The 56,117-nt window shown below is 71.3% G+C and carries 55 protein-coding genes (2 of these 55 only partly in view); 35 read left to right on the top strand and 20 right to left on the bottom strand.

Features of this window, described 5'->3' with window-relative positions:
• The 16 genes from OG331_RS31555 to OG331_RS31480 all read left to right on the top strand — a co-directional run.
• Window positions 1-704 carry the 3' portion of a LacI family DNA-binding transcriptional regulator gene (locus OG331_RS31555; protein ID WP_406202443.1) on the top strand. 334 nt of this gene lie to the left of the window's left edge, so the window shows 704 of its 1,038 coding nt (coding positions 335-1,038); its start codon lies beyond the left edge, outside the window; it ends in the stop codon at window positions 702-704.
• Entirely contained in the window at window positions 701-2,230 is a 1,530-nt protein-coding gene (locus OG331_RS31550) for a sugar ABC transporter ATP-binding protein (RefSeq protein ID WP_406202441.1), read from the top strand. Before OG331_RS31555 ends, OG331_RS31550 begins: the two co-directional genes overlap by 4 nt.
• On the top strand, window positions 2,220-4,166 hold the full coding sequence (locus tag OG331_RS31545) for a substrate-binding domain-containing protein (protein ID WP_406202439.1): 1,947 nt from the start codon (window positions 2,220-2,222) through the stop codon (window positions 4,164-4,166). The genes OG331_RS31550 and OG331_RS31545 overlap by 11 nt, the downstream gene beginning before the upstream one ends.
• A gap of 135 nt (window positions 4,167-4,301) precedes the next feature.
• On the top strand, window positions 4,302-5,288 hold the full coding sequence (locus tag OG331_RS31540; protein ID WP_406202437.1) for a ribokinase: 987 nt from the start codon (window positions 4,302-4,304) through the stop codon (window positions 5,286-5,288).
• Window positions 5,288-5,677: a D-ribose pyranase gene (gene rbsD, locus OG331_RS31535; protein WP_406202435.1), complete on the top strand. Its 390-nt coding sequence runs from the start codon at window positions 5,288-5,290 to the stop codon at window positions 5,675-5,677. The genes OG331_RS31540 and rbsD overlap by 1 nt, the downstream gene beginning before the upstream one ends.
• Before the next feature lie 235 nt (window positions 5,678-5,912).
• Window positions 5,913-6,299 (top strand): DUF937 domain-containing protein, encoded by a 387-nt coding sequence (locus OG331_RS31530; RefSeq protein ID WP_406202433.1) that lies wholly within the window; start codon window positions 5,913-5,915, stop codon window positions 6,297-6,299.
• Between the two features lie 75 nt (window positions 6,300-6,374).
• Window positions 6,375-6,707: a gas vesicle protein gene (locus OG331_RS31525; protein WP_406202431.1), complete on the top strand. Its 333-nt coding sequence runs from the start codon at window positions 6,375-6,377 to the stop codon at window positions 6,705-6,707.
• Between the two features lie 116 nt (window positions 6,708-6,823).
• On the top strand, window positions 6,824-7,318 hold the full coding sequence (gvpJ, locus tag OG331_RS31520) for a gas vesicle protein GvpJ (RefSeq protein WP_406210406.1): 495 nt from the start codon (window positions 6,824-6,826) through the stop codon (window positions 7,316-7,318).
• Between the two features lie 8 nt (window positions 7,319-7,326).
• Window positions 7,327-8,040, top strand: coding sequence for a GvpL/GvpF family gas vesicle protein (locus OG331_RS31515; protein ID WP_406202429.1), 714 nt, complete (start codon window positions 7,327-7,329; stop codon window positions 8,038-8,040).
• A gap of 21 nt (window positions 8,041-8,061) precedes the next feature.
• Complete coding sequence (locus OG331_RS31510; RefSeq protein ID WP_406202427.1) at window positions 8,062-8,328, top strand: gas vesicle protein GvpG; 267 nt, start codon at window positions 8,062-8,064, stop codon at window positions 8,326-8,328.
• Window positions 8,329-8,376: 48 nt separating this feature from the next.
• Window positions 8,377-8,937 (top strand): ABC transporter substrate-binding protein, encoded by a 561-nt coding sequence (locus OG331_RS31505; protein ID WP_406202425.1) that lies wholly within the window; start codon window positions 8,377-8,379, stop codon window positions 8,935-8,937.
• A complete protein-coding gene (locus OG331_RS31500) occupies window positions 8,930-10,168 on the top strand; it encodes an SRPBCC family protein (RefSeq protein WP_406202423.1) in 1,239 nt (412 codons plus the stop codon). Before OG331_RS31505 ends, OG331_RS31500 begins: the two co-directional genes overlap by 8 nt.
• Before the next feature lie 63 nt (window positions 10,169-10,231).
• On the top strand, window positions 10,232-10,741 hold the full coding sequence (locus OG331_RS31495) for a gas vesicle protein (RefSeq protein ID WP_406202421.1): 510 nt from the start codon (window positions 10,232-10,234) through the stop codon (window positions 10,739-10,741).
• A complete protein-coding gene (locus OG331_RS31490; protein ID WP_406202419.1) occupies window positions 10,738-11,544 on the top strand; it encodes a GvpL/GvpF family gas vesicle protein in 807 nt (268 codons plus the stop codon). The genes OG331_RS31495 and OG331_RS31490 overlap by 4 nt, the downstream gene beginning before the upstream one ends.
• Window positions 11,541-11,798: a gas vesicle protein GvpJ gene (gene gvpJ, locus OG331_RS31485; RefSeq protein ID WP_406202417.1), complete on the top strand. Its 258-nt coding sequence runs from the start codon at window positions 11,541-11,543 to the stop codon at window positions 11,796-11,798. Before OG331_RS31490 ends, gvpJ (OG331_RS31485) begins: the two co-directional genes overlap by 4 nt.
• Window positions 11,782-12,183 (top strand): gas vesicle protein K, encoded by a 402-nt coding sequence (locus OG331_RS31480; protein WP_406202415.1) that lies wholly within the window; start codon window positions 11,782-11,784, stop codon window positions 12,181-12,183. The genes gvpJ (OG331_RS31485) and OG331_RS31480 overlap by 17 nt, the downstream gene beginning before the upstream one ends.
• Before the next feature lie 10 nt (window positions 12,184-12,193).
• Here the strand turns inward: OG331_RS31480 and OG331_RS31475 are convergent, their stop codons facing one another.
• Genes OG331_RS31475 through OG331_RS31465 form a run of 3 tightly spaced genes read right to left on the bottom strand, consistent with a single transcriptional unit; the run spans window position 12,194 to window position 15,326 of the window.
• Window positions 12,194-13,024 carry a sugar phosphate isomerase/epimerase family protein gene (locus OG331_RS31475; RefSeq protein ID WP_406202413.1) on the bottom strand — a complete coding sequence of 277 codons (831 nt, stop codon included), beginning with the start codon at window positions 13,022-13,024 and terminating at the stop codon, window positions 12,194-12,196.
• The gene (locus OG331_RS31470) at window positions 13,021-14,172 is read right to left on the bottom strand and encodes a dihydrodipicolinate synthase family protein (RefSeq protein WP_406202411.1); all 1,152 of its coding nucleotides are present in this window, start codon (window positions 14,170-14,172) and stop codon (window positions 13,021-13,023) included. The genes OG331_RS31475 and OG331_RS31470 overlap by 4 nt, the downstream gene beginning before the upstream one ends.
• A complete protein-coding gene (locus tag OG331_RS31465) occupies window positions 14,169-15,326 on the bottom strand; it encodes a Gfo/Idh/MocA family protein (RefSeq protein ID WP_383238949.1) in 1,158 nt (385 codons plus the stop codon). The genes OG331_RS31470 and OG331_RS31465 overlap by 4 nt, the downstream gene beginning before the upstream one ends.
• 290 nt (window positions 15,327-15,616) lie before the next feature.
• Between OG331_RS31465 and OG331_RS31460 the strand changes: the two genes are divergently transcribed.
• The gene (locus OG331_RS31460; RefSeq protein WP_362382768.1) at window positions 15,617-16,666 is read left to right on the top strand and encodes a LacI family DNA-binding transcriptional regulator; all 1,050 of its coding nucleotides are present in this window, start codon (window positions 15,617-15,619) and stop codon (window positions 16,664-16,666) included.
• A 49-nt stretch (window positions 16,667-16,715) separates the two neighbouring features.
• Here OG331_RS31460 and OG331_RS31455 read toward each other — a convergent pair whose 3' ends face one another.
• Window positions 16,716-17,513 carry a DUF4389 domain-containing protein gene (locus OG331_RS31455; protein ID WP_406202409.1) on the bottom strand — a complete coding sequence of 266 codons (798 nt, stop codon included), beginning with the start codon at window positions 17,511-17,513 and terminating at the stop codon, window positions 16,716-16,718.
• Window positions 17,514-17,790: 277 nt separating this feature from the next.
• On the opposite strand from OG331_RS31455, the gene OG331_RS31450 reads away from it, so the two are divergent.
• The 3 genes from OG331_RS31450 (at window position 17,791) to OG331_RS31440 (ending at window position 20,324) form a co-directional block, all read left to right on the top strand.
• Complete coding sequence (locus tag OG331_RS31450; RefSeq protein WP_406202407.1) at window positions 17,791-18,387, top strand: dihydrofolate reductase family protein; 597 nt, start codon at window positions 17,791-17,793, stop codon at window positions 18,385-18,387.
• 107 nt (window positions 18,388-18,494) lie between these two features.
• On the top strand, window positions 18,495-19,427 hold the full coding sequence (locus OG331_RS31445; RefSeq protein ID WP_406202405.1) for a GNAT family N-acetyltransferase: 933 nt from the start codon (window positions 18,495-18,497) through the stop codon (window positions 19,425-19,427).
• A 96-nt stretch (window positions 19,428-19,523) separates the two neighbouring features.
• On the top strand, window positions 19,524-20,324 hold the full coding sequence (locus OG331_RS31440; RefSeq protein WP_406202403.1) for a sugar phosphate isomerase/epimerase family protein: 801 nt from the start codon (window positions 19,524-19,526) through the stop codon (window positions 20,322-20,324).
• 12 nt (window positions 20,325-20,336) lie between these two features.
• On the opposite strand, the gene OG331_RS31435 is transcribed toward OG331_RS31440, so the two are convergent.
• A complete protein-coding gene (locus tag OG331_RS31435) occupies window positions 20,337-20,915 on the bottom strand; it encodes an RBBP9/YdeN family alpha/beta hydrolase (RefSeq protein ID WP_406202401.1) in 579 nt (192 codons plus the stop codon).
• Window positions 20,916-21,005: 90 nt separating this feature from the next.
• Window positions 21,006-22,259, bottom strand: coding sequence for a 3-phosphoshikimate 1-carboxyvinyltransferase (gene aroA / locus OG331_RS31430; RefSeq protein WP_406202399.1), 1,254 nt, complete (start codon window positions 22,257-22,259; stop codon window positions 21,006-21,008).
• 463 nt (window positions 22,260-22,722) lie between these two features.
• Here aroA and OG331_RS31425 point away from each other — a divergent pair, with 463 nt between their 5' ends.
• Both OG331_RS31425 and OG331_RS31420 read left to right on the top strand, forming a co-directional pair.
• Window positions 22,723-24,552: a glycoside hydrolase family 3 protein gene (locus tag OG331_RS31425; protein WP_406210403.1), complete on the top strand. Its 1,830-nt coding sequence runs from the start codon at window positions 22,723-22,725 to the stop codon at window positions 24,550-24,552.
• Between the two features lie 140 nt (window positions 24,553-24,692).
• Window positions 24,693-25,376, top strand: a complete 684-nt coding sequence (locus OG331_RS31420) for a hypothetical protein (protein WP_406202397.1) — start codon at window positions 24,693-24,695, stop codon at window positions 25,374-25,376.
• 28 nt (window positions 25,377-25,404) lie between these two features.
• On the opposite strand, the gene OG331_RS31415 is transcribed toward OG331_RS31420, so the two are convergent.
• From OG331_RS31415 to OG331_RS31395, 5 genes are all read right to left on the bottom strand, one after another.
• Entirely contained in the window at window positions 25,405-26,814 is a 1,410-nt protein-coding gene (locus tag OG331_RS31415; RefSeq protein ID WP_406202395.1) for an aminopeptidase, read from the bottom strand.
• Between the two features lie 160 nt (window positions 26,815-26,974).
• Complete coding sequence (locus OG331_RS31410; RefSeq protein ID WP_328881503.1) at window positions 26,975-27,364, bottom strand: hypothetical protein; 390 nt, start codon at window positions 27,362-27,364, stop codon at window positions 26,975-26,977.
• A 113-nt stretch (window positions 27,365-27,477) separates the two neighbouring features.
• Entirely contained in the window at window positions 27,478-31,197 is a 3,720-nt protein-coding gene (locus OG331_RS31405) for an ABC transporter ATP-binding protein (protein ID WP_406202393.1), read from the bottom strand.
• 92 nt (window positions 31,198-31,289) lie between these two features.
• Window positions 31,290-32,321 (bottom strand): esterase-like activity of phytase family protein, encoded by a 1,032-nt coding sequence (locus OG331_RS31400; protein WP_406202391.1) that lies wholly within the window; start codon window positions 32,319-32,321, stop codon window positions 31,290-31,292.
• 53 nt (window positions 32,322-32,374) lie between these two features.
• Window positions 32,375-33,166 (bottom strand): serine hydrolase, encoded by a 792-nt coding sequence (locus OG331_RS31395; RefSeq protein WP_406210400.1) that lies wholly within the window; start codon window positions 33,164-33,166, stop codon window positions 32,375-32,377.
• 129 nt (window positions 33,167-33,295) lie between these two features.
• Between OG331_RS31395 and OG331_RS31390 the strand changes: the two genes are divergently transcribed.
• A complete protein-coding gene (locus tag OG331_RS31390) occupies window positions 33,296-33,790 on the top strand; it encodes a nucleotidyltransferase domain-containing protein (RefSeq protein ID WP_406202389.1) in 495 nt (164 codons plus the stop codon).
• On the opposite strand, the gene OG331_RS31385 is transcribed toward OG331_RS31390, so the two are convergent.
• Window positions 33,791-34,105: a hypothetical protein gene (locus tag OG331_RS31385; RefSeq protein ID WP_406202387.1), complete on the bottom strand. Its 315-nt coding sequence runs from the start codon at window positions 34,103-34,105 to the stop codon at window positions 33,791-33,793. It abuts the gene before it with no gap.
• A 377-nt stretch (window positions 34,106-34,482) separates the two neighbouring features.
• Here OG331_RS31385 and OG331_RS31380 point away from each other — a divergent pair, with 377 nt between their 5' ends.
• Together OG331_RS31380 and OG331_RS31375 are read left to right on the top strand one after the other, a co-directional pair.
• Complete coding sequence (locus OG331_RS31380; RefSeq protein WP_406202385.1) at window positions 34,483-35,280, top strand: Scr1 family TA system antitoxin-like transcriptional regulator; 798 nt, start codon at window positions 34,483-34,485, stop codon at window positions 35,278-35,280.
• Complete coding sequence (locus OG331_RS31375) at window positions 35,273-35,488, top strand: DUF397 domain-containing protein (protein WP_406202383.1); 216 nt, start codon at window positions 35,273-35,275, stop codon at window positions 35,486-35,488. The genes OG331_RS31380 and OG331_RS31375 overlap by 8 nt, the downstream gene beginning before the upstream one ends.
• A gap of 30 nt (window positions 35,489-35,518) precedes the next feature.
• Here the strand turns inward: OG331_RS31375 and OG331_RS31370 are convergent, their stop codons facing one another.
• Window positions 35,519-36,031: a hypothetical protein gene (locus OG331_RS31370; RefSeq protein ID WP_406202381.1), complete on the bottom strand. Its 513-nt coding sequence runs from the start codon at window positions 36,029-36,031 to the stop codon at window positions 35,519-35,521.
• Between the two features lie 219 nt (window positions 36,032-36,250).
• Between OG331_RS31370 and OG331_RS31365 the strand changes: the two genes are divergently transcribed.
• The 3 genes from OG331_RS31365 (at window position 36,251) to OG331_RS31355 (ending at window position 39,907) form a co-directional block, all read left to right on the top strand.
• Entirely contained in the window at window positions 36,251-38,536 is a 2,286-nt protein-coding gene (locus OG331_RS31365) for an ArnT family glycosyltransferase (protein ID WP_406202379.1), read from the top strand.
• Between the two features lie 196 nt (window positions 38,537-38,732).
• Complete coding sequence (locus OG331_RS31360; RefSeq protein ID WP_406202377.1) at window positions 38,733-39,533, top strand: endonuclease I family protein; 801 nt, start codon at window positions 38,733-38,735, stop codon at window positions 39,531-39,533.
• A 119-nt stretch (window positions 39,534-39,652) separates the two neighbouring features.
• Window positions 39,653-39,907, top strand: coding sequence for a hypothetical protein (locus tag OG331_RS31355; protein ID WP_406202375.1), 255 nt, complete (start codon window positions 39,653-39,655; stop codon window positions 39,905-39,907).
• Here the strand turns inward: OG331_RS31355 and OG331_RS31350 are convergent.
• The 3 genes from OG331_RS31350 to OG331_RS31340 are packed head-to-tail and all read right to left on the bottom strand — an operon-like array spanning window position 39,897 to window position 44,074.
• Window positions 39,897-41,585, bottom strand: a complete 1,689-nt coding sequence (locus tag OG331_RS31350) for a thiamine pyrophosphate-binding protein (RefSeq protein WP_406202373.1) — start codon at window positions 41,583-41,585, stop codon at window positions 39,897-39,899. The genes OG331_RS31355 and OG331_RS31350 overlap by 11 nt on opposite strands.
• Window positions 41,582-42,562: an agmatinase gene (gene speB / locus OG331_RS31345; protein ID WP_328881492.1), complete on the bottom strand. Its 981-nt coding sequence runs from the start codon at window positions 42,560-42,562 to the stop codon at window positions 41,582-41,584. The genes OG331_RS31350 and speB overlap by 4 nt, the downstream gene beginning before the upstream one ends.
• 57 nt (window positions 42,563-42,619) lie before the next feature.
• A complete protein-coding gene (locus OG331_RS31340; protein ID WP_406202371.1) occupies window positions 42,620-44,074 on the bottom strand; it encodes a sodium:solute symporter in 1,455 nt (484 codons plus the stop codon).
• A gap of 144 nt (window positions 44,075-44,218) precedes the next feature.
• On the opposite strand from OG331_RS31340, the gene OG331_RS31335 reads away from it, so the two are divergent.
• From OG331_RS31335 to OG331_RS31325, 3 genes are all read left to right on the top strand, one after another.
• Window positions 44,219-46,117 (top strand): PucR family transcriptional regulator ligand-binding domain-containing protein, encoded by a 1,899-nt coding sequence (locus tag OG331_RS31335; protein ID WP_406202369.1) that lies wholly within the window; start codon window positions 44,219-44,221, stop codon window positions 46,115-46,117.
• Between the two features lie 73 nt (window positions 46,118-46,190).
• On the top strand, window positions 46,191-46,979 hold the full coding sequence (locus OG331_RS31330; RefSeq protein ID WP_406202367.1) for a phosphatase: 789 nt from the start codon (window positions 46,191-46,193) through the stop codon (window positions 46,977-46,979).
• Between the two features lie 17 nt (window positions 46,980-46,996).
• Complete coding sequence (locus OG331_RS31325; RefSeq protein ID WP_406202365.1) at window positions 46,997-47,506, top strand: GNAT family N-acetyltransferase; N-acetyltransferase; 510 nt, start codon at window positions 46,997-46,999, stop codon at window positions 47,504-47,506.
• A 31-nt stretch (window positions 47,507-47,537) separates the two neighbouring features.
• On the opposite strand, the gene OG331_RS31320 is transcribed toward OG331_RS31325, so the two are convergent.
• From OG331_RS31320 to OG331_RS31310, 3 genes are all read right to left on the bottom strand, one after another.
• Window positions 47,538-48,404 carry an acyl-CoA thioesterase II gene (locus tag OG331_RS31320; protein ID WP_363037701.1) on the bottom strand — a complete coding sequence of 289 codons (867 nt, stop codon included), beginning with the start codon at window positions 48,402-48,404 and terminating at the stop codon, window positions 47,538-47,540.
• Between the two features lie 35 nt (window positions 48,405-48,439).
• On the bottom strand, window positions 48,440-49,597 hold the full coding sequence (locus OG331_RS31315; protein WP_406202363.1) for an acyl-CoA dehydrogenase family protein: 1,158 nt from the start codon (window positions 49,595-49,597) through the stop codon (window positions 48,440-48,442).
• 113 nt (window positions 49,598-49,710) lie between these two features.
• The gene (locus tag OG331_RS31310; RefSeq protein WP_406202361.1) at window positions 49,711-50,391 is read right to left on the bottom strand and encodes a DedA family protein; all 681 of its coding nucleotides are present in this window, start codon (window positions 50,389-50,391) and stop codon (window positions 49,711-49,713) included.
• A 134-nt stretch (window positions 50,392-50,525) separates the two neighbouring features.
• On the opposite strand from OG331_RS31310, the gene OG331_RS31305 reads away from it, so the two are divergent.
• Window positions 50,526-51,653, top strand: a complete 1,128-nt coding sequence (locus OG331_RS31305; RefSeq protein ID WP_406202359.1) for a sensor histidine kinase — start codon at window positions 50,526-50,528, stop codon at window positions 51,651-51,653.
• Window positions 51,641-52,297 (top strand): response regulator, encoded by a 657-nt coding sequence (locus OG331_RS31300; protein WP_406202357.1) that lies wholly within the window; start codon window positions 51,641-51,643, stop codon window positions 52,295-52,297. Before OG331_RS31305 ends, OG331_RS31300 begins: the two co-directional genes overlap by 13 nt.
• 18 nt (window positions 52,298-52,315) lie before the next feature.
• Here the strand turns inward: OG331_RS31300 and OG331_RS31295 are convergent, their stop codons facing one another.
• The gene (locus tag OG331_RS31295; protein ID WP_406202355.1) at window positions 52,316-52,912 is read right to left on the bottom strand and encodes a TetR/AcrR family transcriptional regulator; all 597 of its coding nucleotides are present in this window, start codon (window positions 52,910-52,912) and stop codon (window positions 52,316-52,318) included.
• A gap of 97 nt (window positions 52,913-53,009) precedes the next feature.
• Here OG331_RS31295 and OG331_RS31290 point away from each other — a divergent pair, with 97 nt between their 5' ends.
• Together OG331_RS31290 and OG331_RS31285 are read left to right on the top strand one after the other, a co-directional pair.
• Window positions 53,010-54,626, top strand: a complete 1,617-nt coding sequence (locus tag OG331_RS31290) for a carboxyl transferase domain-containing protein (RefSeq protein WP_406202353.1) — start codon at window positions 53,010-53,012, stop codon at window positions 54,624-54,626.
• A gap of 14 nt (window positions 54,627-54,640) precedes the next feature.
• A protein-coding gene (locus OG331_RS31285) for an acetyl-CoA carboxylase biotin carboxylase subunit (RefSeq protein WP_406202351.1) crosses the window boundary here: on the top strand, window positions 54,641-56,117 show its 5' portion. Its footprint extends 488 nt past the window's final position; only the first 1,477 of its 1,965 coding nucleotides appear in the window; its start codon is at window positions 54,641-54,643; the stop codon falls past the right edge of the window.

The following is a 56,117-nucleotide window of genomic DNA, read 5'->3' as shown; positions in this document are numbered from 1 at the left end:
TGGACCGGCGCATCGACGGACTCCTCGTCTCCCCCACCGACGGCGGCTCGCCGCTGATGCTGGACGCCGCCCGCGCGGGGACGCCGATGGTCTTCGTGGACCGGTGGATCCCGGGCGTGGACGTGCCGGTGGTGCGGTCCGACGGGCGCGCTGCCGTACGGGACCTCGTGGCGCATCTGCACGGGCTCGGGCACCGGCGGCTCGCGATCATCGCGGGACCGGCGGCGACCACGACCGGCAGGGAGCGCGTGGAGGCCTTCCGGGAGGCGCTCGGCGCGTACGGCCTCGAACTCCCCGACGCCTACATAGGCCAGGGCGACTTCCAGGCCGAGAGCGGACGCCGGGTCACCGAGGGCTTCCTCGACCTGCCCGAGCCGCCCGACGTCGTGTTCGCGGCCGACAACCTGATGGCGCTCGGCGCGCTGGACGCCGTACGCGCGCGTGGGCTGCGCGTGCCGGACGACCTCGCACTGGCCGCGTTCGACGACATCCGGTGGTTCGTGCACACCGATCCGCCGATCACCGCGATCGCCCAGCCGACGGGCGAGCTGGGCCGGGCCGCCGTACGGGCCCTGGTCGACCGCGTCGAGGGACGGCCCGGCGAGTCCGTCACCCTCCCCGCCCGTCTCGTCGTACGCCGCTCGTGCGGCGAGCAACCGGCTTCATCGGAGCCGTCCCCCGTAACGAACAGGAGCCAGTCGTGAGCAACGCGGACGAGTTGCTGCGCATCGAGGGCATACGGAAGACCTTCCCGGGCGTGGTCGCCCTGGACGGCGTCGACTTCGATCTGCGCCGCGGCGAGGTGCATGTGCTGCTCGGTGAGAACGGCGCGGGCAAGAGCACCCTCATCAAGATGCTCTCCGGCGCCTACACGCCCGACGCCGGGCGGATCCTGGTGGGCGGCAAGGAGACGCGCATCCACGGTGCGCAGGACTCCGAGCGCCTCGGGATCGCCACCATCTACCAGGAGTTCAACCTCGTCCCCGATCTGACGGTCGCCGAGAACATCTTCCTGGGGCGGCAGCCGCGTCGCTTCGGGATGATCGACCGGAAGCGGATGGAGGCCGACGCCGAGGTTCTGCTGAAGCGGGTCGGCGTCAACGTGTCCCCACGCGCGCGTGTGCGTGAACTCGGCATCGCACGGCTGCAGATGGTCGAGATCGCGAAGGCGCTCAGCCTGAACGCGCGCGTGCTGATCATGGACGAGCCGACGGCCGTACTGACCTCCGAGGAGGTCGAGAAGCTCTTCTCGATCGTGCGCCGGCTGCGCGAGGACGGCGTCGGGGTCGTCTTCATCACGCACCACCTGGAGGAGATCGCCGCCCTGGGCGACCGGGTGACGGTCATCCGGGACGGCAGGAGCGTCGGGCAGGTCCCCGCCGCCACGCCCGAGGACGAGCTCGTACGGCTCATGGTGGGCCGCTCCATCGAGCAGCAGTACCCGCGTGAACGCGCCGACCAGGGCGCCGCGTTGCTCAGCGTCGAGGGGCTGACCAGCAACGGCGTCTTCCACGACGTCAGCTTCGAGGTGCACGCCGGTGAGGTGGTCGGCATCGCGGGGCTGGTCGGCGCCGGACGTACCGAGGTCGTGCGGGCGGTGTTCGGGGCGGACCCGTACGACAAGGGGGCCGTGAAGGTCGCCGGGTCGTCCGTCCCGAAGTCCGACGTCAACGCTGCGATGACCGCGGGCATCGGGCTCATCCCCGAGGACCGCAAGGGCCAGGGCCTGGTGCTGGACGCGTCCGTCGAGGAGAACCTCGGGCTGGTGACGCTGCGGTCCGCCACGCGCGCGGGGCTCGTCGACCTCAAGGGCCAGCGCGAGGCCGCCGCGCGGATCGCGGGGCAGCTCGGCGTGCGGATGGCGGGCCTCGGGCAGCATGTGCGCACGCTCTCCGGCGGCAACCAGCAGAAGGTCGTCATCGGCAAGTGGCTGCTCGCCGACACCAAGGTGCTGATCCTCGACGAGCCCACGCGTGGCATCGACGTCGGCGCCAAGGTCGAGATCTACCAGCTCATCAACGAACTGACCGCGGCAGGCGCCGCCGTCCTGATGATCTCCAGTGATCTGCCCGAGGTCCTCGGGATGAGCGACCGCGTGCTGGTGATGGCCCAGGGGCGGATCGCCGGCGAACTCACGGCCGACGAGGCCACCCAGGACTCCGTGATGGCACTCGCCGTCAGCAACCCCACCACCGACAAGACCGGAACGGAGGCCCCCCGTGGCCACTGACACGCTCAAGAGCACGCCGGGCGCGAGTGGCGCCTCGGGGCTTCGCCGACTCCTGCTCGACAACGGCGCGCTGACCGCGCTGATCGTCCTCGTCATCGCCATGTCGGCGCTGTCCGGCGACTTCCTGACCACCGACAACCTCCTGAACGTCGGCGTCCAGGCGGCCGTGACCGCCATCCTCGCGTTCGGCGTCACGTTCGTGATCGTCTCGGCGGGCATCGACCTGTCGGTCGGTTCGGTGGCGGCGCTGTCGGCCACCGTCCTCGCGTGGACCGCGACTTCGCACGGGGTGCCGGTCTTCATAGCGGTGCTGCTGGCCGTGGCGACCGGCATCGCGGCCGGTCTCGTCAACGGCTTCCTCATCGCGTACGGCAAACTCCCGCCGTTCATCGCGACGCTCGCGATGCTCTCGGTGGCCCGCGGCCTGTCGCTGGTGATCTCCGAGGGCTCCCCGATAGCCCTCCCCGACTCCGTCTCGCACCTCGGTGACACGCTCGGCGGCTGGCTGCCGGTGCCGGTGCTCGTGATGATCGTGATGGGTCTGATCGCCGCCTTCGTGCTCGGCCGGACCTACATCGGCCGCTCGATGTACGCGATCGGCGGCAACGAGGAGGCCGCGCGCCTGTCGGGTCTGCGCGTGAAGAAGCAGAAGCTCGCCATCTACGCCCTGTCCGGCGTGTTCGCAGCCGTAGCGGGCGTCGTGCTCGCCGCCCGGCTGTCCTCCGCGCAGCCGCAGGCCGCCGACGGCTACGAGCTGGACGCGATCGCTGCGGTCGTCATCGGCGGCGCCTCGCTCGCGGGCGGCACCGGCAAGGCGTCCGGCACCCTGATCGGCGCGCTGATCCTGGCGGTGCTGCGCAACGGCCTGAACCTGCTGAACGTGTCCGCGTTCTGGCAGCAGGTCGTCATCGGCGTCGTGATCGCACTGGCCGTCCTCTTCGACACGCTGCGCCGCAAGGCCGGGGCGACCCCGGTGGCCGCCGGCACGGGCGGCGGCAAGGGCAAGCAGGCGGGGACGTACGCGCTCGCGGCGGTCGTCACCGTGGCGATCGTGGGGGCGACCTCCTTCCTGCACAACGGCTCTTCCTCGTCGTCGAACCCGAAGATGGGGCTGTCCCTGTCCACCCTCAACAACCCCTTCTTCGTGCAGATCCGCGCGGGCGCCCAGGCCGAAGCGAAGAAGCTCGGCATCGACCTGACCGTCACGGACGCCCAGAACGACGCCTCCCAGCAGGCCAACCAGCTGCAGAACTTCACCAGTTCGAGCGTCGGCGCGATCATCGTCAACCCGGTGGACTCGGACGCGGCGAGCAACTCCGTGAAGGCCGCCGACAAGGCGAAGATCCCGGTCATCGCCGTCGACCGGGGCGTCAACAACGCGCAGACCGAGGCCCTGGTCGCCTCCGACAACGTCGCCGGCGGTGAGCTCGCCGCCCAGACGGTCGCCGAGAAGCTCGGCGGCAAGGGCAAGATCGTGATCCTCCAGGGCCAGGCGGGCACCTCCGCCGCCCGTGAGCGCGCGCAGGGCTTCGCGAACGGCCTCAAGGCCTACCCGGGCATCCAGGTCGTCGCACAGCAGCCCGCCGACTTCGACCGCACCAAGGGACTCGACGTGATGTCGAACCTGCTCCAGGCCCACCCGGACGTCCAGGGCGTGATCGCCGCCAACGACGAGATGGCGCTGGGCGCGATCAAGGCCCTGGGCTCCAAGGCCGGCAAGTCGGTCTCCGTGGTCGGCTTCGACGGCACCCCCGACGGTCTGAACGCGGTCAAGGGCGGCTCGCTGTACGCGTCCGTGGCCCAGCAGCCGACCCAGCTCGGCAAGATCGCCGTGGACAACGCGCTCAAGGCATTTCAGGGCAAGAAGGTCGAGCAGATGGTGAAGGTGCCGGTGAAGGTGGTCACGAAGGAGAACGTGGCCGGCTTCGGCGGCTGACGTCCGGCCGACATCCGGCAGGCATCGGACCGGCATCGGGGAACGGCGAACGGGCGGGCGGTCGTTGCAGGAGCATGGACCTGGCGACGGCCGCCCGCCGCCGTCATCACGGGGACCTATCAGGGGAGCAACCACATGTACGACTACGACCTCCTGGTCGTAGGGTCGGCCAACGCCGACCTGGTGATCGGCGTCGAGCGTCGGCCGGGTGCCGGCGAGACCGTGCTCGGCTCCGACCTGGCCGTCCACCCGGGCGGCAAAGGCGCGAACCAGGCCGTCGCGGCCGCCCGGCTCGGGGCCCGTACGGTTCTGCTGGCCCGGGTCGGCGACGACGCGCACGGCCGGCTGCTGCTCGACTCGCAGCGGGAGTCCGGCGTCGACACGGTGGGCGTCCTGGTCGGCGGCGCGCCGACCGGCGTCGCGCTGATCACGGTGGACCCGTCCGGGGACAACAGCATCGTCGTCTCGCCGGGGGCCAACGCCAGGCTCACGCCGCAGGACGTACGGGCCGCCGCGAGCCTCTTCCAGGCGTCGCGGGTGGTGTCGGCCCAGCTGGAGATCCCGCTGGAGACGGTCGTCGAGGTCGTCCGCAGCCTGGCGGACGGCAGCCGCTTCGTGCTGAACCCGTCCCCGCCCCGCCCGCTGCCGGCCGAGGTGCTGGCGGCCTGCGACCCGCTGATCGTGAACGAGCACGAGGCGAAGGTGATCCTCGGCGACTCCGCGGTGGGCGACACCCCCGAGGACTGGGCGCGGATCCTGCTCGCGAAGGGGCCCCGCTCGGTGGTCGTGACCCTGGGCGCCGAGGGCGCGCTGGTGGCGTCCGCGCAGGGTGTGACACGGGTGCCGTCCGTGAAGGTGGACGCGGTGGACACGACGGGGGCGGGCGACGCCTTCACGGCCGCGCTGGCGTGGCGGCTCGGCACGGGCGCGTCCCTGGCCCAGGCTGCGGCGTACGCGGCCCGGGTCGGCGCGGTGGCCGTGACGCGGGAGGGCGCGCAGGTGTCCTTCCCGACGGCGGCGGAGGTCGACGCCCTGTGCTGTGCCGATCCGGCGGACAACCCCCGGACCCCCGGCAGCGAGTCGGACGGCGCATCCGGCATGTCCTCGCAAGGCCGGTCCTGATGAAGCGAGCCGGAATCCTGAACCGCCACCTCTCCGGTGCCCTCGCCGAGCTGGGCCACGGCGACGGCGTACTGGTGTGCGACGCGGGCATGCCGATACCCGACGGCCCCCGGGTCGTGGACCTGGCGTTCCGGGCCGGGGTGCCGTCGTTCGCCGAAGTGCTGGACGGTCTGCTGGCCGAGCTGGTGGTGGAGGGCGCGACGGCGGCGCAGGAGATCCGCGAGGCGAACCCCACGGCGGCCGCGCTGCTGGACGGGGAGTTCCCCGAGCTGCGGCTGGTCACGCACGAGCGGCTCAAGGAGCTGTCGGCCGGGGCACGGCTGGTCGTACGGACCGGCGAGGCACGGCCGTACGCGAATGTGCTGCTGCGCTGCGGGGTCTTTTTCTAGGCACGCTTCGGGCCACAGGAAGCCCGGGAACGTTTCGAGGGGCCCGGTCCGTCGACCGAGCCCCTCGGGTTTCCCCTCCCCATCAGAACCCCCGCGATCCCCCCAGATCCCCCTCCAAGAGTCCTGATGCCAAGTACGACCGGCGAGGTGCGGGAAGGGTTGTACGGTCTCCGAGGATTTTTTTCGGGGCATCCTCGGCGTGCCCGGAAACCGGGACAGAAGTAGCGTTTCAGATATGTCAGAGGTAGACGCAAACCCCCTCACGTCCCTCCAGGACGACGTGCTCGACGAGCTCGGCGACCACCGGATCGCGGACATCGCGGGGCTGCTGGGCACGGACGAGGCAGGGGCCCGGCAGATGGTCGGTACGACGGTGGCGGCGCTGTCCGGCGAGGCGGAGGCCGTCGCGACGCCGCACGACGCCCCACTCACCGGCGTGGCCACCGTGGGCGGCTTCGCGACCGGCGGCCTCTTGGCCGGGCTGCTTGCGGAGGAGGCCGAGCCGGTCGCGGACGCGGTGGCCCGCAGGACGGGGCTGTCCCGGGGTGCCGTGTCCCGGGTGGTGGAGATGCTGGTTCCGGTGGTGCCGGCGGTGCTCACGAAACGGGCCGCCGGGAGGTAGTGGGCGAGGTAGGGGCGAGAAGTGGCGTGGGCTTTGCCAGGGGCCGACGATTGAAGAGTCAGGGCGAGAAGGTGAATGATCACGAGTGATCGCGAGCCCCGCAAGGCACATTCCTCGGCACGGCAGACGTCCGACGGGGCGCGGATGTCCGCTGCCGCTGCCATACGGTCCGCGATGGAACAGCTCAGTGAGCTGCTCGGGAGGGCTCCCGAGTCGGTTTCCTCGCTGAAGCCGACGGATCAGGGCTGGGAAGCCGACGTCGAGGTCCTGGAACTGGAACGCATTCCCGAGACGACCAGCGTGATGGCCAGCTACCAGGTGGTTCTGGACCAGGAGGGGCAACTGGTGTCGTACAAGCGCGGGCGTCGTTACACGCGCTCGCAGGTGGACAGGCCAGATCGCCGCTAGGCCGCGACCCTTTCGCCCGGAATTCTCCGATAAGTCGGTTTTATCAGAGATTCCCCGGGAAGTCGGATTTTGCTGATTTCACCGGAAGGCGAGCCGGAAGGGAAGACACCGTGACTGTGGTGCCACAGGGCAACGGCGGAGGTGGTGTGCCCGGCGCCGCCGGAGGCGGCTCGGGGAACCTCTACGACGTGCTGGAACTCGTCCTCGACAGGGGTCTGGTCATCGACGCGTTCGTGCGGGTGTCCCTGGTGGGCATCGAGATCCTGAAGATCGACGCGCGGGTGGTCGTGGCCAGTGTCGACACGTATCTGCGCTTCGCCGAGGCGACGAACCGGCTGGATCTGGAGTCGGGCAGCAAGTCGCCCGCGCAGCTGACCGACCTCGTCGGAGGCTCCGTCGAGAGCGGGGCACGCAGCAAGAGCAAGGGGGCGCTGTCGGGCGCGGTCGAGGCGGTCACCGATTCGTTCAAGGGCGGCGGTGACGAGGACGAAGCCGCGGACGAGGACGCGGATACGGACGACGAGCGGGAGCGCAGGCCGGTGCGCGAAAAGCGGCGTGAGCGTTCCGAACGCCGGTCGGAGCGCCGCTCCGCAAGGGACCGGGAGGAGTGAGCGAGCCGATGTCCGTGTATGTGTACGCGATCACCAAGGACTCGCATCCCCTCGATCTGAGCGACGTCAAGGGCGTGGGCGAGCCGCCCGGCGAGGTGCGCGTGGTGCGCAGCGATTCCCTGTGTGCCGTCGTCAGCGAGGCCCCGGACGACCTCTCGGTCGCCCGCCGGGACCTGCAGGCGCACAACGACGTCCAGGATCGGTTGTGGGCCGACGGCCCCACCCTGCCGCTGAGCTTCGGGTTCGTCGCCGCCGACGAGGAGGCCGTACGCGGCGTCCTGGAGGAGCGGGCGCAGCTGTTCGCGCAGCGGCTGGACGAGCTTGCCGGGCGCGCGGAGTTCAACGTCAAGGGCGTCCTCGACGAGGACACGTCGCTGCGTGCCGTCCTGGAGCAGAGCCCGCAGGCGCGTGAGCTGAACGAGCGGACCCGCGAGGGCGGCGGGACGTACGAGGACCGGCTGGCGCTCGGCCAGGTGGTGGCGCAGGAGGTGCAGGGCCGCGAGAACGCCATCGCCGAGGACATTCTCGCCGCGCTGCGGCCGCTCGCTTCGGCGGAGCAGATCGCGCCGGCGTCGAAGCAGTACTTCGTGAGCGCGTCCTTCCTCGTGGACGACGAGCGGTTCGAGGAGTTCGGCCGGACCTGCCGGGAGCTGGCCGAACGCTACGGCGAGGGCGTGGAGTTGCGGCTGCGGGGTCCCCTGCCGCCGTACAGCTTCGTCTGACGTGAGGCACGAGGAGGTGCCGTGGGACTGGTCACCGGGATTCTGACGCTGCCGTTCGCTCCCGTCAGGGGCGTCGGCTGGGTGCTCGACAAGGTGGTCCGGACCGCCGAGGACGAGTACTACGACCCGACCCCCGTCCAGGAGGCGCTCGTGAATCTGGAGCGCGCGCTCGACGAGGGCCAAATCGACGACGAGGAGTTCGCACGGCAGGAGGAGGCGCTGCTGCACCGCATGGAGGAGATCAGGGCCTACCAACTGCGACAGGGCGGACAGTCACCTGGGCTGTGACGCGTGGTTCGCGGGCTGCCGCTCGGGTGAGGAAAAGAGGCAAGGCCAATGAACAACGCCAAGATCGGCACGGCCCTGCTGGGCGGCTATCTGCTGGGGCGGTCCAAGAAGGCGAAGCTCGCCCTCGGCCTCGGCGCGCTGCTCGCGGGCTCGCGGATGAACCCGGGGCAGGTCGGCAAGGCCCTCCATGAGTCCCCCTTCGTGCACACCCTCACCGACCAGGTGCGCTCCGAACTGACCGGCGCGGGAAAGGCGGCCGCGACCAACCTCCTGAGCGCGAAGGCCGGCAACCTGGCCGATGTCATCCACGAACGCACGTCCGGGCTTCAGGGGAGGGCGGAAGCGCAGGACGAGGAACAGGAGGAGGAAGAGGAACAGGACGAGGAACAGGACGAGGAGAACGGCGAGGAGCCCCGGGGGAAGTCCCAGGGCAAGTCCCGGCAGTCCCGGCAGAAAGCCCGGTCGGAGACCTCCCGGAACTCGGGGCGCGGCAAGTCCGGGAAGCAGGGCGAGGAACAGCCCCGCAAGCGGAAGACCTCCACCTCACAGAGCCGCTCGGGCAGCAGCAGCGGCGGCGGCGCGCGGTCGAGGAGGCGGGACGATGGCTGAGGACGAGGCGACGGGACGCGGCTCGCGCGGTACGGGGACCAAGGCGAAGGCCGACGAGCAGGTGTCGGGCACGCAGCGGCTGAAGGAGGAGCTGGAGCACTACGTCGAGGCCCGCCTCCAGGTGCTGCTGGAGGGCGTGGGCGACCGGCTCGGCGCGGGCGCGCGCAGGCTGGGTGAGGCCCACGTCAGCCCGCGCGGGCTGACGCACGCGGTCGCCCGGGGCGGCAAGAAGCTCGGGGCGCATCTGCCTTCGGGCGTGGGCGCGCTGACCTCGACCGCCTCCCACGCCAAGGAGACGGCTTCGCACGCCAAGGACACGGTGGTGGGCAAGGCCAAGCAGGCCACCGGGCAGGGGTCCGGGCAGAGGGACGACACGGATACGGGCCCCGGCGACGACGCGGACACGGACTCCGGCGACGACGCGGACACGGACACGGACTCCGGCGACGACAAGGGCAAGCGGAGCGACCCGCAGAGCATGGGCAAGGGGATCACCGTCATCGAGGACATCGACGTGGGCGTGCCCGTGCGCGAGGCGTACGGGCAGTGGACGCAGTTCCAGGAGTTCGACCGGTTCGCCAAGGGCGTGGTCGGCGTCGAGCAGGAGGACGACATCACGACCAGGTGGCACGTGAAGGTCGGCAAGTCCAATCGGCATTTCCGGGGCATGATCACGGAACAGGTCCCCGACGAACGCATCGCCTGGACGTCCACGGGGAACCGCGGCACCACGCAGGGCGTGGTCACCTTCCACCCGATCACGGAGAACCTCACCAAAGTGCTGCTCGTCCTGCGGTACTTCCCCCAGGGGCCGGTGGAGAAGGTCGGGAGCTGGGTGCGGTCCCAGGGCCGCCGCGCCCGCCTCGATCTGAAGCTCTACCGCACCTTCGTGATGATGCGCGGGGAGGCCACCGGGGGCTGGCGCGGGGAGATCCGCGAGGGCGAGGTGGTCAGCGAGCCGGAGGACGCCGAGGAAGACCGGGCCGATCAGGAGGAGCCCGAGGACGAGTACGACGAGGAGGAGGACGAGAACCAGGAGCTCGACGAGGACGAGGGGCCCGAGGACCGGTACGAGGACGAAGAACCCGCCGAGGACGAACGCGGCGAGGACGCCGAGGACGACTGGGAGGAGGACGAGGAAGAGGACGAAGACCGAGAGCCTGATGACCGCAACGACGACACCGACGACACCGACGAGCAACCCCGCCCGAAGCGCCGCCGCCGTGTCTGACCGTGGCCGAGCGCGCGGCCGGAGTGACCGTGGGTGCTTCCGGGAAACGAGGTCGAGTACGCCGTGACCGAGCCCGTCCCCAGCCGCTCCACATCCCCGGCGCTGTCTCCGTACGGCGGCGGCGGGGGATCCAGCGCGAACCTCGCCGACATCCTTGAACGCGTGCTCGACAAGGGCATCGTCATCGTCGGCGACATCAAGATCAACCTGCTCGACATCGAGCTGCTCACCATCAAGCTCCGTCTCCTGGTGGCCTCCGTCGACAAGGCCAAGGAGATCGGCATCGACTGGTGGGAGCACGACCCCGCGCTGTCCTCCCGAGCCGACCAGCGGCACAACTTGAAGGAGCAGAACGAGCGCCTGCGCGAGGAAGTGGAGGAGCTGCGCCGCAAGGTGGAGATGTCGGAGAAGGCCGAGAAGGCCGAGAAGATCGAAAAGGCGGAGTCCGCGGGCGAGTTGCCCGAACGCGGCTCGGGCGGTCGCCGCCGGTCGCGTGCGGCGGAGCGTGAGCCCTCCGCCGAACCGCGACGCACCCGGCGCAGGAAGGACGACTCCGAGGACCGGGAGTCATGACCGGGCAGCAGCTGAGCTACGCGTACGCCGTGGTCCGCTCGCCCGGCGCGGAGACGCAGGCTCAACTGGCCGCTCTCCGTGGGGTGGCCGGCGCCCCCGTCACCCTGGTCGGCTCGGGCGCGTTGGCCGCCGCGGTCAGCGAGGTGCCCGCGGAGGAGTTCTCGGAGTCGGCCCTGAAGTCACGCCTGGAGGACCTCGACTGGCTGGAGTCGACGGCCCGCGCCCACCACCTCGTCATCGAGACGCTGGCCGCCCGGATCACCGTCCTCCCCCTGCGGCTGGCCACGGTGTACCTCGACGGGAGCCGGGTCGAGCAGATGCTGAGCGAACGTCAGGAGGCCTTCGCCGAACTGCTCGACCGGTTCGACGCCCACCTGGAGTGGGGCGTGAAGGTGTACGCCGAGATCCCGCCCGCCTCCGAGCCGGCGACCCCGTCCGCCGCACCGGGCTCCGCCGCCGGCCCGGCTCCCGGACGCGCGTATCTGCGCACCCGCAGACAGCACCGCCAGGCGCACGAGGACACCCGGCGCGCCGCCGAGGAGGCCGTGCGCCGCACGGAGGAGCGGGCGCGCGGGCTCGCGGTGGAACGCGCCCGGCACCGCCCGCAGCAGGGGACCCTGGCCGACGCCCGCGGCGAGAACCTGGCCAACGACGCCTACCTCGTACCGCGCCACCTGGCCGCGGAGTTCCGCGAGCGGATGCTGCACGCCGCGGACGACCTGCCGGGCGTACGGGTGGAGGTCACCGGGCCCTGGGCGCCGTACTCCTTCGCGACTCCCGCCGAAGGGGCGCGACAACGGTGACCGAGTACTACGACGACGACCGCCCCCTGGCCGGACGCCAGGTCGCGCTGATCGACCTGCTCGACCGGCTGCTGAGCGGCGGGGTGGTGGTCACCGGCGATGTCGTGCTGTCCATCGCGGACATCGACCTGGTACGGATCTCGCTGCGCGCGGTGGTGATCGCCATCCGCGAGCAGATGGAGGAGCAGTGGGCGCCCGTCCTGGGGGACCGGACGCCCACGGAGTACGGCGGCCACGGTGACGAGCCCGGCTGACGGCCCGTCCCCCGACCGGCTGCGCGAGGTCGCGCAGGCCGCGCACCGCGCGTTCTCCCTGCTTCCCGCGAGCCCGGACGACATGGCGTCACCATCCGCGGGACGGTCCGCCGCCCGCCGCCTCCACGCCGACCCCGACACCGTGGAGCGCGACCTGGTCAAGCTGGTCCTGACCATCGTCGAACTCCTGCGCCAGCTGATGGAGCGCCAGGCCCTGCACCGCGTCGACGAGGGCAACCTGACCGAGGACCAGGAGGAACGCCTCGGCCTCACCCTGATGCTCCTCCACGACCGCATGACCGAACTCTGCGACCGCTACGGCCTCACCCTGGAGGACCTCAACCTCGACCTCGGGCCCCTGGGCACGCTGCTCCCTCCGCCGTGAGCGGCCCCGTCTACCCCACGTGCTCCACGAACCGCGCCACCGTCTCCCCCAGCACCTCGCGGCCGTCGCGTGCCCACAGGCCGTCGTTGAACAGCTCGACCTCGATGGCGCCGGTGTAGCCCGCCGCCTCCACGTACCCGAGCCACTCCCGCATGTCGATCGCCCCGTCCCCGATCTGCCCACGGCCGTTGAGCACGCCCTGCGGCAACGGGGTGGTCCAGTCGGCGAGTTGGAAGGTGTGGATACGGCCGCCCGCACCGGCGCGGGCGATCTGTGCGGGCGCGTTGTCGTCCCACCAGATGTGGTACGTGTCGACCGTGACGCCGACCTGGTGGGCGGGGAAGCGTTCCGCGAGGTCCAGGGCCTGGGTCAGGGTCGAGACGACGCAGCGGTCCGAGGCGTACATCGGGTGCAGCGGCTCGATGGCCAGCTTCACGCCGTGGTCCTCGGCGTAGGGGCCGAGCACCGCCAGCGCGTCCGCGATCCGTTCCCGGGCGCCGTGCAGGTCCTTGGAGCCGGCCGGCAGGCCGCCGGACACCAGGACCAGTACGTCGGTGCCCAGCGTCGCCGCCTCGCCGACCGCGCGGCGGTTGTCGTCCAGGGCCGCCGCACGCTCCGCCGGGTCGATCGCCGTGAAGAAGCCTCCCCGGCACAGGGTGGTGACGGTCAGGCCCGCGTCCCGGACCAGCTTGGCCGTCGCCTCCAGGCCGTACGCCTGGACCGGCTCCCGCCACAGGCCGACGCCCGCGACGCCCGACTCGCGGCAGGCGTCGACCAGTTCCGGCATCGACAGCTGCTTGACCGTCATCTGGTTGATGGAGAAACGCGCGAGCTCTGTCACTGGTCCACCCCGTACAGGGACAGCAGGTTCTTCATGCGCTCCTCGGCCAGCTTCGGGTCCGGGAACAGGCCCAGTCCGTCGGCGAGTTCGTAGGCGCGGGCGAAGTGCGGCAGGGAGCGGGCCGACTGGAGGCCGCCGACCATGGTGAAGTGGGACTGGTGGCCGGCCAGCCACGCCAGGAGGACCACGCCCGACTTGTAGAAACGGGTCGGTTTCTGGAAGAGATGGCGGGACAACTCGACCGTGGGGTCGAGGAGTTCGCGGAAGCCCTCGACATTGCCCGTGTCCAGGACCCGGACGGCCTGGGCCGCCAGCGGCCCCAGCGGGTCGAAGATGCCGAGCAGGGCGTGGCTGAATCCCTGCTCGTCGCCCGCGATCAGCTCGGGGTAGTTGAAGTCGTCGCCCGTGTAGCACCGCACCCCCTGCGGGAGGCGGCGACGCAGGTCGATCTCGCGCTGGGCGTCCAGCAGGGAGACCTTGATGCCGTCGACCTTGTCGGGGTGGGCCGAGATCACCTCCAGGAAGGTGTCGGTGGCCGCGTCCAGGTCGGACGAGCCCCAGTAGCCCTCCAGCGCCGGGTCGAACATCGGGCCCAGCCAGTGCAGGATCACCGGCTCGGCGGACTGCCGGAGCAGCCGGCCGTAGACCTCCAGGTAGTCCTCGGGGCCCCGCGCCGTGGCGGCCAGCGCGCGCGAGGCCATCAGGATCGCCTGGGCGCCCGACTCCTCCACGACCGCGAGCTGCTCCTCGTAAGCCGCCCGGACCTCTTCGAGAGTCCCCGCGGCGATCTGGTCGGTGCCCACACCGCAGGCGATACGGCCGCCCACCGCGCGGGCCTCCGCGGCCGACCGGCGGATCAGCTCGGCCGCGCCCGCCCAGTCCAGGCCCATCCCGCGCTGGGCGGTGTCCATGGCCTCGGCGACACCGAGCCCGTGGGACCACAGGTGGCGGCGGAAGGCGAGGGTGGCATCCCAGTCGACGGCGGCGGGCGAGTCGGGCGAGACGTCGGCGTACGGGTCGGCGACGACGTGCGCCGCGGAGAAGACCGTACGGGAGGTGAAGGGGGTGCCGGGGGTCACCACCAAGGGCTCCGGGCGGGGCTCGTACGCCCGCAACCCGCCCTTGAAGTCGGGCAGTCGGATCGTCACAGCTGGATCTCCGGTACGTCGAGACGGCGGCCCTCGGCCGAGGACTTCAGGCCCAGCTCGGCGAGCTGGACGCCGCGGGCGCCGGCGAGGAGGTCCCAGTGGTAGGGGGCGTCGGCGTAGACGTGCCTGAGGAACAGCTCCCACTGGGCCTTGAAGCCGTTGTCGAACTCGGTGTTGTCCGGGACCTCCTGCCACTGGTCGCGGAAGGAGTAGGTGGCCGGGATGTCCGGGTTCCAGACCGGCTTGGGGGTGAGGGAGCGGTGCTGGACGCGGCAGTTGCGCAGGCCCGCGACCGCGGAGCCCTCCGTGCCGTCGACCTGGAACTCGACCAGTTCGTCGCGGTTGACGCGTACGGCCCAGGAGGAGTTGATCTGGGCGATGGCGCCGCCGTCGAGCTCGAAGATGCCGTAGGCGGCGTCGTCGGCGGTGGCGTCGTAGGGCTTGTCGTTCTCGTCCCAGCGCTGCGGGATGTGCGTGGTGGCGATGGCCTGCACGGACTTCACGCGCCCGAAGAGCTCGTGCAGCACGTACTCCCAGTGCGGGAACATGTCGACGACGATGCCGCCGCCGTCCTCCGCGCGGTAGTTCCAGGACGGGCGCTGCGCGGCCTGCCAGTCGCCCTCGAAGACCCAGTAGCCGAACTCGCCGCGGATGGAGAGGATCCGCCCGAAGAAGCCGCCGTCGATGAGGCGCTTGAGCTTCAGCAGGCCCGGGAGGAAGAGCTTGTCCTGGACGACGCCGTGCTTGATGCCGGCCTCGTCCGCGAGACGGGCCAGCTCCAGGGCGCCTTCCAGACCGGTGGCGGTCGGCTTCTCGGTGTAGATGTGCTTGCCGGCGGCGATCGCCTTCCTGATCGCCTCCTCGCGGGCCGAGGTGACCTGGGCGTCGAAGTAGATCTCGACGGCCGGGTCGGCGAGCACCGCGTCGACGTCCGTCGAGACGTTCTCCGCGTCCAGGCCGTGCTGCTCGGCGAGCGCCTTCAGGGCGTACTCGCGACGGCCGACCAGGATCGGCTCCGGCCACAGCACGGTGCCGTCGCCGAGGTCGAGCCCGCCCTGCTCACGGATGGCCAGGATGGAGCGGACCAGGTGCTGGCGGTAGCCCATGCGCCCTGTCACGCCGTTCATGGCGATACGCACCGTCTTGCGTGTCACGTCGTTCCCTTCGTACGCGGGGTCTGCGCCGCGTACGCCCCGTCTTTCACTGGTAAGCGTCACAGCAAGCGCTTTCTACATAGGGAGAAGCTAGCCTCTGAGCAGTGGTCCGGACAAGACCGTGACCAGCCTGAGTTGTTCGAGGGGACGAACAACGGGGGTTTCTGGCCGTAAGGTCTGCTCGACATACACGGAACCGTGACTGCGGATGGCCTGTCTACGAGGAGGCAGGCCTGTCTGTGAGCACGTACGAGGTGGTACGACGAGATGCGCGACCGGAGGACGACGAGATGACGGTGACCCTGGCGGACGTGGCGGCCCGCGCCCAGGTCTCCCCCGCGACGGTGTCGCGCGTGCTGAACGGCAACTACCCCGTGGCCGCGTCCACCCGGGAACGGGTGCTGCGGGCGGTGGACGAGCTGGACTACGTGCTGAACGGTCCGGCGAGTGCGCTGGCCGCCGCCACCTCCGACCTGGTCGGCATCCTGGTCAACGACATCGCCGACCCCTTCTTCGGGATCATGGCGAGCGCGATCCAGTCCGAGATCGGCGGTCCGGGCGGCCGGGCCGGCGGTGAGCGGCTGGCGGTCGTCTGCAACACGGGGGGTTCGCCGGAGCGTGAGCTGACGTACCTGACGCTGTTGCAGCGGCAGCGGGCCGCGGCGGTCGTCCTGACCGGCGGCGCCGTCGAGGACGCCCCGCACGCGGCCGCGGTCGCGGCGAAGCTGCGGAAGCTGGCGGACGCCGGGACGCGGGTCGTGCTCTGCGGCCGGCCGCCGGCGCCGGACACCGGGGCGATCGCGCTGACCTTCGACAACCGCGGCGGCGGGCGGGAACTGACCGAGCACCTGATCGGGCTGGGGCACCGGCGGCTCGGCTACATCGCGGGGCCGGAGGAGCGGACGACGACCCGGCACCGGCTGGAGGGGCACCGGGCGGCGCTGGAGGCGCACGGCATCGAGGAGGACCCCCGGTGGACGGTGCACGGCCGCTACGACCGGCAGTCGGGGTACGAGGCGACGCTGGAACTGCTGCGCCGGGACCCGTCGTTGACCGCGGTGGTCGCCGCGAACGACTCCGTCGCCCTGGGCGCCTGCGCTGCGCTGCGCGACTCCGGGCTGCGGATTCCGGAGGACGTCTCGGTGGCCGGGTTCGACGATCTGCCGTTCAGCCTCGACACGGTGCCTTCCCTCACGACGGTGCGGCTGCCGCTGTCGGAGGCGGGGGCGCGGGCCGGGCGGATCGCGATGGGGCGGGAGGAGCCGCCGCTCGGCGAGATCGCCACGATTCGTGGGGAGTTGATGGTTCGGGGGTCGTCCGGGGGGCCGAGGGGGGCCTGAGGCGTGCCGTCCGTCCCACCCGGGCGGACGCGCTGAGGCACGCCGCCGTTCAACGCCCGGGCGGCACAGCCGGGGCCATACCGTCGTAGTCCGAGTCGTGGTCGTCGTAGTGGTCCACCGTGCTGCTGACGACATGGCCGGCCAGGCCGAGCAGCAGGAAGAGCACGACGAGGACCTTGGCCGTGGTGTCCAGGAGCAGCGGCCGGGTGCCGGAGCGGACCGCGTCCTGCGGGACCGGCTCGTCGCCGAACAACCGCTTGGGATAGGCCGGCGTCAGCATCGTGACGTACGCGGTGAAACGCATCTGGTAGCGGGCGACGGCGGCCGTGGCGGCGAAGACCGGCGCGGGCAGCCGCCCCAGCACGATGCCGATGAGCCAGAACACCCAGCTCACCGCGAACCAGCCTGCCTGCACGAGGTTGTTGATGATGGCCGCCGGGATCATCAGGATCAGGCGGAAGAACACCGCGAGCCGATTCAGCGGCGTGGCGCGCAGTTCGATCTGCACGGGGTAGTCGGGAGCCGAGAACGCGAACGGCGGATAGCGGTCGACCAGGAGCATCGAGCTGGCGCCGACCCGCGTCCGGTAGGCGAGGACGGAGCCGAGGAAGGAGAAGATCGGCTCCGGCAGCCGTCCCGTGAACAGGGCGGCGAACCATCCGATGATGGTCACGAAGAACGCCGCGATGGAGAGCAGGCAGACCACCACGAACTGCGGCAGGAGCAGCAGCCAGCGCAGCAGGACGGTCCAGCGCCGCTGCCGTGCGGCAGGCGGGATGTCCAGGACGGGCAGCCACTCACCGCCCGCGGGATCGGTAGCGGCCCGAGGATCCCAGCTCGTCGCCATGGAGACTCCCCAATCGTGCCGATGATGCTGCCTGACACGACCATGCTGCGGCGATGCGGCGGCCCCCGCGCCCTGCACAGGCCCAAACGGAGGTACCCGCCCACGACCCCTGCCGAATGCTCCGTTCCGCGTCTTGACTCGACCCACCGATTCTTCGGCCCACCGATTCTTCGGCCCCGATTCTTCGGCCCACCGATGATTTCCGGGCTCCACCCCTGTCTTCCATGCCGTGAAGACCGGCTCGCCCGAGCCCGTGCGGACAACAGGAGCGAATCCCATGCGCATCGCGATCACCGAGTTCATCAGCCTCGACGGCGTCGTTCAGGCCCCGGGCGGCCCCCAGGAGGACACCGACGGCGGTTTCGCGCACGGTGGCTGGTCGCATCCGTACTTCGACGCGGAGGTCCTCGGCGGGGCCTTCGACGCGGGGATGCAGAAGGCCGAGGCGCTGCTGTTCGGGCGCCGTACCTGGCAGACCATGGCTGCGGCGTGGCCGGAGCGGGCCGGGGATCCGTTCGCCGACCGGATGAACTCGATCAAGAAGTACGTCGTCTCCGGCACCCTCAGCGACGCGGACCTGACCTGGAACAACACCACCCTCATCCCCGGCGCCGAGGCCGTCGCCCGCGTGCGGGAACTGCGCGCGACCGAGGGCGGCGACCTGGCGATGATGGGCAGCCCCACCCTCGTACGGACGCTCATCCAGGAGGGGCTGGTCGACGAGCTGCAGCTCATCGTGATGCCGGTGCTGCTCGGCGGCGGGAAGTCGATCTTCCCGGAGGACGGGGGGAAGCGGCCCCTGGAGCTGGTCTCCGCCACCGCGGCCAAGACCGGCGCGCAGGTCTGCGTCTACCGCCCCGCCACCGAGGGCTAGCGAGGAGGGCGCGGACGTCCTAGGCTCGACTCAGCGAAACCTCTGACTGAGTCAAACATCCGGAACCAGGGGCCCAGCGGCCCCGCGGGGAGCCTTCGGGATCGACCATGACCGTGCATGACATCCGCGCCTTCAACCGCTTCTACACCAACGTCATCGGTGCCCTCGACTACAGCCGCCACCTGTACGCCCCCTACACCCTCACCGAGTCCCGCGTCCTGTACGAGCTCGCGCACTCCCCGCGTACGGACGCGGCCGACCTGCGGGCCGAACTCTCCCTGGACGCGGGGTATCTGAGCCGCATCCTGAACAAGTTCGAGCAGGACGGGCTCATCGAGCGCACACCCTCCCGGGAGGACCCCCGTCGCCGGCGCGTGACGCTCACCGCGCGCGGCCGGGAGACCGGCAAGCTGCTGGAGGAACGGGCGACCGAATCGGTCGGCTCCCTGCTGTCGACCGTGCCGGCCGCCGAACGGCCGCGGCTCGCCGAGGCGATGACGACGGTCCGTACGATCCTGTCCGACGGCCGCCCTCCCCGCCGCGAGGACGTCCTGCTGCGCGAGCCGGGCCCCGGCGACCTCGGCTGGATCGTGCAGCGCAACGCCGCGCTGTACGCCGCCGAGTACGGCTTCAACGCCGACTACGAGGGGCTGGTCGCGAGGATCGTCGCGGACTTCGCGGAGGACCACGATCCGCATCTGGAGCGGGTGTGGATCGCCGAGCTGGACGGCCGGCCGGTCGGCTGCGTGATGCTCGTCCGCGACGAGGCGCCCGCCACGGCCCGGCTGCGGCTGCTGCTGGTCGAGCCCGACGCGCGCGGCCTCGGCATCGGCGACCGGCTCGTCTCGGCCGTCGTCGACTTCGCCCGCGGCGTGGGCTATCGCGACCTCGTCCTGTGGACCAACGACGTCCTGGCCGCCGCCCGCCGCATCTACCGGCGCCACGGCTTCGTCCTGTCCGCCGAGACACCCCACCGCTCCTTCGGCAAGGACCTGACCGGGCAGGACTGGCGACTGGATCTCCACGGCACGCAGGAGTGAGATCAGGTACGGCGGGCAGGAGGTGACAGGTCCGGAGCGTCCCCCGGCCCGCCTGCCGGATGGGCGCACCCTCTTTTCCCTGGCAAGGTGGGATGCATGAAACTGGCGTTCTCCACCCTCGGCGTCCCCGGTCTCCCCGTCCCCGACGTGCTGCGCCTCGCGGCCGCGCACGGTTATCACGGCGTCGAGCTGCGCACGCACGCCGAGGAGCCGGTGCATCCGGGCCTGGGCCCCGCCGAACGGGCCGACGTGGCAGCCGAGTTCAAGGCCGCCGGTATCGAGCTCCTGGGCCTGGCCGGGTACGCCCGGGTCGCCGCGCCCGGTGACGACGGGCCGGTGATCGAGGAGATGCGCACCCTCGTCGACCTCGCCCACGACCTCGGTGCTCCCTACGTCCGCGTCTTCCCCGGCGCCGACCCCGAGCAGAGCCCTCAGTCGGCGGACGCGATCGCCGCGCGGCGGCTGGGTACGGCTGCGCAGCACGCCGCCGACATGGGCGTACGGATCCTGTTGGAGACCCACGACTCGCACCGCACCGCCGCCGACTCGATCCGCGTCCTCGGCCTGGTCGGGCACCGCCACGTCGGCTCGCTGTGGGACGTGATGCACACCTGGCTGGGCGGCGAGCAGCCCTCGGAGAGCTACGCGGCCCTGTCCCCGTACCTCGGCTACGTCCAGGTCAAGGACATCGCCTCCGCCGACGACACGACCCCGCTGCCGCTCGGCACCGGAGTGCTGCCGCTCGCCGAGTGCGTGGAGGTCCTCTCCCGGCACGGCTGGGACGGCTGGCTGTGCTGGGAGTACGAGAAGCGGTGGTACGAGGAGGCCGCGCCCCTCCCCGAACTGCTCGACGCGGGACGGAACCATCTGGCGCGGCTGCTCAACGAGTCGGCGTAGCCGCCGGCGCCGCTACTCGGGACGGGCCACGATCGCCGCCGTGGGGTCGAGGCACCAGCCCAGCACGGCGGGCCACGGCCCGTACCCGGCGTTCAGGTCGAGGTGGGCGGCGCCCGGGAGGATGTCGGTCGGGAGGGCGAGCGGGGTGCCGTAGAGGGTGTCGGCGCCTTCCTCGCAGTACGGGTCGTCGTCGCCGGCGACCAGGCGGGTCGGGCCGGGGAGGGTGAACTCCAGCGCCGGCAGGGCGAATCGGGCGACCTCCGAGTGCTGGGCGAGCACGGCGCCGGACGGCGGGGCGACGAGCAGCACCCGGTCCACGTCGAGCCCCGGCATCCCGCGCGCGGCAGCGTGCAGCCACAGCACCGCGGACAGACTGTGCGCGACCACGACCCGCTCCGCCCCGCCATCGAGCGCACCGAGGTGCCGCCCCAGCTCCCCCAACCAGACTTCCAGGTCAGGATCGTCCGGCTCGGGAAGCTGCGGATAGCCGACCTGGTGCCCGAACTCGCCGAGCCGATCGGCGAGCCAGTGCTGCCAGTGGTCCTTGGGGCGGCGGTTCTGCCAGCCGTGGAGGATGAGGTAGGCGGTCATGAGGCCGATGGTTTCCGATCACTGCCGTGCCGGTCCAGTGAACGAGTGGCGTGCCGGTGCTCCAGCTTGAAGCTCACCCGACGGCCCCCGTCACAACCTCGCGCTCAGCGCCCCGAACTCCTCATGGAAGCCCGGGAAAGTCTTCCGTACGCATCCGGGGTCGTCGAACGAGATTCCCGGCACCCGAATCCCGGTCACCGCGAAGGACATGACGATGCGGTGGTCGCCGTAGGACTTGATCTCCGCTCCCGCGAGGCCCGACGCGGGGTCCGACGGGGCGGCCGACGGCTGGATCTCGATCCAGTCGGGGCCCGTGGTCACGGCCGCCCCCAGCCGCCGCAGGTTCTCCGCGCAGGCCTCCAGCCGGTCGCACTCCTTCACCCGGGTGTTCGCCACGTCCTCGATCCGCACCGGGCCGGAGGCGAACGGGGCGATGGCCGCGAGGGTCGGCATGGTGTCGGAGATGTCCCGCATGTTGACGGTGACGCCCCGCAGTTCGCCGGTCCCCCGGACCGTCGTCGACTGCGCGCCCACCTCCACCTGCGCACCCATCCGCCGCAGTACGTCGACGAAGCCCAGGTCGCCCTGGAGCGCCCCCTCGCCCAGGCCCACAACCGTCACCTCGCCGCCCGTGACGGCCGCCGCCGCGAAGAAGTAGCTCGCGGTCGACGCGTCCGGCTCCACCGCGTACGTCGTGGCGCGGTAGCCGCCGGACGGGACCACGAAGGCGTTGTCCTCCCGGCCCACCTCCACTCCGAAGGCCCGCATCATCGCGATCGTGATCTCGACGTACGGCACCGAGACCAGGTCGGTGACCGTGATGCGCAGGCCCTTGCGGGTCAGCGGTCCGAGCAGCAGCAGCGCCGTCAGGTACTGCGACGACTGGCCCGCGTCCAGCGTCACCTCCCCGCCCTCGACGCCGGTCGCCGTCACGGTCAGCGGGTGGTGGCCCTCCCTGTCCTCGTGCCGCAGGTCCACTCCCAGGTCACGCAGAGCCCGGGTCAACGGCAGCAGGGGGCGGCGGCGCATCTGGGGCGAGGCGTCGAAACGGTAGGTGCCGGTGCCGGTGGCGGCCAGCGTCGGCAGGAAGCGGGCCGTCGTCGCACCGTCCCGGCAGTGGACGTCGGCCTCGGTGACCGCGGGGCCCTGCGGGCGGCCGTCGACCTGCCAGGCGTCCGGAGTCCGCCCGACCCGGTAGCCGAGCCGCGCCAGCCCCTCGGCGAAGCCCTCCGTGTCGTCCGAACGGAGCGGGCGTACGAGGGTGGTGACACCGTCGGCGGCGGCCGCGAGGAAGAGAGCGCGGGCGGTAATGGACTTGGAACCGGGGATGTCGACTACGGGCATGCCCACATGATCGCCCGGTCGGCGGCTTCGACGCGGGGGCGTCCATGGGGTGGACCCGCCTGCCCCCCTCACGGAACCCTCGCCCGGACAGCCCCTCCCCGTACCCCACCCGCCCCACCATCCCCCACCTCACCAACTTCCCGATTTCCGGTCATCCCGGGAACCCAGCCCCACCCCCACTCGTCCAACACGCAAGCTGCCGGAGAGTCACCGTGGTGCGGTGTCGGCCCTCGCTGCTGGCTGCGATCGCTGACCAACCCTCTCCGCCGTGCCGCGGCCGGCAGCATGCCGTCATCGGCGCGCCCCCCTCCAACTGCGCCGATGGCGGCCCCTCCTTGGCGACCGGTTGGCGTGCACTCCCTTGACTGGCAGAAACTTCCCGGTTATTGGTGACTTCTCGGAAGTTTCCTTCAGCGCACCACCTCCGGAAGGAGCGCACGTGCCCGACACCAGCACGGGAAGCATGGGAAACACCTCGGTCCCCTCCAGACGTACCGTCCTCGCCGCCACCGCCGGCATGACCACCGCCCTCGCCCTCGGCGGCACTGCCCACGCCGGCCCCGACGGCAAGCACGACGACAGGAAACTGCGGGCCCTCATCGCCCGGATGAGCCTGCCGGAGAAGGTCGGCCAGCTCTTCGTCATGCGGGTCTACGGCCACTCCGCCACCGCCCCCGACCAGGCCGACATCGACGCCAACCTCAAGGAGATCGGCGTCCGTACGGCGGCCGAGCTGATCGCCAGGTACCGGGTCGGCGGCATCATCTACTTCACCTGGGCGCACAACACCCGCGACCCGCACCAGATCGCCGACCTGTCCAACGGCATCCAGCGGGCGTCCCTCGCCCAGCCCCGCGGCCTGCCCGTCCTCGTCTCCACCGACCAGGAGCACGGCATCGTCTGCCGCGTCGGCGAGCCCGCCACCCTCTTCCCGGGCGCCATGGCCATCGGGGCCGGCGGCTCCCGCGCCGACGCCCGCACCCTCGGCCGTATCGCCGGACAGGAACTCAGGGCGCTCGGCATCCGGCAGAACTACTCCCCCGTGGCCGATGTGAACGTCAACCCGGCCAACCCGGTCATCGGCGTCCGCTCCTTCGGCGCCGAACCGGCCGCGGTGGCCGGCATGGTCGCCGCCGAGGTAGCCGGATACCAGCACTCACGGCAACTCGCGGCCACCGCCAAGCACTTCCCCGGCCACGGCGACACGGCCGTCGACAGCCACTACGGCTTCCCGGTCATCACCCACACCCGCGACCAGTGGAACCAGCTCGACGCGCCGCCCTTCCGGGCCGCCGTCCGGGCCGGCATCGACTCGATCATGACCGCGCACATCATGGTCCCGGCCCTCGACGACTCCGGCGACCCGGCCACCCTGTCCCGCCCCATCCTCACCGGCATCCTGCGCGAGGAGCTCGGCTACGACGGGCTCGTGGTGACCGACTCGCTCGGCATGGAGGGCGTACGGACGAAGTACGGCGACGACCGCGTCCCCGTCCTCGCGCTCAAGGCGGGCGTGGACCAGCTCCTCAACCCGCCCTCCCTCGACATCGCCTGGAACGCGGTCCTGAAGGCCGTCCAGGACGGCGAGCTGACCGAGGCGCGGCTCGACGAATCGATCCTGCGGATCCTGCGGCTGAAGGCGAAGCTGCGGCTGTTCGACGCGCCGTACGTCAGCCAGGGCGGAGTCGACCGGAACGTCGGCACCGCGTCCCACCTCAGGACCGCCGACCGTATCGCCGAGCGGACGACGACCCTGCTCGTCAACGAGGACTCGACCCTTCCGCTGTCCCGGCGCTCCCACCCCAAGATCCTCGTCGTCGGCGCCGACCCCGCCTCCCCGTCCGGCACGACGGGACCGCCGACCGGCGTGCTCGCCGCCGCGCTCACCGAGCTGGGCTTCACGGCGACCGCCCTGTCGACGGGTACGGCACCCTCCTCCGCCGCCATCGCCAAGGCCGTCGAGGCGGCTCGGGCGGCGGACGCGGTGGTGGTCGGGACGTACAACGTCACGGCGAGCAGTACGCAGAAGGCGCTGGTCGAGCAGCTCCTCGCGACGGGGAGGCCGGTGGTGGCGGTCGCTGTCCGCAACCCGTACGACGTGGCCCATCTGCCCGCCGTGCGGGCCTGCTTGGCGTCCTACTCCTGGACCGACGTCGAGCTGCGGGCCGCCGCGCGGGTGATCGCCGGGCGGGTGGCACCGCGCGGGAAGCTGCCGGTGCCGGTGCAGCGGGCGGACGATCCGACGCGGGTGCTGTATCCGATCGGCCACGGACTGTCGTACGGGCGCGGTTAGCGTCGTGTAGCACTTTGGGCGTAGCGCCCGTACGTCACACAACGGGCGCACTCACCCCCAACCGACGCAAAGGACCCCACACGTCTGGCGTGGGCCCGCTGCGGCGGGTCACGCTGGGCGGGGGTACCGGGGGGAGTGCGATGCGTGCGAGAAGTGCTGTTGGGGTGGCCGCCGCGTTGCTTGCGCTGCTCAGCGCGTTGCTGACGGGGTGTCAGAGTCCGTCGGGGGCGGCGGAGCAGAACGGGCGGCTCAGTGAGAGCGGGAACGGGAGCGAGAGCCGGAGCGAGGGCGGAGGCGCCGGCGAGCAGCTGGTGACACCGCCGACGCGGCCCGCGGGCTACGGCGCGGTGTTCCTCGGCGTCGACGAGTGCAGCTCCTTCGGGACGACGAGTTTCACCGAGGTGTCCTGCACCGGTGAGCGGGCGGCGGCGCGGGTCGTGGCGCGGCACGACGGCAAGGTCGGCGACGGGCCGCTGTGCCCGGGGACCACGGACTTCGTGCTGCACATCAGCGAACAGAGCCGGACGTCCGACGAGGACGGCGACGGCGCGATCCCGCAGGGCTACGCCTGTATGCGCAACCTGGCGCCGCCCCACCCCGGCGACCCGGGCAGCGGAGGCGGACCCCGCACGATCGTCGGCGACTGCGTCTACAGCTCCGGCGACGGGCAGGTGCGCGAGACGGCGTGCGACGGCGAGGGGCGGCAGAAGCCGCAGTACGAGGTGGCCAAGGCCGTGGACAAGCGGGCGAAGTGCCCGCTGTCCACGGCGCTGTACGTCCAGCTGGGCGGCGAGAAACCGGTGGGCTGCGCGCGGCCGGTGTGAGGCGCCGGGACAGCTCAGCCGTGGGACGTCACGGACGCAGCGCGGACTCCCGTTCCACGCCCCGTACGTCGAGCTTCGCGTCGTACGCCGCCAGCGGCCTCGGCTCGGCCGTTGGTGACGCGACGCCCGCCCACTTCAGGATGCGGGCCGTGGCCAGCTCGCGCTCGGTGGGCAAAAGGCCCGCCACGAGCGCCCCGTGGTTGGCTCCCGGTGCCGTGAAGACGTAGGCGTCACGCGCGCCCTTGTCGACTCGGAAGCGTTCCGCGCCCCAGGGGTCGTTCTCGCCGTAGACGAACATCATGTGCCGGGCGTTGTGACGGACCCAGGTGTCCACGTCGCGCATGACCCTTGGCTGGAATCGCGTCGGGATCTCACGTGGGACGCAGTCGCGTGGCGGCAGGTAGCCGTAGCGGATCAACTTGCGCTCTATGTGCGGGAACCCGATCGCCGGTGCGCCCAGCTGCGTAGCCGCCTGGTAGTAGTACGGCGTGTACGGCTCCAGGCCCTGGTCCGTGTAGAAGGAGAAACCCCCGACCTTGTCGATGGAGTTCCAGATCGCCTCGTCGGTGGCGTGCGCCGCGTCCGCCGGGATCGTGTCGCAGTCGGAGGGCCGGCTGTACTGCCAGAAGCCCCAGACGTAGTCCAGGACGACCGACTCGTACGCCTTGTCCAGGCTGCCGAGCGTGTCGAAGGTGTAGCCGTGCTCGGCCGCGTACGCCGCGTACCGTTCCTTCAGCGGCTCCCGGCGCACCAGCGCCTCCCGCTGCACAGCGTTCAGCCGGTCCCGGCACGCCTTGGTGCCGACGTGGGCGAGGTGGCGGTCGTACGCCGAGTCCTCTGCGTCCACCACGTCGTTGGGAGCCACGTAGGCGACGACGCCGTCCATGTCACGGGGGTGGAATCGCTCGTAGTACGTGGCGGTCATGCCGCCCTTCGAAATGCCGGTGGAGAGCCACTTCTTGTCGTAGATCGGCTTCAGCGCCGTGAAGATGCGGTGCTGGTCGGCCGCCGCCTGCCGGATGTCCAGCTTGGTCCAGTCGGCCGGTTCGGGGCGGGACGGTGTGAAGAAGCGGTACTCCATGGAGACCTGGTTGCCGTCGACGATCTGCGTCGGCTCGCGGCGGCTCGGTGTCGTGGAGACCTCGTAGCCGCTGGTGTAGAAGACGGTCGGGCGGGAGACGTCCCGGTGCAGCACGGTGAGACGCTGCTGGAAGGTCCCCGCGGACGGATTGCGGTGGTCGACGGGCTGCGTGTACGCGAGGACGAAGAAGCGGTAGCCGGGGTACGGCTTCTCCTCGATGAGGCTCATGCCCGGTATGGACAGCAGACGTTGCTTGATGTCCGGCTCGGCGGCGGTGGCCGCCCCTGTCGAAGCCGTGCCGAGCGTGCCTATGAAAAGCGCGAGCGCCAGCAGCCATCTGAGGGTCTTGCGCGCCATGCACCCTCCCCTGAGTAACAGATGTCCGGCGCAAGCTATCGGTCAACTCACCGGGACAACAGGGGAGATGGAGACATCAGGGGAAGCAGGGCCGGCGGAGGCGTTCAGACAGAGAGGAGCGGCCGGCGTGGCGCGCGGAGGGCGGCGGCGACCCGACCGGTCAGCACAGAATCCAGCCCTTGCTCACGGACCCCCGCCCCACCTTCCCCTTCACCCACACGCAGCGGTGCCCGGCGTGGACGGTGACCGGGCCGGCGCGGCGGCTGTACTGGCCCTCGTCGACGACCGCCCTGGCCCGGTACGCCTGCACGCTGACCATCATCTTCTGCCTGCGCCCGGGGTCCTTGGGCACGGTGATCGCGCAGATGTGGCCGCCCCGCTTGTAGACGTACAGGGTGCCGGTGGCGAACGGGTACGTCCTGACCTTGCGTCCTTCACAGCGCGAGGCGGCGGCTTGCGCCTCGGCCGGGACCGCGACCGCGAGCAGTCCGGACGCGGTCAGCAACGCCAGGCCGACGGCCAGTCGTCGGCGTATCGCACCTCTGTCCACTTGGTTGTCCTCCCCGTACACCGGCAATGAGCGTACTGGTGTACGGACGCACGGCGTATGCCGGACGGTTGCACGGCCGTCACGGCCGTCACGGCCGTCACGCCGCGCGTCACCTACCGAGCCGCCCCCACCGGCTCCTCCGGCTCCGCCGCCCCGATGAAGGTCCGCCACAGCTCCGCATACTGCCCGCCGCGCGCCAGCAGCTCCTCGTGCGTCCCGTCCTCCGCGACCCGTCCGTGGTCCATCAGCACGACCCGGTCCGCGCGGGCGGCCGTGGTCAGGCGGTGGGCGACGACAAGGGTGGTACGGCGGCCCGCAAGGCGGTCCGTGGCGTGGTTGACCTGGGCCTCCGTGGCCAGGTCCAGCGCTGCCGTCGCCTCGTCGAGGAGCAGGATGTCGGGGTCGACCAGCTCGGCGCGGGCGAGTGCGATCAGCTGGCGCTGCCCGGCGGAGAGGTTGCGGCCGCGCTCGGCGACCTCGTGCAGGTAGCCGCCGTCGAGGGTGGCGATCATCTCGTGGGCGCCGACCGCGCGGGCCGCGGCCTCGACCTCGGCGTCCGTCGCGTCGGGGCGGCCGTAGGCGATGGCGTCGCGGACGGTGCCCTGGAAGAGATACGCCTCCTGCGGGACGACCCCGAGCCGGTGGCGGTACGACGTGATGTCCAGGGAGCGCAGGTCCGTGCCGTCGACCGTGACACGGCCGCCGGTCGGGTCGTAGAACCGCGCCACCAGCTTCACGAGCGTCGACTTGCCCGCGCCGGTCTCCCCGACGAACGCGACCGTCTGCCCGGCCGGGATCCGCAGGGCGACGTCGCTCAGCGCCGCCTCGTCGTCGCCGTACTTGAAGTGCACGTCCTCGAAGGCGACCTCGCCCCGCAGGGACAGCACCTCCAGCGGCTCGGCGGCAGCCTTCGTCGAGGTCGGCTCCCGCAGCAGCTCCTGGATGCGGCCGAGCGAGACCGTGGCCTGCTGGTAGCCGTCGAAGACCTGGGAGAGCTGCTGGACGGGGGCGAAGAACAGGTCGATGTAGAGCAGATACGCCACCAGCGCGCCGGTCGTCAGCGTCGCTTCGTCGATCCGGCCGCCGCCCACGATCAGGACCGCCGCCACGGCCCCCGACGACAGGAACTGCACGAAGGGGAAGTAGATCGAGATCAGGAACTGCCCCCGGATGCGGGCCCTGCGGTAGCTGTCGCTGCGCTCGGCGAACCGTGCGCCGCCGTCCCGCTCGCGCCGGAAGGCCTGCACGATCCGCAGCCCGGACACCGACTCCTGGAGGTCGGCGTTCACCACGGACACCCGCTCACGGGCGAGTTCGTACGCCTTCACGCTGGCCCGGCGGAAGTAGTACGTCGCGACGATCAGCGGCGGCAGCGTCGCGAACACGACGAGGGCCAGCTGGATGTCGATCACCAGCAGGGCGACCATGATGCCGAAGAAGGTGACGACGGAGACGAAGGCGGTGACCAGGCCCGTCTGGAGGAAGGTCGACAGGGCGTCGACGTCCGTCGTCATCCGGGTCATGATCCGGCCGGTCAGCTCGCGCTCGTAGTAGTCGAGTCCGAGCCGCTGGAGCTGGGCGAAGATCTTCAGCCGCAGCGAGTACAGGACGCGCTCGCCGGTGCGTCCGGTCATCCGCGTCTCGCCGATCTGCGCCACCCACTGGACGGTCACGGCGAGCAGGGCCAGCAGGGATGCCGCCCAGACCGCGCCGAGGGCGACCTGCGTGACGCCCGAGTCGATGCCGTGCCGGATCAGGACGGGGAGCAGCAGTCCCATGCCGGCGTCCATGGCGACGAGGCCGAGGCTGATCAGCAGGGGCAGCGCGAAGCCGCGCAACAGCCGTTTCAGGCCGTACGACTCCTCCGGCCGGACCGCGTCGGCCTCGTCGATGTCGGGACGGTCGACGGCCGGGGGCAGCGCCTCCACCTGGGCGAGGAGTTCGGGTGTGGCCGGGGACTCCGTGAGCGCCGGGTCCCTGCGCTCGCGGTCGCCGGTCCACAGCCTCGGCGTCACCCCGCGCTCGGCGTCGAACTCGGCGTCCAGCTCGTCCCGTACGGAAGTGTCCTCCTGCGGGCAGGCGGGCCGGGCGTGGCCGGGTGAGACGCCGCCGAGTTCGTCGGGGTCGGTGAGGAGGCGGCGGTAGAGGGCGGAGCGTTCCTGGAGTTCCTCGTGGGTGCCGATGTCGGCGAGGCGGCCGGCGTCGAGGACGGCGATGCGGTCGGCGAGGCCGAGGGTGGAGCGGCGGTGCGCGATGAGGAGGGTGGTGCGGCCCTCCATGACGTGCCCCAGCGCCTCGTGGATCTCGTGCTCGACGCGGGCGTCCACCGCGGAGGTCGCGTCGTCGAGGACGAGGAGCCGCGGGTCGGTGAGGATCGCGCGGGCGAGCGCGACGCGCTGGCGCTGGCCGCCGGAGAGGGTGAGGCCGTGCTCGCCGACCGTGGTCTCGTAGCCGTCGGGCAGCTCGGCGATGAAGCGGTCCGCCTGGGCGGCGCGTGCGGCGGCCTCGATCTGCTCGTCGGTCGCGTCGGGACGGCCGTAGGCGATGTTGTTGCGGACCGTGTCCGAGAAGAGGAAGGAGTCCTCGGGGACCAGTCCGATCGCGGCCCGCAGCGAGTCGGAGGTCAGCTCGCGGACGTCGTGGCCGCCGATGAGGACGGCGCCGCGTGTGACGTCGTAGAAGCGCGGGAGGAGGAGGGAGACGGTGGACTTGCCGGAGCCGGAGGAGCCGACGACGGCGAGGGTCTCGCCGGGCTGGATCTCGAAGGAGAGCCCGTCCAGCACCGGCCGCTCGTCGTCGTAACCGAAGGACACGTCGTCGAACTCGACGGTCGCGGGGGCGTCGGCGGGCAGCGTCTTGGTGCCGTCCTTGATCGACGGCTCGGTGTCGATCAGCTCCAGCACGCGCTCGGTGCCGGCGCGGGCCTGCTGCCCGACCGTGAGGACCATGGCGAGCATCCGGACCGGGCCGACCAGCTGGGCGAGGTAGGTGGAGAACGCCACGAACGTACCCAGCGTGATGTGCCCGCGCACCGCCAGCCAGCCGCCGACCGCGAGCATGGCGACCTGCCCGAGAGCAGGGACGGCCTGCAGGGCCGGGGTGTACCTGGAGTTGAAGCGGACGGTGCGCAGCCGCCCCGCGAAGAGCCGTCGGCTGACCTCCCTGAGCTTCCCGGTCTCCTGCTCCTCCTGCCCGAACCCCTTCACCACGCGTACGCCGCTGACGGCCCCGTCGACGACGCCGGCGACGGCGGCGGCCTGGGCCTGGGCGTACCAGGTGGAGGGGTGCAGCTTGGTACGGCTGCGCTTGGCGATCCACCACAGGGCCGGGGCGACGGCGAGGGCGACGAGGGTGAGCGGCAGCGACAGCCACGCCATCACGATCAGGGAGATCAGGAAGAGCGCGAAGTTCCCGATGGTCATCGGGAGCATGAAGAGCAGGCCCTGGATCAGCTGGAGGTCGCTGGTGGCCCGCCCGACGACCTGTCCGGTGGACAGCTCGTCCTGCCGCCGCCCGTCGAGCCGGGTGATCGTCCCGAACATGTCCGTGCGCAGATCGTGCTGGACGTCGAGGGCGAGGCGGCCGCCGTAGTAGCGGCGGATGTAGGTGAGGACGTAGACGACGAAGGCGGCGGCTATCAGCAGGCCGGCCCAGACGGCCATGCCGCGGGTGTGGTCGCCGATGACGTCATCGATGATCACCTTCGTGATCAGCGGGACGACCGCCATGACGGCCATTCCGACGAGGGAGGAGCCGAGGGCGAGGATCACGTCCCTGCGGTAGCGCCAGGCATAGCCCCACAGCCGTCGTGCCCATCCCCGTTGCACTGCCACGCCGGTGCCCTCCTTCGTCCTGATCTACCGGAAGGCACCAACGCCGACGAGCTTCGATTTCATCCCGCCGCAACAAACCCGGGGTGGTGTGCTCAGATGCGTACTCGCAGGTAATAGAACCGGGTCGTCTGTACGGCGTTCTGGTTGTCGTCGCTGACCAGCAACACCTTCAGGCGGCCGCTCGTACGGCCCGTGATCGCCATGCCCTCGATGTTGTCGAGGAGCGGGTTCGGCTGGGGCTGCTTGGCGGTCGCTCCCAGTGACGGGCAGGTCACGAGGTCGGCGAGGAGCGTCTTCTTGATCAGGCGGACGCCGTCCTGGCCCGTGAGCTTCTCGACACCGCTGGTGTCCGTGGCGCGGCGCGGGTCGGCCAGGTGGAGCCGGACCGTGTTCCCGACGCCTGCGGTGAAGCCGCGCTCCAGGACGAGGAGGCGGCCGTCGGGGGTCGCCCGGACCTCGGGGACGCCGAGGCCGGTGTCGGTGCGGTAGGCGTACTGGCGGCCGAGCTCGAAGTGGCCGCCCTTGGTCCGGTTCCAGGTCTGGAAGCGGACGATGCCGGCGCTGTCGCCGGTCAGGGCGTACTCCATCGACGCGAGCAGGGTGCGGCCGCCGGGGAGGAGGGTCAGGCCCTCGAAGGTGCCGTTGGAGACGGCGCGGCCGGCCGGGGCGACCTTCAGCGCGTCCGGCACGGGGAGGCGGTCGAGGATCCGGCCGTCGCGGGAGTAGCGGCGGATGGACGGCTCGGTCTCCGAGGAGATCAGCCGGGTGCCGTCCCGGTCGATGACGAGGCCCTCGGAGTCGAGGGCGGCGCCGCTCTCGTCGGCGAGCGGGACGGCCTTCTCCGGCGCGAGCGTCCTGCCGTTCAGGTGGAAGAGGGAGGAGCGGTCGGAGACGGCGGCGAGGGAGCCGTCGCGGTCCACGGCGAGCGCGGAGAAGTTACCGACGAAGGTGCCCTCGTACGTCGTCTTGTCGAGCGCGTCGGAGAAGCGGTCGATGGAGACGGAGGGCGAGCAGGCGTGGCGGCCCGGCGAGGTGGCGTGGGCGTTCGCGGGGCCGGCGGCGGTGAGGCAGGTGGCCGCCGCCAGGCCCGCGGTGGCGGTCGCGAGTACGGTTCTCAGGCGCATGGGGGTCACCGTAGGGCGGGTGGGTGACGCGAGGTGGGCCGCCTCGTTAAGGCTCAGCTCGCGGCCAGGTCCTTGTGGATGACCTTGGCGACGCCCTGAATGGTCGTGATGCCGTAGTTCATGGTGCTGTTGCCATGGGTGAGCACCGTGATCACGTAGTCGTGGCCGCGCCCCTTGAAGGCGCCGACGCTGTGCACCCGCCAGCCCTGGGTGGCGCGTTGCAGCCAGCCGTTCTTGACCGCCACCGTGACGCCGGACGGCACTCCGTACGGTGTGCCCCAGCGCTGCGAGGAGACGACCTGGCCCATCAACTGCAGGATGTAGGCACGGGAGTTGTCGCTGAGCACCGCGTTCTTGGCCGTGATGAGCTTCAGCAGCTTCTGCTCGTCGGTGACGGTGATCTGGGTCAGGCCCCAGTAGCCGTTCGCGCCGGGCTTGGTCTGGGTCATACCGGCAGCCGTGAGGAAGCCCTTGATCTTCGTCAGGCCGAGCTGCTTCCAGAGCGTGCTGGTCGCGGCGTTGTCCGACTTGGTGATCATGGCCTTGGCGAGGGACGTCTCACGAGCGGTGAGGTACCGGTTGTGCTTCTTCGCGTCCCACAGCAGCGCGGCCAGCACGGTGACCTTGACGACACTGGCGGAGTCGAAGGCGCTGGAGGCCCGCAGGGCGCAGGTGGTGTTGGTGGAACGGTCGTAGAGGCCGACCGCGACGGTGCCCTTGCGGTTGGCCAGGGCGGCGGTGATGTCCTTCGTCAACTTGGCGGCGAGTCCGGCCTTGGCGGACGTACAGCTGACGGCGGGCGCGGGCGCCGCGACGGCCGGGGTGGCGACGGCTATGGACGCCATGACGACGCCGACGCCCACACCTGCCGCGACGCCCGCTCTCGCGCGTCCGGAAACGCGCCTTGCCTTCTTGCTCGTTGTCCCGTGAGTCATGTCCTTATGACCAACGAGCACGCATGAAAGGTTGTACGCATGATGACCGCTGACGGCGTACTGTCCGTCCTGTCCTTGCTCCGAAAGGCGCGGACCGACATCTGGATCGGCGGCGGCTGGGGCATCGACGCCCTGATCGGGGAGCAGACCCGCGACCACCGCGACCTGGACCTGATGCACCGCCAGGACCAGGAGACGGCCGTGGTGGCAGCCCTCGCGGAGGCGGGCTTCGTGGAGACCCTGGACCGGCGTCCGGTCCGGTTCGTGGTCACCGCTCCGGACGGACGGGAGATCGACCTCCACCCCCTGGTCTTCGCCGAGGACGGCTCCGCGCTCCAGGCGTCACCCGAACCGTCGCGCCCCTTCGTCTACCCCGCGTCGGCCTTCGTGACGGGCAGGATCGGCGGTACGACGGTCCCGTGCCTGTCCGCCGAGCAGCAGGTCCACTTCCACCAGGGGTACGAGCCGGCGGACCGCGACCGGCACGACATGGCTCAGCTGCGGCGGGTGTTCGGGATCACCACGCATTTCTGATCACTGGTCGGAGTCGTCGCAGGCGGGGACGGGAACACGCGCACCCCGGCTCTCCGCGATCCGACGGACATCGGTCAGCGCCTCGCTCATCCGGGCCAGCAGGAAGCGGAGCTGCGCGGGCGTTGCTCGCCGGTCGGCGAGCATGTCGTCCGCGTGGTCGAGGAGCTCGCCCGCCATTCCGAGCTGAACGCTCTCGACGGCGTCCGCCGCACGGGAGACAGGGCCGGTTCCGCCGGTGCCGAGGTAGCACGGTTTGCCACCTTCCCCGGTCCAGGGGAGCAGGCGTACACGTGTCGCGGGGTGAGTGATGTGCACGTCCTCCTTCATCGGGCGACCCCCGCTCGCGCCGCGAGCATGCCGCAGGACCCGATACCGATTCCGGGTACGGCGACCAGAGGCGGCGCCGTCGGTGTGTGGACACCGGTTTGGTGAACGGTCGGCCCGTGGAGAACAGCACGGCTCGCCTTCCCGGCCGGGCGGCCCAGAAGACGTAGCAGCGGCGCGCAGAGATGGGCGATACGGTGACTCATGTCGTCGGCTCCCAGCGTTAGTTGATGACCACGCCCCCGGACCGGTCGGACGGTCGCGGGGGTATCGCGTTCTGTAGCGATCAACTCACAGACTGAGACGGGTCGGGCTAGCCTCGCCAGAGGGTCGAATGTGACCAGGCATTCGTCACAAGGGAGTTGGCCATGAGCAACACGTACGGTGACTGGCTCAGGCAGCAGCGCGAGGCGGCGGGGCTGACGCAGGAGGAGCTGGCCGACCGGGCGTTCATGACGCGTTCGCACATCGCGCATATCGAGGCGGGGCGACGGGTGCCTTCGAGGGAGGATGCTCGGCGGCTGGACATTGCCCTGGGTACGGGGGATGTGCTGAGCAGTTTTCTGCCGCAGATCCACGAGGAGTCGATCGCCGAGTACTTCGAGAAGGTGCGCGTACTCGAACAACAGGCGGTGGTGATCCACGAGTTCGCTCTGACGTACTTTCCGGGCATCCTGCAGACGAAAAGGTACGCGCGTGCGGTTCTGGGGTCGGTCTTCCCTCTGGTGAGTGAAGAGGAATGTGACAGGCGCGTTGTCACACGCCTTGAGCGCGCGAAGATCCTCGAAGATCCCCTGACGCCCGCAGTGTGGGTGCTGTTGGACGAGACAGTGTTGCGACGTCCCGTGGCTACCGGGGATGTCATGGCGGAGCAGATCACGCACGTCGTCCACCTTGCGGAGACTCGACGTATCCGCGTGCATGTGCTGCCGTTTGACGTGGGCCATCATCCGCTGGCGCACAGCATGCTCACGCTGATGTGGTTCGAGGACCAACCGCCGCTGGCATACACCGAAGGCGGGTACATGGGGCGGTTGCACGATTCCCCGTCCATGGTCCAGAAGTGGCAGCACCTCTACTCTCTGGCCCTGAGCGACGCCATGCCGCTGAAGGACTCACTGGCCCTGCTGAAGGCCACTGCGAAGGAGTACGAGCACCTTGACTGAGCGCACCGTCCAGAACGCTGCCGCGCTGAGCGGCTGGCGCAAGTCGTCGCACAGCGATAACAACGCCGGCAGCTGCCTCGAAGTCCTCGACAACCACCCCTCCGGCGTCCCCGTCCGCGACTCCAAGGTCCCGCACGGCCCCGCGCTGGTCTTCTCCGCCGCCAACTGGTCGGCGTTCGTCGCGGCTGTCAAGGAATCACGGCCCTGAGCCGACCGCGACCGCGACCTGCGCCGGGCGTCAGGTCAGAGCGCCTTCCATGGCCGGAATCAGCAGCCGGAGCAAGTCGGTACCGATGTCGCTCTGCTGGAATCTTGGGTAGTCCCCGTCGCGTGCCGGAACCACGGTCAGCCGGTAGTAGGCCGAACCAACGGTGAAAGCGAACCGCATCGGCTCGTCATCGTCGGCCGGGTAGACCGCGAAGGAATCTCCCTCCCCGATGTTCTGGGGAATCACGTCCCCGCCAGGTGCCTTGATGTCGGCGCGATAGCGCTCCGCGTCGGTCTCGGCAACGCTCGCGTAGGAGGCCTGGTTGCCCCATGTGCACCCCCACGGGCGCTGTCCGTCGATGGCATCGGGCCGGGTGCCGTTGAAGGGGTCCCCTACACCGCCGAAAGCCGTTCGGACGTCATCGGGCTTCAGCAGCGAGCATGCGCTCGGCTTCTGAGTGGCCTTGCCCCCTCCGTGACCGCCTCCGGAACCACTGCCGGACGCGTCCGCCGAGCATCCCGCTGCGGCGAGCAGCCCTGCCACTCCTACCGCACAGCCAAAGCCACGTCTTCGGGCCGACGCAGATACCGGAGCGTGCATCAATGCCTCCAATTCACGGACCGGAAACGGGACTTGTGCCGGCTCCCGGTGGTGGGGTGGCGTTCAGCGTAGTACCGCGCCGACCGCTGCCGGGTTGCGATCCACAGGCACGCCCCAGGTCAGGCACAGCCCGCACCCACCCCCACCGCACACGATGCGCGGGTGACATCAGCCACCGATCCCCACCCCCACACGACCGTGACCGCCGACGTGCCGCCCCCGGCCACGCCCGCGGCGCCCCCGGGCAAAGCACCGCGCTGGTCACTCCCCGCGCTGATCGCGATCCTGATCCTGGCGGCGGTGCTGTACTCCTGGAACCTGTCGGGCTCCAGCCTCAACAGCTTCTACAGCGCGGCCGTGCTGAGCGGCACGCAGAGCTGGAAGGCGTGGTTCTTCGGCTCGCTGGACGCGGGCAACTTCCTCACCGTCGACAAGCCGCCGTTCGCCCTGATGGTCATGGGCCTGTCGTGCCGCGTGTTCGGCTACGGCACCTGGCAGATGATGCTGCCGATGGTCCTGGTCGCGCTTGCGACCATCTGGATCGTGCACGCCTCGGTGAAGCGGGTGTGGGGCCACGGCGCGGCGACGGTGGCCGCGCTGGTCCTGGCCCTGACCCCGATCACGGTCGCCATCAACCGTGACAACAACCCCGACACGCTGCTGGTGTTCCTGATGGCCGGCGGCGCGGCGCTCGCCCTGCGGGCCGTCCACAACGGCAGGCTGCTGCCGCTGGTGGGCTCCGCGGTGTGCTTCGGTCTCGCGTTCAACACGAAGATGCTCCAGGGGTACATCGCACTGCCCGCCGTCTTCGCGGTGTACCTGTACGCGGCGAAGCCGAAGCTCGTGAAGCGTGTCCTCAACCTCCTCGTCGCGGGCGTCGCTCTCGCCGTCTCCAGCTTCTGGTGGGCGGCGGCGGTCTCCCTCGTCCCGGCCGACGACCGCCCCTACATCGGAGGTTCGACGGACGGCACGGCCTGGGACCTGATCACGGGTTACAACGGCCTGGGCCGGATCCTCGGCGGCGAGGGCAACGGCGGAGGCGGTGGAGGCGGCGGTGGAGGCGGCGGCTTCTCCGGTACCGCAGGGCTCGGCCGCCTCTTCAACGACATCCTCGGCGGGCAGATCTCCTGGCTCATCCCCTTCGCGGCCATCGCCTGCGTCGGCGGTCTGGTGCTGTGCGGCCGTGCCCCGCGCACCGACCTCACCCGGGCCGCGCTGCTGCTGTGGGGCGGCTGGACGGCCCTGCACTACCTGACCTTCGCCATGGCCGAGGGCACGATGCACCCGTACTACACGACCGCGCTCGCCCCCGGCATCGCGGCCCTGTGCTCAGGCGGCGGCGTGATGCTGCTGCGCGCGTTCCGCGCCGACAAGCGGTGGACGTGGGTGCTGCCGGCGGGACTGGCCGTCACGGCCGTCTGGGCGGTCGTACTCCTGCGGCGGGCCTCCGGCTGGAACACCTGGCTGTGGCCGACGATCGCCGTCGTCATGGCGCTGGCGATCACGGGTCTGCTCGTCTTCCGGTCCGCGTCCGGGACACGGATACGGCTGCTGGCGGCATCCGTGGTGGCGGCGGTCGTCGCGGCCGTGGCGGGCCCGGCGGCGTACGCCTGGTCGGTGCCGTCCGGTTCGGGCGGCGGCATGGGCGGTACGAACCCGACGGCCGGCCCCTCGACGGGGAGCGGCTTCGGCGGCGGGCCCGGTGGGGGCGGCGGCCGGGGTGGCTTCCCGGGCGGCCAGGCCGGCGGGCAGCAGGGCCAGAACGGCGAGATGCCCGGCGGCGGGGGCGGCCAACCGCCCGGCGGGCAGGGCGGGCAGGCCTCCGGCGGCAACGCCGAGATGGGCGGTACGCCTCCGGGCGGCACCGGCAACACCGGCGGCAACGCGGGTACGGCCGACGGCGGCACCGGAACCGGCAACGGCACGGGCGGCCGGCCCGGCGCCACGGCCGGTGGCGGCGGCATGGGCGGCGGCCCCGGCGGTATGGGCGGAGCCGCGAGCAGCGAGCTGATCACCTACCTCAAGAAGCACCAGGACGGCGCCAAGTGGCTGCTGGCGGTGTCGAGTTCGCAGAGCGCGGCCCAGCTGATCGTGAGCAGCGGTGAGCCCGTCATCTCCATGTGGGGCTGGTCCGGCAGCGACAATGCGATGACCCTGGCCAAGCTCAAGGAGCTGGTGAAGAAGGGCGAGTTGCACTACATCCAGCTCGGTGGCGGCGGCATGGGCGGCGGTCCCGGCGGCGGCAGCGACGTCAGCTCCGAGGTCACTCAGTGGGTGCAGAAGAACGGGACGGCGGTGAAGGAGAGCGAGTACGGCTCAACGTCAAGTTCCGGTTCCAACTCGGGTTCAGACTCCGGTTCCAACTCCGGTTCCGACTCCGGCGCCGACACCTCTTCGCAGAGCAACCAGTCGGCGATCTACCGCCTGGATCCGTCGGACATCGGCTGACCCCGACCCGCTCCACGCCCAACGGCCCCCGGTCCAACCGCCGGGGGCCGTTTCGCCATGTCAACTCGCACGGACAAGCCCCGATTTGCCGTTTCCCGTCACCCAATGGACACGTGCAAACCCTCGACACGACCACATGTCCATGCCACTCTCCCGTTTGCCGCCTCCATTCAACCCGCGTAGATGGGACCCCCACATGCTGGCGACACACATACGCAGCTGGAAGTCGGTCGCGCTGACCACGGCCGCCGTCCTGGTCGGCCTCACCGCTCCGGCGCTCACCGCGGCTCCGGCCGCCGCGACGACGACGGAGTACGACGACACGTACTACGCCGACGCGATCGGCAAGACCGGCTCGGCGCTGAAGGACTCGCTGCACGAGATCATCGGCGACCAGACCAGGCTCTCGTACTCGGCCGTCTGGGACGCCCTGAAGGTCACCGACCAGGACCCGAACAACAGCAGCAACGTGGTCCTGCTCTACAGCGGCATCTCCCGCAGCAAGTCCCTGAACGGCGGCAACACCGGCAACTGGAACCGCGAGCACGTGTGGGCCCAGTCCCACGGCGACTTCGGCACCTCCGCCGGCCCCGGCACCGACCTGCACCACCTGCGTCCCGAGGACGTGCAGGTCAACAGCATCCGCGGCAACAAGGACTTCGACAACGGCGGCAGCAGCTTCACCAACTCCGGCGGCAGCCTCACCGACTCCAACTCCTTCGAGCCGCGCGACGCCGTCAAGGGCGACGTGGCCCGCATGATCCTCTACATGGCCGTCCGCTACGAGGGCGACGACAGCTGGCCCGACCTGGAGGCCAACGACTCGATCAACGGCAGCGTCCCGTACCACGGCCGTCTCTCGGTCCTCAAGCAGTGGAACGACGAGGACCCGCCGAACGCCTTCGAGGAGCGCCGCAACGAGGTCATCTACGACAGCTACCAGGGCAACCGCAACCCGTTCATCGACCACCCGGAGTGGGTCGAGGCGATCTGGTAGGCCACCCGGCCCTGTCTCAGCAGCCGTGGACGCGCCAGGGGCCCCGTCGGCCCTGGCGCGTTCGGCTACCACCTGTGCAGCGTAGTGACCTGCGCGTATCTGCTGCCGTTGACCCGGCCATGAAGAAGATCAGCGCGCTCGCCGCGCTCACCATGGCAGCCCTCGTACTCGCCGCCCCGGCCCACGCCGACGACGGCGACCGGGGCCGGATCACCATCGCCGGCTACTCCGGCGCCGGCCTCTGCAAGGAGGCACTCGCGCTCGTCCCATGGGCCCTGCCGCTGACCGGCCCCGCGGTGGACGACGCCTGCCACAACCGCGACCACGTCGACGACACGCGCGACCAGGAAGCTGAGCCGGCCGTCAGGCCGTGAGGTGCGTGGGCGCGAACATCCGTAGCACCGCCGGGAGTACGACCACCGACGGGCCAGGGGTCTGAAGCGCCTTCGCCAGATCCGCTTCCAGGGTCTCCGGGGTCGTACGGACCCCGGGGACGCCGAAGGACTCGGCCAGGGCCACGTAGTCGGGGCGGGTCAGCTCCGTCGCCGTGGCCTCGCCGAAGGCGTCCGTCATGTACTCGCGCAGGATGCCGTAGCCGCCGTCGTCGACGATCAGCCAGGTGACCGGCAGGTCGTACTGCCTGGCCGTCGCCAGCTCGGCGATCGAGTACAGGGCCCCGCCGTCGCCGGACACCGCGAGCACCGGGCGGTTCGGGTCCGCGGCGGCCGCGCCGAGCGCCGCCGGGAAGCCGTAGCCGAGGCCGCCGGCGCCCTGGGCGGTGTGCATGTGGTTGGGGCCCTTGGCGTCGAAGGCCGACCAGGCCCAGTAGGCCAGGATCGTCATGTCCCAGAAGGACGGCGAGTCGGCGGGGAGCGCCTTGCGGACGGACGCCAGCACGTCCTGCTCCAGGGTGAGTTCCTGGGCGGCGATGCGGTCGGCGACCTTCGCGAGGACGGCTCGTACCCGCTCGGACGCGGTGGGGTCCGTGCGCTCCGTCACCGTCTCCAACAGCGCCTGCAACGCGAGCCGCGCGTCCGCGTGGATGCCCAGTGCCGGGTGGTTCGACTCCAGCTTGCCGAGGTCCGCCTCGATCTGGACGACCCGGCCGCGGGGCTTGAACGTGTGGTAGTTCGAGGAGAGTTCGCCGAGGCCCGAGCCGACGACCAGGAGTACGTCGGCGTCCTCCAGGAAGTCCGTCGTGTGCCGGTCCTCGATCCAGGACTGGAGGGACAGCGGGTGCGTCCAGGGGAACGCGCCCTTGCCGCCGGGGGTCGCGACGACCGGCGCCTGGAGCGTCTCCGCCAGCTGCCTCAGCTTGCCCGAGGCGTCCGCCCGTACCACTCCCCCGCCCGCGATGATCGCCGGGCGCTCGGCCTGCGAGAGCAGGTGGGCGGCCACCGCCGTCAGTTCGGGGCGGGGCGGCAGCTCCTCGGGGAAGGCGTCGCCGCCGGTCACCACCGGGACCGATGTCTCGGCGAGCAGCACGTCCTGCGGGATCTCCACCCACACCGGGCCGTGCGGGGCCGTCAGCGCCGACTTCCAGGCCGCTTCGAGCGCGGAGGGGATCTGGGACTGGGTGCGGACCGTGTGGACCGACTTCACCACGCCCCTGAACGAGGCCGCCTGGTCGGGGAGTTCGTGCAGATAGCCGTGCCTGCCGCCGCCCAGCCCCGCCGTCGGGATCTGGCTGCTGATCGCCAGCACGGGGGCCGATGCGGCGGCCGCCTCCTGCAGCGCGGCCAGCGAGGTCAGCGCCCCCGGGCCCGTCGACAGCAGCAGCGGGGCCGCCTCGCCCGTGATCCGGCCGTACGCGTCCGCCGCGAACCCGGCGTTGTTCTCCACCCGCAGCCCGATGTACCGCAGGTCGGAACGGCGCAGCGCGTCGAACATGCCCAGCGCGTGCTGGCCGGGCAGCCCGAAGACGGTCGTCGCGCCGAGCCCGGCCAGCGTCTCCACGACCAGGTCCCCGCCGTTGCGCCCGGCGGGTGGATTCAGTGCAGCGTCGATCTGCGCCTGAGTCGGGCGGAGTACCAGGTCGTGGTCGTGAGTCACTTCGCTTCCGAGTCCTTCCGGGCCGCCGCGATCTGGCGGGACATGATCGTGGTGAGTTCGTACGCCGTGTGGGACGCGGCCACCGACGTGATCTCGGCGTGATCGTACGCGGGCGCCACCTCGACGACGTCCGCCGAGACCAGGTTGCAGGACGCGAGGCCGCGCAGGATCTCCAGCAGCTCGCGCGACGTCATGCCGCCGGCCTCGGGGGTGCCGGTGCCGGGCGCGTGGGCCGGGTCGAGGCAGTCGATGTCGATGGAGATGTAGAGGGGGCGGTCGCCGATGCGCTGGCGCAGCTGGTCGGCCACCTCGTCGGCGCCGCGGCGGTAGACGTCCGCCGAGGTGACGATGCCGAAGCCCATCTTCTCGTCGTCCGTGAGGTCCTGCTTGCCGTACAGCGGGCCGCGGATACCGACGTGGGACAGGGCCTCGGTGTCGAGGATGCCCTCCTCCACCGCCCGCCGGAACGGGGTGCCGTGGGTGTACTCCGCGCCGAAGTACGTGTCCCAGGTGTCGAGGTGGGCGTCGAAGTGGAGCAGGGCGACCGGGCCGTGCTTCTTGGCGACCGAGCGCAGCAGCGGCAGCGCGATGGTGTGGTCGCCGCCCAGGGTCATCAGGCGGGCGCCGGTGCCGAGCAGATCGTCGGCGGCCGCCTCGACGGTCTCCACGGCCTCGTTGATGTTGAACGGGTTCACGGCGATGTCGCCGCCGTCCGCGACCTGCGCGAGGGCGAAGGGGGAGGCGTCCTGCGCCGGGTTGTACGGGCGCAGCAGCCGGGACGCCTCGCGGATCGCGTTGCCGCCGAAGCGGGCGCCCGGCCGGTACGAGACGCCCGAGTCGAACGGCACACCGACCACGGCGACGTCGGCGCGGCCGACCTCGTCGAGGCGCGGGAGCCGGGCGAAGGTCGCGGGTCCGGCGTACCGCGGGATGCGCGAGGAGTCGACGGGGCCGCGGGGCGTCTCGTTGCCAGTCATAGTGAAATGCCTTCTTTCCTACGCTTCATCGCGTATGAGTGATATCTGCCTATGACTCTACTGGTGAGCCGGCACCGGTTCGGACGCGAGTTCGGGAGCCCGCCCGGCAAGGCGCTCACGCCAGGCGGCGAGTACGGCCGCGTCGGTCGGCTTCGTCATCAAGGAGACGGCGATGTACACGGCGAGGGAAGACAGCAGGCCGTAGTAGACGGGCTCGTTGGCGAGAATGCCGTAGGTCGCCATCAGGGCGATGACGGCGAGACCGCCGACCGCGACGGCGGCGAGCGCGCCCTGTGCCGTGCCCCTCTTCCACAGCAGTCCGCCGAGGATCGGGACGAGGAGTCCGCCGACGAGCAGGTTGTACGCCACCGTCAGCGCCTCGACGACGTTGTTGAGCGCGATGGCCGTACCGATCACGGCGACGCCCATGATGAGGATGAAGGCGCGGTTGCCCTGCACCTCGTCACGCTCACCGGTGGTGATTCTTCCCCGCAGGCGTGACCAGATGTCGTTGTTGGCGACGGTCGCGCAGGCGATGAGCGCGCCGGAGGACGTGGACATCACGGCGGCGAGGGCGGCGGCCAGCACCAACCCGCGTACGCCGACCGGGAGTTCGTCCTTGACGATGGTCGCGAAGGCGTCGTCCGGGCTGCCGAGCTTGGGGTAGAGCACCTTGGCCGCCGTGCCGATGACGGCGCCGGCGAGGGCGTAGGCGAGACAGTAGGTGCCCGCGACGGTGCCGCCCCACTTGGCGGTCGTGTCGCTGCGGGCGGTGAACACGCGCTGCCAGATGTCCTGCCCGATCAGCATGCCGAACGTGTAGATCAGGACGTAGGTGAAGATCGTCTCGCCGCCGATGCCGAGCGGGTCGAAGTACTCGGTGGGGAGCTGGGCCTTCATCTCGCTGAACCCGCCGGCCTTGACGACGGCGATGGGCAGGAGCAGCAGGAGCACGCCGACGGTCTTCACCACGAACTGCACCATGTCGGTGAGCGTGATCGACCACATGCCGCCGAGCGTCGAATAGGCGACGACGATCGAGCCGCCCAGGATGATCGCGACGGTGCGGTTCATGTCGAAGAGAACGTCGAAGATCGTGGCGTACGCGATGGTCGACGTGACGGCGAGCATGAGGGTGTACGCCCACATGACCACGCCGGAGATGACGCCGGCCCGGCCGCCGTAGCGCAGGTCCAGCATCTCGGAGACGGTGTAGACCTTCAGGCGGGCGATGCGGGCCGAGAAGAAGACGGAGAGCGCGAGGAGGCCGAGGCCGATGGTGAACACCATCCAGGCGCCGGAGAGGCCGTACTGGTAGCCGAGCCCCACACCGCCGATGGTGGACGCGCCGCCGAGGACGATCGCGGCCATGGTGCCGGAGTACATCGTCGGCCCGAGCCGGCGCCCGGCGACCAGGAACTCGCTCTTGGACTTGGCGCGGCGCATGCCCCACCAGCCCATGGCCAGCATGCCGGCCAGATAGACGACGATGACTGCGTAGTCGACGGCCACAGGGACCTCCCTCAATCGGACACTCGAAACTCGGACACTCGAAGTCGCCGGCGGGTGACAGGGGTCGACACTAGGTGGCCGGAAAGCGACTGCGAAGTGTACGTTTCATCCATCTGCGGTTGTGCGACTGAAGGAAATATCCACATGCCGGAGCCGGCTGTTCCGCCCACTCCCCCGGTACCGCTCTCCGCGCTGCTGGCCAGAGAGGATCTGGCCCTGCGCCGGATCGCCGGACCCGCCGACGCGGACACGGTGATCCACTGGGCGCACACCTCGGAAATGGCCGATCCCTTTCCCTACCTCCTGGGCGGCGAGCTGCTGCTGACGGCCGGCGTCCACGTCCCGGAGGCGGCGGGCTCGGGCACGTACTTCGACGACTACGTGTCGCGGATCGTCGAGGCGGGCGGCGCGGCCCTCGGCTTCGGGCTCGCCCCGGTCCACGACACGGTGCCGCGCGCCCTGGTGGCGGCGTGCGACGCCTACGGTCTCCCGCTCCTGGAGGTCCCGCCGCAGACCACCTTCTCCGGCGTGGCCCGCGCCGTCTGGCAACTCATGGCCCAGGCCCGTCACGCCGAACTGCGCCGCGTGACGGAGGCCCAGCAGAGCCTCGCGGCAGCGGCGTCCCGCCCGGACCCGGTACCCGCGGTCCTGCGGCAGCTGGCCCAGCGGGTGGGCGGCTGGGCGGTGCTGTACGGGCCGGAGGGGGCGGTGATCGGGGAGACGGGGCGGTCGGCGCCGGGGACCGCGGTGCGGGCGGCGTTGGCGGAGCTGGCGGGGGTGGTACGGCCGGTGGTGCCGGCGGCGGGCGGCGAGAGCGCCCGGCAGCCGTCCGGCCCGCAGACGCCGGCGTACCCGCAGCCCACGTCCGCCGTCACCGGCCCGGAGTCCGCGCGACCAGCCGGCGGCGCGCACACCACCCGCCCGGCCACCGGCGCCCAGGCCACCCGGCCGACCGGCATCCCGGGCGCCGCACGAGCGGGCAGCAGCCCGCAAGCCGCCCGAGCAACGACACACCCGCAACCCCCGACCACCGACCCGGACCCCGCCCGACCGGCCACCGGCCCGCACACCACCCGCCCGGCCACCGGCCCGCAAGCCGCGCGCGTCACCGCCGGGCCCCAGACCACCCGGCCGGCCGGCGCCCCGGGTGCCGCGCGGGCAGGCAGTCGCGGCCCCGCAGGGCAGGCCGCCCGCTTCGAAGCCCCGCGCCCGAGCGCCGGGTCAGCCGCCACCCCCTCCTCCGCCTCGGACACGATCGCCGGCACCCACCTCTCCGCCTACGCCCTCGGCAGCGGACAGGGCTTCGTCCTCGGTGTCGCCGCCGCGCGCCGGGACTCGGGCGATCACACCATCGCCTCCGTCGCCGCCGTGCTCCTCTCCCTCCTCACCGGCGAGCAGCAGAGCGGCTCGGGAGCGGCACGGTCGTCGGCGCTCGTCCGGATGCTGCTGGGGGCCGAGCCGGAGGCGGTGGCTCCGCTGCTGGGTGCCGAGCACTGGCTGGTGGTGCACGGCAGTCCCGACACCCAGCCCTGCGACCCCGTGGCCGCCTCCGCGCTGGGCGCGGCCCTGGGCTCCCCACTGGTCGACCTGGCGCCGGACGTCGTACGCGTCCTCGCCCCGGCGGACCGCGAACCGGCCCCGCAGCCGGGCTGGACCCTCGGCGTCAGCGCCCCGGCGACCGCGCCGGACTGGCCGGCGGCGGACACCCAGGCGGCGCGGGCCCTGTCCAGGGCGAGGGCCACCCGCACGCCCCTGTTCCGGCACGGCACCCAGCGCCCGGCCCTCACCGACCTGCTCGCCCCCGACGAGGCGGAGGCCCACGCCCGCGACCTCCTCGCGCCGCTCACCGCCCCGCTCACGGAGACCCTGCGCACCTGGCTCTCCCTGCACGGCAGCTGGGACCGCACGGCCGTCGCCCTGTCCGTCCACCGCAACACCGTCCGGCAGCGGATCGCCCGGTGCGCGACGCTGCTGGAGACGGACCTGGACGACCCGGACGTACGGATGGAGCTGTGGTTCGCCCTGCGCCGGATCGAGCCATGATCCGCAAGTGACCCGCGTCGCACGCGCCCCGGACTCGGCCGTTCGGGCAGTTGTCTGCCTCACAATGGGAACCATGCCGATACCCGGGACACCCAGCCGCGCCGCGCTTGTCGACCACCTCGTCAGAACCCGTATCGCGGGCGACGTCGCCACGCCCCGCGAGAACAACCTCTCCCACTACCGCAAGCTGGCGAACGGCGACCGCCACTACTGGCTCGGCCTGGAGCTCGGCGACCGCTGGACGGACGAGCAGGACGTGCTCGCGGTGATGGCGGAGCGCGTCGGCGTGAACGACGACGCGGAGCACCGCCACGGCCAGGACACCATCGACCCCGAGCTGACGGTGGCCGCGCTGGAGCGGATGGCGGCCCGGCTGCGCAAGGCGGCGGACGGCGGCCAGCGGGTCCTGTTCGCGACGGGCCACCCGGGCGGCCTGCTGGACGTGCACCGCGCGACGGCGGACGCCCTGCGCACGGCGGGCTGCGAGATCGTCGTGATCCCGGACGGCCTGCAGACCGACGAGGGTTACGTCATGCAGTTCGCGGACGTCGCGGTGCTGGAACACGGCGCCACCCTCTGGCACACCCACTCCGGGGAGCCGATGAAGGCCATCCTCAGGGGACTTGAGCGCGAGGGACGTCCCCTGCCGGACCTGGTCGTCGCCGACCACGGCTGGGCGGGCTACGCCGGACAGCACGGGGTGGACTCCATGGGCTACGCGGACTGCAACGACCCGGCGCTGTTCCTCGCGGAGGCGGAGGGGACGGTGCAGGTGGTGGTACCGCTGGACGACCATGTGGTGAGCCCGCGTCACTACGACCCGATGACGGCGTTCCTGCTGGCGGAGGCGGGGCTCGGCTAGAACGGGCAGGGGGCACAGTGCTGTTGCGCAACGTCACGCCTGACGACGTCGACGCCTACGTCCGTATGCGCTGCGATCCCGCCATGATGGGGGACCTCGGCGGCCCCCTTCCGCGCGAGGGCATCCGGGACAAGGTCCTGCGGGACGCCCGGGAGGCGGCGGCGGACCTCGCCTGGATCAAGATGATCGTGCCGGCGCCGGGCACGCCCGACGTGGTGGCGGGGAACGTGACCATCTGGTCGTACGACACCGACGACGGGGCCGTCTCCGAGATCGGCTGGATGGTCCTGCCGGAGTTCCAGGGCGGGGGGCTGGGAAAGCGCGCCGTCCGGGCCCTGCTCGAACAGGCCCGGGACGAGGACCGCTGGGGTGTCGTGCACGCCTTCCCGGCCGCGGGCAACGGAGCCTCGAACGGCATCTGCCGCTCGCTCGGCTTCCGGTTCCTCGGCGAACGCGAGGTGACGTTCGCCGACCGGGTCCTGCACAGCAACCACTGGGCCGTCGACCCTCGCGTCGATCTGGCCTGACGTCAGGGCCGGCGGGCAGGGTACGGGCGGGTCACCGCGGGATCCGGACCACGCCCTCCTGGATCACCGACACCGCCAACTGCCCGTCCTGGGTGTAGATGCGGGCCTGCCCGAGGCCGCGCCCGCCGTGCGCCGACGGTGACTCCTGGTCGTACAGCAGCCACTCGTCCGCGCGGAACGGGCGGTGGAACCACATCGCGTGGTCCAGCGAGGCGCCGACGACATCACCGACCGCCCAGCCGCCCCGCCCGTGCGCGAGCAGGACGGAGTCGAGGAGGGTCATGTCGGAGACGTACGTGGCGAGTACGACGTGCAGCAGGGGGTCGTCGGCCAGCTTGCCGTTGGTGCGGAACCACACCTGGGAGTGCGGTTCGCGGGGCTCGCCGAACCTGCCGTACGGCGGCTCGTCGACATAGCGCAGGTCGACCGCCTCGCGTGCCTCCAGGAACTTCTCCACCACCGCCGGATCGAGGTGGCCGTAGTCCCGCAGCCGTTCCTCGGAGGTGGGCAGCGTCGCCGGGTCGGGCGAGGGGGGCATGGGGGCCTGGTGGTCCATCCCCTCCTCGTACAGCTGGAAGGAGGCCGACAGGGCGAAGATCGGCTTGCCGTGCTGCACCGCGACCACCCGGCGGGTGGTGAAGGAGCGGCCGTCGCGCATGCGGTCGACGTTGTAGACGATGGGCGCGCCCGGATCCCCGGCGCGCAGGAAGTACGCGTGGAGCGAGTGGGCGTGCCGGTCCTCGGGGACCGTACGACCGGCGGCGACGAGCGCCTGGGCCGCGACCTGTCCGCCGAACACGCGCGGTACGACGGCGGACCGGGACTGGCCGCGGAATATGTCCTCCTCGATCTGCTCCAGGTCGAGCAGATCGAGGAGTCCCTGTAGTGCCTGGTTCATGGCACCTTTTCTACTGGCAGGTAATTGCGCGGACCTTACAGGCCCATGTCCTTCGCGATGATCGACTTCATGATCTCGCTGGTGCCGCCGTAGATCCGGTTGACACGGTTGTCCGCGTACAGGCGGGCGATCGGGTACTCGTTCATGAAGCCGTAGCCGCCGTGCAGCTGGAGGCAGCGGTCGATCACGCGGTGCGCGACCTCGGTGCAGAAGAGCTTCGCGGAGGCGGCCTCGGCGGGGGTCAGCTCGCCGGCGTCCAGGGCCTCCAGCGCGCGGTCGGCGACCGCCTCGGCGGCGTCGACCTCGGCCTGGCAGGCGGCCAGCTCGAACTTGGTGTTCTGGAAGGACGCGACGGACTTGCCGAAGACGGTGCGGTCCTGCACGTACTCCTTGGCGAACCGGACGGCGGCCTTGGCCTGCGCGTAGGCGCCGAAGGCGATGCCCCAGCGCTCGGAGGCCAGGTTGTGGCCGAGGTAGTAGAAGCCCTTGTTCTCCTCGCCGAGCAGGTCCTCGACCGGGACCTTCACGTCGACGAACGCCAGCTCGGCGGTGTCGGAGGTCTTCAGGCCGAGCTTGTCGAGCTTGCGGCCGACGGAGTAGCCCTCGGACTTGGTGTCGACGGCGAACAGGGAGATGCCGTGGCGGCGGTCCTCGGCGCTGGGCGCGTCGGTGCGGGCGCAGACGATCACACGGTCGGCGTGGACGCCGCCGGTGATGAAGGTCTTGGCGCCGTTGAGGACGTAGTGCGTGCCGTCCTCGCTCAGCTTGGCGGTGGTCTTCATGCCCGCGAGGTCGGAGCCGGTGCCCGGCTCGGTCATCGCCAGCGCCCACATCTCCTCACCGGAGACGAACTTCGGCAGGAACCGCTTCTTCTGCTCGTCGCCGGCGAGCATCTTGATGTACGGCAGGCCGAGCAGCACGTGCACGCCGGAGCCGCCGAACTGGACGCCCGCGCGGGACGTCTCCTCGTACATCACGGCCTCGAACTTGTACGAGTCGATGCCGGCGCCGCCGTACTCCTCGTCGACGCGGATGCCGAAGACGCCGAGCTCGGCGAGCTTGTAGTAGAAGTCGCGGGGCGCCTGGCCCGCTGCGAACCACTCGTCGTAGACCGGGACGACCTCGGCCTCGATGAAGGCGCGGATGGTCTCCCGGAACGCCTCGTGATCCTCGTTGAACACCGTACGGCGCACGCCGCCCACCTCCACCGGTACATGTCTAAGCGCTTGCTCACTCAACCGTACCGGCGGGTATCCACAGGCGTCCAGGGGGCAAGGTCCGTAACGCTCGTCACTCCAGGACCGCCCTAGGGGCGCTTCTCGGAGGCGGACCCGACCGGACGCCGCCGCTGTCCGCGCCCGGCCCGCAGCAGCCGTACGGCCACGAATGCCAGGGCCGCCACGGCCACGATCACCAGGATCGCCTTGGAGTAGAGGCCGACCAGGTCGGTGACCTCGTGCCAGCGGGCGCCGAGGGCGTAGCCGGCGGCGATGAAGGCGGTGTTCCAGATGAGGCTGCCGGCCGTGGTGAGGGCGAGGAACACGGGGAGCCGCATGCGTTCGACGCCCGCCGGTATCGAGATCAGGCTGCGGAAGATCGGCACGAAGCGGCCGAAGAACACGGCCTTGGTGCCGTGCCGGAGGAACCAGGCCTCGGTCCGCTCCACGTCCGCGACCTTCACCAGCGGCAGCCGCGCCGCCACCGAGATCAGCCGGTCCCGGCCGAGGAGCGCGCCCAGCAGGTACAGGGCCAGCGCGCCCAGCACCGAACCGGCCGTCGTCCAGGCGACGGCGCCGACGACGTCCATCCGGCCCTGGCTCGCCGTGAACCCGGCCAGCGGCAGGATCACCTCGCTCGGCAGCGGCGGGAACAGGTTCTCCAGGGCGATGGCCAGTCCGGCGCCGGGGCCGCCCAGCTTCTCCATCAGGTCGGCGGCCCAGCCGGCGACTCCGCCGACGGGCGCCTCGGACGCAGCAGCAATGATCATGCGGGCTACTTTACGAAGTCTTGACCTAAGGACGGTATGAGGAGGGCCTCAGATCGGGCTGTGGGAACCCGCACAAGAAGAGTGCGGTTTTCCGCAGGGCGCCGCCCCGGCCGCCTTGGCTAGCCTGACCCGTCGTGATCGGATTCACCGAGCGCTGGCTCCGCCTCGCCGCCGGACTGCTGCTGGGCGGGCTGACGGCGGTGGCCGAGCTCGTCCTCGTCCTGGTCGGCCGGCTGCGCAGGCCGACGGCCCGGCGCCCTTCCTCCGTCCCCGCGAGCGCGCTGCGCCTCGCCGCCCTGGAGCGGCGCCGCCTCGCGGTCCTCCACGCCGCCGAGCTGGACCCGCCGCGCACCGGGCAGGCCGCGTACGGGTATGTGGCGGCACGCTGGCCGCTCGGTCTGTTCGGGCTGCTGGTGCTGCTGACCTCGCTGATCGGGCTCGCCTACGCGTCCCTGCTGGTGTGGGCCTGGTTCGTGATGGATCCCGACCATCTCGGCACCGTCGCGCTGTCCGGGCTGGGCGGCGTCTTCCTCCTGTTCCTGTGCGCACAGGGCGGGCGCGGGCTGGCGCAGCTCGACGAGCAGCTGGCCCGGCGGCATCTGGGCCCCAGCGAGACGGAACTGCTGCGGCGCCGGGTCGGTGAACTGGCCGAGACCCGGGCCGGGGTGATGCAGGCCGTGCACGACGAACGGCGGCGCATCGAGCGCGACCTGCACGACGGCGTGCAGCAGCGCCTGGTCGCCCTGGGCATGCTGCTGGGCCGGGCCCGCCGCGCCACGGACCCCGCCAAGGCGGACGCGCTGCTGCGCCAGGCCCACGAGGAGTCCGCCCACGCGCTGACGGAGCTGCGCGAGACGGCCTGGCGGCTCTACCCCGCCGCCCTGGACGAGCGCGGGCTGGCCGCGGCCCTGGAGGGGCTCGCGGAGCGCTCGGTCCTGCCCGTCGAGGTGACGTACGACCTCGGCGGCACCCCGCCCCCGGTCCCCGTACAGACGGTCGCGTACTTCGTCGCCGCCGAGGCCGTCACCAACACCCTGAAACACTCGGGCGCGACCCGGGCCGCGATCCGCGTGACCGGACGACACGACGGCATCGTCATCCACATCGAGGACAACGGCACCGGCGGCGCCCCCCACCGTCCCACCACCGGCGGCCTCCTCGGCCTCTCCCGCCGCATCGCCGCCCTCGACGGCCACCTGACCATCCACAGCCCACCCGGCGGCCCCACCCTCATCACCGCGGAGCTCCCATGCGCGTCATGATCGCCGAGGACTCGGCACTGCTGAGAGAAGGACTCGTGCGGCTGCTGGCCGAGGAGGGGCATGTCGTGGCGGCGGCCGTGGGGGACGCGGAGGCGCTGCTGGTGGCCGTGGCGGCCGAACCGCCCGACATCGTCGTCGTGGATGTCCGGATGCCGCCCACGCACACCGACGAGGGGCTGCGCGCCGCGCTGCGGATCCGTGAGCTGCATCCCGGTACGGCCGTGCTCGTGCTGTCGCAGTACGTCGAGCGCCGCTACGCCACCGAGCTGCTCGGCGGCAGCAGCGAGGGCGTCGGGTACCTGCTCAAGGACCGGGTCGTGCAGGTGGAGGAGTTCCTCGCCGCCCTGGAGCGCGTCGGCGCCGGCGGCACCGCCTTCGACCCCGAGGTGGTCCGCCGGCTCCTCGCCCGCAGCGCCCGCACCGACCCGCTGCACGGGCTCACGCCCCGGGAGCGCGACGTCCTGGCCCTGATGGCGCAGGGCTGCACCAACGCGGCCATCGCACAGCAGCTCTACGTCTCACAGAGCGCGGTCGAGAAACACACCAACGCGATCTTCGACAAGTTCGGCCTCACCGGTACCACCGGATACAGCCGCCGCGTCCTGGCCGTACTGCGTCACCTGAGCGCCCCGGCCGAGGGATAGCACCGGACGCCGTTCGGCTCACTCCGCCCCGGCCGCCCCGAACGCCCCCCGCGCCATCCGGTGCAGCAGCACCGCCGTGACTCCCCGCCCCGGCAACGACCCCGGCCGCCCCAGGTGCGGCGTCGAGTTCAGCAGCCCGAACACCGAGTGCACGGCCGAGCGGGCCGTCGGCTCCGTGAGCTCCGGGTACACCTTGCGCACCACCTCCACCCACAGCTCGACGTACTGCCGCTGGAGCTGCCGTACGAGCTTGCGGTCGCTGTCGCGCAGGCGGTCCAGCTCGCGGTCGTGCAGGGTGATGAGGGGACGGTCGTCGAGGGCGAAGTCGATGTGGCCCTCGATGAGCGAGTCGAGCACCGCCTCCGGCGGCACGCCGTCGGCCTCCGCGAGGCGCCGCTTCGCGCCGGTCAGCAGCTGGCCGCTGATGCCGACCAGCAGTTCGGCGAGCATCGCGTCCTTGCCGGCGAAGTGCCGGTAGAGACCGGGGCCGCTGATGCCCACGGCGGCGCCTATCTCGTCGACACCGACGCCGTGGAATCCACGCTCGGCGAAGAGCCGCGCGGCCTCCTTGAGGATCTGTTCGCGGCGGGTCGGGGCGTCGGTTCTGGTGGCCATGGAAGCAATTCTAGACAGGGAGGTTAGCGGTCGTTAACCTGAAGGAAATGCGTTAACGCTCATTAACTGGTCGACCACTGGGTGAGGGGACCGCACGATGCACGAGGCACCGGAGCTTGCGAGCGCGGCAGATCCCGCGTCCCAGGCCTGGCAAGCCAACGAGGAGGCCCACCGGGCGCTCGTGGAGGAGCTGCGCGGCAAGCTCGCCGCCGCCCGGCTGGGAGGCGGCGAGAAGGCACGCGCCCGGCACACCGCGCGCGGAAAGCTGCTGCCGCGCGACCGCGTGGACACGCTCCTCGACCCCGGCTCGCCCTTCCTGGAGCTCGCTCCGCTCGCGGCCGACGGCATGTACGACGGGCAGGCCCCGGCCGCCGGCGTCATCGCCGGGATCGGCCGGGTCAGCGGGCGCGAGTGCGTGATCGTCGCCAACGACGCCACGGTCAAGGGCGGGACGTACTACCCGATGACCGTGAAGAAGCACCTGCGCGCGCAGGAGGTGGCCCTGGAGAACCGCCTGCCGTGTCTCTACCTCGTCGACTCCGGCGGCGCCTTCCTGCCCATGCAGGACGAGGTCTTCCCGGACCGGGAGCACTTCGGGCGGATCTTCTACAACCAGGCCCGCATGTCGGGCGCCGGGATCCCGCAGATCGCCGCCGTGCTGGGCTCGTGCACGGCCGGCGGGGCCTACGTCCCGGCCATGAGCGACGAGGCCGTCATCGTCCGCAACCAGGGCACGATCTTCCTCGGCGGCCCCCCGCTGGTGAAGGCCGCCACCGGTGAGGTCGTCACGGCGGAGGAGCTGGGCGGCGGTGAGGTCCACTCCCGGGTGTCCGGCGTGACCGACCACCTCGCCGAGGACGACCCGCACGCGCTGCGGATCGTGCGGAACATCGTCGCGACGCTCCCCGCGCGCGGCACCCTCCCCTGGGAGGTCACCCCCGCCACGGAACCGAAGGTCGACCCCTTCGGCCTCTACGGCGCGGTCCCGGTCGACTCCCGCACCCCCTACGACGTGCGCGAGATCATCGCGCGCGTGGTCGACGGCTCCCGCTTCTCGGAGTTCAAGTCCGAGTTCGGCCAGACCCTCGTCACCGGCTTCGCCCGGATCCACGGCCACCCGGTCGGCATCGTCGCCAACAACGGCATCCTGTTCTCCGAGTCCGCCCAGAAGGGCGCCCACTTCATCGAGCTGTGCGACCAGCGCGGCATCCCGCTGGTCTTCCTCCAGAACATCTCCGGCTTCATGGTCGGCAAGGACTACGAGGCCGGCGGCATCGCCAAGCACGGCGCCAAGATGGTCACGGCGGTGGCCTGCACCCGTGTGCCGAAGCTGACGGTCGTGGTCGGCGGGTCGTACGGCGCCGGGAACTACTCCATGTGCGGGCGGGCGTACTCGCCCCGCTTCCTGTGGATGTGGCCGGGCGCCAAGATCTCCGTCATGGGCGGCGAGCAGGCCTCCTCCGTCCTCGCGACCGTCAAGCGGGACCAGTTGGAGGCGCGGGGCGAGGACTGGCCGGCCGCGGCCGAGGACGCGTTCAAGGCACCGATCCGGGAGCAGTACGAGCGCCAGGGCAACGCCTACTACGCGACGGCCCGCCTCTGGGACGACGGCGTGATCGACCCGCTGGAGACCCGTCAGGTACTGGGCCTCGCCCTGACCGCCTGTGCCAACGCGCCCCTGGGTGACCCCCAGTTCGGCGTCTTCCGGATGTGAGGGGGACTGTGCAGATGACGCAGACCATGTTCGACACGGTCCTCGTGGCCAACCGGGGCGAGATCGCCGTCCGCGTGATCCGTACGCTCCGCTCGCTGGGCGTGCGCTCGGTGGCCGTCTTCTCCGACGCGGACGCCGACGCCCGCCATGTCCGTGAGGCCGACACGGCGGTACGCATCGGTCCGGCGCCGGCGGCCGAGAGCTATCTGTCCGTGGAGCGGCTGCTGGAGGCGGCGGCCCGCACCGGCGCCCAGGCCGTCCACCCGGGATACGGCTTCCTCGCGGAGAACGCCGGCTTCGCGCGCGCCTGCGCCGACGCCGGGCTGGTCTTCATCGGACCGCCCGCCGACGCCATCTCGCTGATGGGCGACAAGATCCGGGCCAAGGAGACGGTGAAGGCGGCCGGCGTCCCGGTCGTCCCGGGCTCCAGCGGCAGCGGGCTCACGGACGCCCAACTCGCCGACTCCGCCCGCGAGATCGGCATGCCCGTGCTGCTCAAGCCGTCGGCCGGCGGTGGCGGCAAGGGCATGCGGCTGGTGCGGGACGCGGCGGTGCTGGGTGACGAGATCGCCGCCGCCCGCCGTGAGGCCCGCGCCTCCTTCGGTGACGACACGCTCCTCGTCGAGCGGTGGATCGACCGGCCCCGGCACATCGAGATCCAGGTCCTGGCCGACGGCCACGGGAACGTCGTCCACCTCGGGGAGCGCGAGTGCTCCCTGCAGCGGCGGCACCAGAAGATCATCGAGGAGGCGCCGAGTGTGCTCCTCGACGAGGCCACGCGAGCGGGAATGGGCGAGGCTGCCGTACAGGCGGCCCGCTCCTGCGGTTACCGGGGCGCGGGCACGGTGGAGTTCATCGTGCCGGGCGGCGACCCGTCCTCGTACTACTTCATGGAGATGAACACCCGCCTCCAGGTCGAGCACCCGGTCACCGAGCTCATCACCGGACTCGACCTGGTGGAGTGGCAGCTGCGGGTGGCGGCCGGCGAGCCGCTGGCCTTCGCGCAGGAGGACGTACGCCTCACCGGGCACGCGGTCGAGGCCCGGATCTGCGCCGAGGACCCCGCGCGCGGGTTCCTCCCCTCGGGCGGCACGGTTCTCAAGCTGCGCGAGCCCCAGGGCGACGGCATCCGCACCGACTCCGGGCTCAGCGAGGGCACCGAGGTCGGCAGCCTGTACGACCCGATGCTGTCCAAGGTGATCGCGTACGGCCCCGACCGCGCCACGGCGCTGCGCAAGCTCAGGGCGGCTCTCGCGGAGACGGTGACGCTGGGCGTGCAGACGAACGCCGGGTTCCTGCGGCGGCTGCTCGCGCATCCGGCGGTCGTCGCGGGCGAGTTGGACACCGGGCTGGTCGAGCGCGTGGTGGACGACCTGGTCGCCACGGACGTACCCGACGAGGTCTACGAGGCGGCGGCAGCCGTCCGGATGGAGGCGCTGCGGCCGCGGGGCGACGGCTGGACGGACCCGTTCTCGGTGCCGAGCGGCTGGC

The organism is Streptomyces sp. NBC_01017, from assembly GCF_045162795.1.
Taxonomy (GTDB): Bacteria; Actinomycetota; Actinomycetes; order Streptomycetales; family Streptomycetaceae; genus Streptomyces; species Streptomyces machairae.
The sequence above is the reverse complement of the archived record's forward strand: the minus strand, read 5'-3'. Positions and strand labels throughout refer to the sequence as shown.

What these genes read in the sequence shown, in the direction of transcription:
- OG331_RS31540 (WP_406202437.1), top strand. Translation starts at nt 4,302, where the DNA reads ATGTACGACTACGACCTCCTGGTCGTAGGGTCGGCCAACGCCGACCTG.
- rbsD (WP_406202435.1), top strand. Translation starts at nt 5,288, where the DNA reads ATGAAGCGAGCCGGAATCCTGAACCGCCACCTCTCCGGTGCCCTCGCC.
- OG331_RS31530 (WP_406202433.1), top strand. Translation starts at nt 5,913, where the DNA reads ATGTCAGAGGTAGACGCAAACCCCCTCACGTCCCTCCAGGACGACGTG.
- OG331_RS31525 (WP_406202431.1), top strand. Translation starts at nt 6,375, where the DNA reads ATGATCACGAGTGATCGCGAGCCCCGCAAGGCACATTCCTCGGCACGG.
- OG331_RS31515 (WP_406202429.1), top strand. Translation starts at nt 7,327, where the DNA reads ATGTCCGTGTATGTGTACGCGATCACCAAGGACTCGCATCCCCTCGAT.
- OG331_RS31505 (WP_406202425.1), top strand. Translation starts at nt 8,377, where the DNA reads ATGAACAACGCCAAGATCGGCACGGCCCTGCTGGGCGGCTATCTGCTG.
- OG331_RS31500 (WP_406202423.1), top strand. Translation starts at nt 8,930, where the DNA reads ATGGCTGAGGACGAGGCGACGGGACGCGGCTCGCGCGGTACGGGGACC.
- OG331_RS31490 (WP_406202419.1), top strand. Translation starts at nt 10,738, where the DNA reads ATGACCGGGCAGCAGCTGAGCTACGCGTACGCCGTGGTCCGCTCGCCC.
- OG331_RS31460 (WP_362382768.1), top strand. Translation starts at nt 15,617, where the DNA reads ATGACGGTGACCCTGGCGGACGTGGCGGCCCGCGCCCAGGTCTCCCCC.
- OG331_RS31455 (WP_406202409.1), bottom strand. Translation starts at nt 17,513, where the DNA reads ATGGCGACGAGCTGGGATCCTCGGGCCGCTACCGATCCCGCGGGCGGT.
- OG331_RS31450 (WP_406202407.1), top strand. Translation starts at nt 17,791, where the DNA reads ATGCGCATCGCGATCACCGAGTTCATCAGCCTCGACGGCGTCGTTCAG.
- OG331_RS31445 (WP_406202405.1), top strand. Translation starts at nt 18,495, where the DNA reads ATGACCGTGCATGACATCCGCGCCTTCAACCGCTTCTACACCAACGTC.
- OG331_RS31440 (WP_406202403.1), top strand. Translation starts at nt 19,524, where the DNA reads ATGAAACTGGCGTTCTCCACCCTCGGCGTCCCCGGTCTCCCCGTCCCC.
- OG331_RS31435 (WP_406202401.1), bottom strand. Translation starts at nt 20,915, where the DNA reads ATGACCGCCTACCTCATCCTCCACGGCTGGCAGAACCGCCGCCCCAAG.
- aroA (WP_406202399.1), bottom strand. Translation starts at nt 22,259, where the DNA reads ATGCCCGTAGTCGACATCCCCGGTTCCAAGTCCATTACCGCCCGCGCT.
- OG331_RS31425 (WP_406210403.1), top strand. Translation starts at nt 22,723, where the DNA reads ATGGGAAACACCTCGGTCCCCTCCAGACGTACCGTCCTCGCCGCCACC.
- OG331_RS31420 (WP_406202397.1), top strand. Translation starts at nt 24,693, where the DNA reads ATGCGTGCGAGAAGTGCTGTTGGGGTGGCCGCCGCGTTGCTTGCGCTG.
- OG331_RS31415 (WP_406202395.1), bottom strand. Translation starts at nt 26,814, where the DNA reads ATGGCGCGCAAGACCCTCAGATGGCTGCTGGCGCTCGCGCTTTTCATA.
- OG331_RS31400 (WP_406202391.1), bottom strand. Translation starts at nt 32,321, where the DNA reads ATGCGCCTGAGAACCGTACTCGCGACCGCCACCGCGGGCCTGGCGGCG.
- OG331_RS31395 (WP_406210400.1), bottom strand. Translation starts at nt 33,166, where the DNA reads ATGGCGTCCATAGCCGTCGCCACCCCGGCCGTCGCGGCGCCCGCGCCC.
- OG331_RS31390 (WP_406202389.1), top strand. Translation starts at nt 33,296, where the DNA reads ATGATGACCGCTGACGGCGTACTGTCCGTCCTGTCCTTGCTCCGAAAG.
- OG331_RS31380 (WP_406202385.1), top strand. Translation starts at nt 34,483, where the DNA reads ATGAGCAACACGTACGGTGACTGGCTCAGGCAGCAGCGCGAGGCGGCG.
- OG331_RS31360 (WP_406202377.1), top strand. Translation starts at nt 38,733, where the DNA reads ATGCTGGCGACACACATACGCAGCTGGAAGTCGGTCGCGCTGACCACG.
- OG331_RS31355 (WP_406202375.1), top strand. Translation starts at nt 39,653, where the DNA reads ATGAAGAAGATCAGCGCGCTCGCCGCGCTCACCATGGCAGCCCTCGTA.
- speB (WP_328881492.1), bottom strand. Translation starts at nt 42,562, where the DNA reads ATGACTGGCAACGAGACGCCCCGCGGCCCCGTCGACTCCTCGCGCATC.
- OG331_RS31335 (WP_406202369.1), top strand. Translation starts at nt 44,219, where the DNA reads ATGCCGGAGCCGGCTGTTCCGCCCACTCCCCCGGTACCGCTCTCCGCG.
- OG331_RS31330 (WP_406202367.1), top strand. Translation starts at nt 46,191, where the DNA reads ATGCCGATACCCGGGACACCCAGCCGCGCCGCGCTTGTCGACCACCTC.
- OG331_RS31320 (WP_363037701.1), bottom strand. Translation starts at nt 48,404, where the DNA reads ATGAACCAGGCACTACAGGGACTCCTCGATCTGCTCGACCTGGAGCAG.
- OG331_RS31310 (WP_406202361.1), bottom strand. Translation starts at nt 50,391, where the DNA reads ATGATCATTGCTGCTGCGTCCGAGGCGCCCGTCGGCGGAGTCGCCGGC.
- OG331_RS31300 (WP_406202357.1), top strand. Translation starts at nt 51,641, where the DNA reads ATGCGCGTCATGATCGCCGAGGACTCGGCACTGCTGAGAGAAGGACTC.
- OG331_RS31295 (WP_406202355.1), bottom strand. Translation starts at nt 52,912, where the DNA reads ATGGCCACCAGAACCGACGCCCCGACCCGCCGCGAACAGATCCTCAAG.
- OG331_RS31290 (WP_406202353.1), top strand. Translation starts at nt 53,010, where the DNA reads ATGCACGAGGCACCGGAGCTTGCGAGCGCGGCAGATCCCGCGTCCCAG.